This is a genomic window from Metabacillus sp. YM-086 (genome assembly GCF_048059995.1).
Lineage (GTDB): Bacteria > Bacillota > Bacilli > Bacillales > Bacillaceae > Metabacillus > Metabacillus litoralis_B.
Genome location: NZ_JBLUOI010000027.1, coordinates 1 through 57,671 on the forward strand (window position 1 = coordinate 1; position 57,671 = coordinate 57,671).

Annotated in this window: 57 protein-coding genes and 1 pseudogene (1 of these 58 running past the window's edge); 24 read left to right on the forward strand and 34 right to left on the reverse strand. The window is 34.5% G+C overall.

What is annotated here, in order from left to right; genetic code table 11:
- Together ACEWK1_RS13000 and ACEWK1_RS13005 are read left to right on the forward strand one after the other, a co-directional pair.
- On the forward strand, positions 1-554 hold a 554-nt coding region (locus ACEWK1_RS13000), incomplete at its 5' end, for a helix-turn-helix domain-containing protein (RefSeq protein ID WP_416636360.1).
- Complete coding sequence (locus ACEWK1_RS13005) at positions 455-1,381, forward strand: IS3 family transposase (RefSeq protein ID WP_416636374.1); 927 nt, start codon at positions 455-457, stop codon at positions 1,379-1,381. The genes ACEWK1_RS13000 and ACEWK1_RS13005, both read left to right, overlap by 100 nt.
- A gap of 193 nt (positions 1,382-1,574) precedes the next feature.
- Here ACEWK1_RS13005 and ACEWK1_RS13010 read toward each other — a convergent pair whose 3' ends face one another.
- From ACEWK1_RS13010 to ACEWK1_RS13030, 5 genes and pseudogenes are all read right to left on the reverse strand, one after another.
- Positions 1,575-2,189, reverse strand: coding sequence for a LysE family translocator (locus ACEWK1_RS13010; RefSeq protein ID WP_416636361.1), 615 nt, complete (start codon positions 2,187-2,189; stop codon positions 1,575-1,577).
- Between the two features lie 252 nt (positions 2,190-2,441).
- Positions 2,442-2,561 (reverse strand): annotated as a pseudogene (locus ACEWK1_RS13015) (alcohol dehydrogenase); the annotation flags it as partial.
- A gap of 323 nt (positions 2,562-2,884) precedes the next feature.
- On the reverse strand, positions 2,885-4,207 hold the full coding sequence (locus tag ACEWK1_RS13020; RefSeq protein WP_416636362.1) for a hemolysin family protein: 1,323 nt from the start codon (positions 4,205-4,207) through the stop codon (positions 2,885-2,887).
- Between the two features lie 47 nt (positions 4,208-4,254).
- Positions 4,255-4,662, reverse strand: a complete 408-nt coding sequence (locus ACEWK1_RS13025; protein ID WP_416636363.1) for a MerR family transcriptional regulator — start codon at positions 4,660-4,662, stop codon at positions 4,255-4,257.
- Positions 4,663-4,844: 182 nt separating this feature from the next.
- On the reverse strand, positions 4,845-5,618 hold the full coding sequence (locus ACEWK1_RS13030) for a TerC family protein (protein ID WP_416636364.1): 774 nt from the start codon (positions 5,616-5,618) through the stop codon (positions 4,845-4,847).
- A gap of 548 nt (positions 5,619-6,166) precedes the next feature.
- On the opposite strand from ACEWK1_RS13030, the gene rpsN reads away from it, so the two are divergent.
- The 3 genes from rpsN to sufU all read left to right on the forward strand — a co-directional run bounded on the left by rpsN (position 6,167) and on the right by sufU (position 7,381).
- Positions 6,167-6,436, forward strand: coding sequence for a 30S ribosomal protein S14 (gene rpsN / locus ACEWK1_RS13035; RefSeq protein WP_121664829.1), 270 nt, complete (start codon positions 6,167-6,169; stop codon positions 6,434-6,436).
- A gap of 70 nt (positions 6,437-6,506) precedes the next feature.
- Entirely contained in the window at positions 6,507-6,893 is a 387-nt protein-coding gene (locus ACEWK1_RS13040; RefSeq protein ID WP_212136298.1) for a (2Fe-2S) ferredoxin domain-containing protein, read from the forward strand.
- 41 nt (positions 6,894-6,934) lie between these two features.
- Entirely contained in the window at positions 6,935-7,381 is a 447-nt protein-coding gene (sufU, locus tag ACEWK1_RS13045) for a Fe-S cluster assembly sulfur transfer protein SufU (protein WP_180320408.1), read from the forward strand.
- Positions 7,382-7,434: 53 nt separating this feature from the next.
- Here the strand turns inward: sufU and ACEWK1_RS13050 are convergent, their stop codons facing one another.
- The 5 genes from ACEWK1_RS13050 to ACEWK1_RS13070 all read right to left on the reverse strand — a co-directional run bounded on the left by ACEWK1_RS13050 (position 7,435) and on the right by ACEWK1_RS13070 (position 11,095).
- Positions 7,435-8,232 carry a TIGR03943 family putative permease subunit gene (locus ACEWK1_RS13050; protein WP_121664827.1) on the reverse strand — a complete coding sequence of 266 codons (798 nt, stop codon included), beginning with the start codon at positions 8,230-8,232 and terminating at the stop codon, positions 7,435-7,437.
- Positions 8,233-8,247: 15 nt separating this feature from the next.
- Positions 8,248-9,243, reverse strand: coding sequence for a permease (locus ACEWK1_RS13055; protein WP_416636365.1), 996 nt, complete (start codon positions 9,241-9,243; stop codon positions 8,248-8,250).
- 138 nt (positions 9,244-9,381) lie between these two features.
- A complete protein-coding gene (locus tag ACEWK1_RS13060; protein WP_251397226.1) occupies positions 9,382-10,353 on the reverse strand; it encodes a CobW family GTP-binding protein in 972 nt (323 codons plus the stop codon).
- Positions 10,354-10,479: 126 nt separating this feature from the next.
- Complete coding sequence (locus tag ACEWK1_RS13065; RefSeq protein ID WP_416636366.1) at positions 10,480-10,827, reverse strand: hypothetical protein; 348 nt, start codon at positions 10,825-10,827, stop codon at positions 10,480-10,482.
- Positions 10,828-10,840: 13 nt separating this feature from the next.
- Positions 10,841-11,095 (reverse strand): type B 50S ribosomal protein L31, encoded by a 255-nt coding sequence (locus tag ACEWK1_RS13070; protein WP_121664822.1) that lies wholly within the window; start codon positions 11,093-11,095, stop codon positions 10,841-10,843.
- A gap of 271 nt (positions 11,096-11,366) precedes the next feature.
- Here ACEWK1_RS13070 and ACEWK1_RS13075 point away from each other — a divergent pair, with 271 nt between their 5' ends.
- Complete coding sequence (locus ACEWK1_RS13075; protein WP_416636367.1) at positions 11,367-12,521, forward strand: metal ABC transporter solute-binding protein, Zn/Mn family; 1,155 nt, start codon at positions 11,367-11,369, stop codon at positions 12,519-12,521.
- A gap of 89 nt (positions 12,522-12,610) precedes the next feature.
- Here the strand turns inward: ACEWK1_RS13075 and ACEWK1_RS13080 are convergent, their stop codons facing one another.
- The 3 genes from ACEWK1_RS13080 to ACEWK1_RS13090 form a co-directional block, all read right to left on the reverse strand.
- A complete protein-coding gene (locus ACEWK1_RS13080) occupies positions 12,611-13,777 on the reverse strand; it encodes an MFS transporter (RefSeq protein ID WP_416636368.1) in 1,167 nt (388 codons plus the stop codon).
- Positions 13,778-13,946: 169 nt separating this feature from the next.
- Positions 13,947-14,528: a GNAT family N-acetyltransferase gene (locus ACEWK1_RS13085; protein WP_212136281.1), complete on the reverse strand. Its 582-nt coding sequence runs from the start codon at positions 14,526-14,528 to the stop codon at positions 13,947-13,949.
- A 138-nt stretch (positions 14,529-14,666) separates the two neighbouring features.
- The gene (locus ACEWK1_RS13090; RefSeq protein ID WP_416636369.1) at positions 14,667-15,215 is read right to left on the reverse strand and encodes a TetR/AcrR family transcriptional regulator; all 549 of its coding nucleotides are present in this window, start codon (positions 15,213-15,215) and stop codon (positions 14,667-14,669) included.
- A 173-nt stretch (positions 15,216-15,388) separates the two neighbouring features.
- On the opposite strand from ACEWK1_RS13090, the gene ACEWK1_RS13095 reads away from it, so the two are divergent.
- Entirely contained in the window at positions 15,389-16,864 is a 1,476-nt protein-coding gene (locus tag ACEWK1_RS13095) for a DHA2 family efflux MFS transporter permease subunit (RefSeq protein WP_416636370.1), read from the forward strand.
- 114 nt (positions 16,865-16,978) lie between these two features.
- On the opposite strand, the gene ACEWK1_RS13100 is transcribed toward ACEWK1_RS13095, so the two are convergent.
- On the reverse strand, positions 16,979-17,971 hold the full coding sequence (locus ACEWK1_RS13100) for a DUF3231 family protein (protein ID WP_212136277.1): 993 nt from the start codon (positions 17,969-17,971) through the stop codon (positions 16,979-16,981).
- Entirely contained in the window at positions 17,971-19,074 is a 1,104-nt protein-coding gene (locus ACEWK1_RS13105) for an NAD(P)/FAD-dependent oxidoreductase (protein ID WP_212136276.1), read from the reverse strand. Before ACEWK1_RS13105 ends, ACEWK1_RS13100 begins: the two co-directional genes overlap by 1 nt.
- Before the next feature lie 471 nt (positions 19,075-19,545).
- Here ACEWK1_RS13105 and ACEWK1_RS13110 point away from each other — a divergent pair, with 471 nt between their 5' ends.
- From ACEWK1_RS13110 to ACEWK1_RS13120, 3 genes are all read left to right on the forward strand, one after another.
- The gene (locus tag ACEWK1_RS13110) at positions 19,546-20,361 is read left to right on the forward strand and encodes an alpha/beta fold hydrolase (RefSeq protein ID WP_121664814.1); all 816 of its coding nucleotides are present in this window, start codon (positions 19,546-19,548) and stop codon (positions 20,359-20,361) included.
- Positions 20,362-20,381: 20 nt separating this feature from the next.
- Positions 20,382-21,590: a SpoIIE family protein phosphatase gene (locus tag ACEWK1_RS13115; RefSeq protein WP_121664813.1), complete on the forward strand. Its 1,209-nt coding sequence runs from the start codon at positions 20,382-20,384 to the stop codon at positions 21,588-21,590.
- 308 nt (positions 21,591-21,898) lie between these two features.
- Positions 21,899-22,285: a hypothetical protein gene (locus tag ACEWK1_RS13120; protein WP_416636371.1), complete on the forward strand. Its 387-nt coding sequence runs from the start codon at positions 21,899-21,901 to the stop codon at positions 22,283-22,285.
- A 114-nt stretch (positions 22,286-22,399) separates the two neighbouring features.
- Here the strand turns inward: ACEWK1_RS13120 and ACEWK1_RS13125 are convergent, their stop codons facing one another.
- Complete coding sequence (locus ACEWK1_RS13125) at positions 22,400-23,296, reverse strand: DMT family transporter (protein ID WP_373995135.1); 897 nt, start codon at positions 23,294-23,296, stop codon at positions 22,400-22,402.
- A 162-nt stretch (positions 23,297-23,458) separates the two neighbouring features.
- On the opposite strand from ACEWK1_RS13125, the gene ACEWK1_RS13130 reads away from it, so the two are divergent.
- Positions 23,459-24,832: a PLP-dependent aminotransferase family protein gene (locus tag ACEWK1_RS13130; protein WP_212136274.1), complete on the forward strand. Its 1,374-nt coding sequence runs from the start codon at positions 23,459-23,461 to the stop codon at positions 24,830-24,832.
- A gap of 334 nt (positions 24,833-25,166) precedes the next feature.
- On the opposite strand, the gene ACEWK1_RS13135 is transcribed toward ACEWK1_RS13130, so the two are convergent.
- The gene (locus ACEWK1_RS13135) at positions 25,167-26,123 is read right to left on the reverse strand and encodes a VOC family protein (RefSeq protein ID WP_212136272.1); all 957 of its coding nucleotides are present in this window, start codon (positions 26,121-26,123) and stop codon (positions 25,167-25,169) included.
- A gap of 40 nt (positions 26,124-26,163) precedes the next feature.
- The gene (locus ACEWK1_RS13140) at positions 26,164-26,556 is read right to left on the reverse strand and encodes a DoxX family protein (protein WP_212136270.1); all 393 of its coding nucleotides are present in this window, start codon (positions 26,554-26,556) and stop codon (positions 26,164-26,166) included.
- Positions 26,557-26,867: 311 nt separating this feature from the next.
- Between ACEWK1_RS13140 and ACEWK1_RS13145 the strand changes: the two genes are divergently transcribed.
- The 3 genes from ACEWK1_RS13145 (at position 26,868) to ACEWK1_RS13155 (ending at position 30,108) form a co-directional block, all read left to right on the forward strand.
- The gene (locus ACEWK1_RS13145) at positions 26,868-27,413 is read left to right on the forward strand and encodes a helix-turn-helix domain-containing protein (protein ID WP_212136268.1); all 546 of its coding nucleotides are present in this window, start codon (positions 26,868-26,870) and stop codon (positions 27,411-27,413) included.
- Between the two features lie 1,095 nt (positions 27,414-28,508).
- Positions 28,509-29,018, forward strand: a complete 510-nt coding sequence (locus tag ACEWK1_RS13150) for a hypothetical protein (RefSeq protein WP_212136266.1) — start codon at positions 28,509-28,511, stop codon at positions 29,016-29,018.
- An 811-nt stretch (positions 29,019-29,829) separates the two neighbouring features.
- On the forward strand, positions 29,830-30,108 hold the full coding sequence (locus ACEWK1_RS13155; protein ID WP_212136264.1) for a class II fructose-bisphosphate aldolase: 279 nt from the start codon (positions 29,830-29,832) through the stop codon (positions 30,106-30,108).
- 208 nt (positions 30,109-30,316) lie between these two features.
- Here ACEWK1_RS13155 and ACEWK1_RS13160 read toward each other — a convergent pair whose 3' ends face one another.
- From ACEWK1_RS13160 to zwf, 3 genes are all read right to left on the reverse strand, one after another.
- Entirely contained in the window at positions 30,317-30,688 is a 372-nt protein-coding gene (locus ACEWK1_RS13160; RefSeq protein ID WP_212136262.1) for a DMT family transporter, read from the reverse strand.
- Positions 30,689-30,815: 127 nt separating this feature from the next.
- On the reverse strand, positions 30,816-31,718 hold the full coding sequence (gene gnd, locus ACEWK1_RS13165; RefSeq protein WP_212136260.1) for a phosphogluconate dehydrogenase (NAD(+)-dependent, decarboxylating): 903 nt from the start codon (positions 31,716-31,718) through the stop codon (positions 30,816-30,818).
- Between the two features lie 86 nt (positions 31,719-31,804).
- Positions 31,805-33,304 carry a glucose-6-phosphate dehydrogenase gene (gene zwf, locus ACEWK1_RS13170; RefSeq protein ID WP_212136258.1) on the reverse strand — a complete coding sequence of 500 codons (1,500 nt, stop codon included), beginning with the start codon at positions 33,302-33,304 and terminating at the stop codon, positions 31,805-31,807.
- A 298-nt stretch (positions 33,305-33,602) separates the two neighbouring features.
- On the opposite strand from zwf, the gene ACEWK1_RS13175 reads away from it, so the two are divergent.
- The 5 genes from ACEWK1_RS13175 (at position 33,603) to ACEWK1_RS13195 (ending at position 37,272) form a co-directional block, all read left to right on the forward strand.
- Positions 33,603-33,863 carry a MerR family transcriptional regulator gene (locus ACEWK1_RS13175; RefSeq protein ID WP_212136256.1) on the forward strand — a complete coding sequence of 87 codons (261 nt, stop codon included), beginning with the start codon at positions 33,603-33,605 and terminating at the stop codon, positions 33,861-33,863.
- A 178-nt stretch (positions 33,864-34,041) separates the two neighbouring features.
- Positions 34,042-34,455, forward strand: a complete 414-nt coding sequence (locus ACEWK1_RS13180) for a cupin domain-containing protein (protein WP_212136254.1) — start codon at positions 34,042-34,044, stop codon at positions 34,453-34,455.
- Between the two features lie 98 nt (positions 34,456-34,553).
- Positions 34,554-35,546, forward strand: a complete 993-nt coding sequence (locus tag ACEWK1_RS13185; RefSeq protein ID WP_212136252.1) for a heme-dependent oxidative N-demethylase family protein — start codon at positions 34,554-34,556, stop codon at positions 35,544-35,546.
- Positions 35,547-35,566: 20 nt separating this feature from the next.
- Complete coding sequence (locus ACEWK1_RS13190) at positions 35,567-36,298, forward strand: dimethylamine monooxygenase subunit DmmA family protein (protein WP_416636372.1); 732 nt, start codon at positions 35,567-35,569, stop codon at positions 36,296-36,298.
- Positions 36,299-36,318: 20 nt separating this feature from the next.
- The gene (locus ACEWK1_RS13195; RefSeq protein WP_212136248.1) at positions 36,319-37,272 is read left to right on the forward strand and encodes a PDR/VanB family oxidoreductase; all 954 of its coding nucleotides are present in this window, start codon (positions 36,319-36,321) and stop codon (positions 37,270-37,272) included.
- 454 nt (positions 37,273-37,726) lie between these two features.
- Here the strand turns inward: ACEWK1_RS13195 and ACEWK1_RS13200 are convergent, their stop codons facing one another.
- The 4 genes from ACEWK1_RS13200 to ACEWK1_RS13215 all read right to left on the reverse strand — a co-directional run bounded on the left by ACEWK1_RS13200 (position 37,727) and on the right by ACEWK1_RS13215 (position 41,566).
- Positions 37,727-37,978 carry a hypothetical protein gene (locus ACEWK1_RS13200; protein WP_212136246.1) on the reverse strand — a complete coding sequence of 84 codons (252 nt, stop codon included), beginning with the start codon at positions 37,976-37,978 and terminating at the stop codon, positions 37,727-37,729.
- A gap of 17 nt (positions 37,979-37,995) precedes the next feature.
- Entirely contained in the window at positions 37,996-39,324 is a 1,329-nt protein-coding gene (locus tag ACEWK1_RS13205; protein ID WP_212136245.1) for an ammonium transporter, read from the reverse strand.
- A gap of 264 nt (positions 39,325-39,588) precedes the next feature.
- Positions 39,589-40,845, reverse strand: a complete 1,257-nt coding sequence (locus ACEWK1_RS13210; protein ID WP_212136598.1) for an ammonium transporter — start codon at positions 40,843-40,845, stop codon at positions 39,589-39,591.
- A 145-nt stretch (positions 40,846-40,990) separates the two neighbouring features.
- Positions 40,991-41,566: a hypothetical protein gene (locus tag ACEWK1_RS13215; protein WP_212136244.1), complete on the reverse strand. Its 576-nt coding sequence runs from the start codon at positions 41,564-41,566 to the stop codon at positions 40,991-40,993.
- A 48-nt stretch (positions 41,567-41,614) separates the two neighbouring features.
- Between ACEWK1_RS13215 and ACEWK1_RS13220 the strand changes: the two genes are divergently transcribed.
- Entirely contained in the window at positions 41,615-41,761 is a 147-nt protein-coding gene (locus ACEWK1_RS13220) for a hypothetical protein (protein ID WP_212136243.1), read from the forward strand.
- Here the strand turns inward: ACEWK1_RS13220 and ACEWK1_RS13225 are convergent.
- Together ACEWK1_RS13225 and ACEWK1_RS13230 are read right to left on the reverse strand one after the other, a co-directional pair.
- A complete protein-coding gene (locus tag ACEWK1_RS13225) occupies positions 41,747-43,678 on the reverse strand; it encodes a primary-amine oxidase (protein WP_212136242.1) in 1,932 nt (643 codons plus the stop codon). The genes ACEWK1_RS13220 and ACEWK1_RS13225 overlap by 15 nt on opposite strands.
- Positions 43,679-43,890: 212 nt before the next feature.
- Entirely contained in the window at positions 43,891-44,256 is a 366-nt protein-coding gene (locus tag ACEWK1_RS13230; protein ID WP_212136241.1) for a winged helix-turn-helix transcriptional regulator, read from the reverse strand.
- 153 nt (positions 44,257-44,409) lie between these two features.
- Here ACEWK1_RS13230 and hxlA point away from each other — a divergent pair, with 153 nt between their 5' ends.
- The 3 genes from hxlA (at position 44,410) to ACEWK1_RS13245 (ending at position 46,701) form a co-directional block, all read left to right on the forward strand.
- On the forward strand, positions 44,410-45,051 hold the full coding sequence (gene hxlA / locus ACEWK1_RS13235; protein ID WP_212136240.1) for a 3-hexulose-6-phosphate synthase: 642 nt from the start codon (positions 44,410-44,412) through the stop codon (positions 45,049-45,051).
- A 17-nt stretch (positions 45,052-45,068) separates the two neighbouring features.
- The gene (gene hxlB, locus ACEWK1_RS13240; RefSeq protein WP_212136239.1) at positions 45,069-45,626 is read left to right on the forward strand and encodes a 6-phospho-3-hexuloisomerase; all 558 of its coding nucleotides are present in this window, start codon (positions 45,069-45,071) and stop codon (positions 45,624-45,626) included.
- Positions 45,627-45,948: 322 nt separating this feature from the next.
- Positions 45,949-46,701 (forward strand): IclR family transcriptional regulator, encoded by a 753-nt coding sequence (locus tag ACEWK1_RS13245; RefSeq protein ID WP_212136238.1) that lies wholly within the window; start codon positions 45,949-45,951, stop codon positions 46,699-46,701.
- 1,102 nt (positions 46,702-47,803) lie between these two features.
- Here ACEWK1_RS13245 and ACEWK1_RS13250 read toward each other — a convergent pair.
- The 4 genes from ACEWK1_RS13250 to ssuE form a co-directional block, all read right to left on the reverse strand.
- Positions 47,804-49,024: an acyl-CoA dehydrogenase family protein gene (locus ACEWK1_RS13250; protein WP_212136237.1), complete on the reverse strand. Its 1,221-nt coding sequence runs from the start codon at positions 49,022-49,024 to the stop codon at positions 47,804-47,806.
- Between the two features lie 113 nt (positions 49,025-49,137).
- Positions 49,138-49,554, reverse strand: a complete 417-nt coding sequence (locus ACEWK1_RS13255) for a hypothetical protein (protein WP_212136236.1) — start codon at positions 49,552-49,554, stop codon at positions 49,138-49,140.
- 623 nt (positions 49,555-50,177) lie between these two features.
- Positions 50,178-50,735 carry an FAD synthetase family protein gene (locus ACEWK1_RS13260; RefSeq protein WP_232273616.1) on the reverse strand — a complete coding sequence of 186 codons (558 nt, stop codon included), beginning with the start codon at positions 50,733-50,735 and terminating at the stop codon, positions 50,178-50,180.
- 234 nt (positions 50,736-50,969) lie between these two features.
- Positions 50,970-51,521, reverse strand: coding sequence for an NADPH-dependent FMN reductase (gene ssuE, locus ACEWK1_RS13265; RefSeq protein ID WP_232273617.1), 552 nt, complete (start codon positions 51,519-51,521; stop codon positions 50,970-50,972).
- 744 nt (positions 51,522-52,265) lie between these two features.
- On the opposite strand from ssuE, the gene ACEWK1_RS13270 reads away from it, so the two are divergent.
- Positions 52,266-52,997, forward strand: coding sequence for a hypothetical protein (locus ACEWK1_RS13270; RefSeq protein WP_212136232.1), 732 nt, complete (start codon positions 52,266-52,268; stop codon positions 52,995-52,997).
- Between the two features lie 529 nt (positions 52,998-53,526).
- On the opposite strand, the gene ppdK is transcribed toward ACEWK1_RS13270, so the two are convergent.
- The 3 genes from ppdK to ACEWK1_RS13285 form a co-directional block, all read right to left on the reverse strand.
- Positions 53,527-56,199 carry a pyruvate, phosphate dikinase gene (gene ppdK / locus ACEWK1_RS13275; RefSeq protein WP_212136231.1) on the reverse strand — a complete coding sequence of 891 codons (2,673 nt, stop codon included), beginning with the start codon at positions 56,197-56,199 and terminating at the stop codon, positions 53,527-53,529.
- Complete coding sequence (locus ACEWK1_RS13280) at positions 56,192-57,016, reverse strand: pyruvate, water dikinase regulatory protein (protein WP_098795809.1); 825 nt, start codon at positions 57,014-57,016, stop codon at positions 56,192-56,194. The genes ppdK and ACEWK1_RS13280 overlap by 8 nt, the downstream gene beginning before the upstream one ends.
- Positions 57,017-57,320: 304 nt before the next feature.
- Positions 57,321-57,671: the 3' portion of a LutC/YkgG family protein gene (locus ACEWK1_RS13285; protein WP_098795808.1), read on the reverse strand. Its footprint extends 372 nt past the window's final position; 351 of the gene's 723 nt are visible here — the last part of the coding sequence; its start codon lies beyond the right edge, outside the window; its stop codon occupies positions 57,321-57,323.

Sequence of the window (57,671 nt, forward strand, 5' to 3'; positions counted from 1 at the left end):
ATGAGCAATTTAAGTTTATGGTAGTAAGAGAATATCAAGAAGGACAACTTGGATTTAAGCTGCTAGCCAAAAAATATGGTATTAAATCACATAAGCAAATTATTAATTGGGTTAATAATTACGAGAAGTTTGGACCTGAAGGGTTAATGAGGAAAAAACAGAAAAAAATTTATTCTGTTCAATTCAAGCTAGATGTATTAAGCTTTATGAAAAGTACAGGATCTTCAGTAGTTGAAACAGCCCTTGAATTTGGGCTTACAAACCCTCCTATGATATCAGCGTGGAAGAAAGCTTTTTTGGAGGGTGGTGCTGATTTTCTGGATAAACAGAAAGGACGACCACCTATGTCTGATAAAGCTATAAATCGAGGAAGTAAAAAAGTAGTTGAAGATAAAGCGATGACCTACGAACAAAAATTGGAGAGAGAAAATGAGCTTCTCCGGTTAGAGGTAGAATACTTAAAAAAGTTACAAGCTTTTCAGGTGAACCCGGAAGGTTATCTCGAAAAGCACAGGCAGCATTATCGTTCGAACTCAAAGAAAAGTTCAAACTAAAAGATGTTCTACTAATAGTGGGAATTCCCGAATCTTCCTACCATTATCACGTGAAAATGATGAAGAAGGAGAATCCGAATCAGGAGCTTGAAGAACGTATTCAAGCTATGTTTGAGGAACATAAGGGCAACTATGGATATCGTCGTATTTGTTTGGACTTAAAGCAACGTGGTTTGATAGTTAATCATAAAAAGGTTCAACGCATCATGAATAAGCTCGGACTTAAATGCGATAAGTTCAGAAGAAAAACACGAAAGTATAGCTCTTACAAAGGAACTATTGGAACAATTGCCAAGAACCGTATCAACAGACGTTTTCACACAAATTTGTATCATCAAAAACTAGCAACAGATATAACAGAGTTCAAGTGCTCAGATGGTGAAAAACTATATTTCAACCCAATTATGGATATGTTCAACAGTGAGATTCTTTCGTATGGGATAAGTAAGCGCCCAACCTTAGAATTGGCTCTAAAACCTCTCGAGGAAGCCTTAGAAATTGTAAAAGAATCTAAGTACAGAACCACCATTCATTCTGATCAAGGCTGGCATTATCAACATAATAAATGGATAAAAACACTAAAGAAACATAAGGTGTTCCAAAGTATGTCAAGAAAAGGAAACTGTTTAGACAATTCACCGATGGAGAACTTTTTCGGATTACTTAAACAGGAAATGTACTACGGAGAAGCACTCTGTTCATTTGAGGAATTAAAAATAAAAATCGAAGAGTATATCATTTATTATAATAACAAGCGAATAAAGCAAAAATTGGCAGGCAGGAGTCCGGTTCAATACCGTATCCATACCAGCCAATTAGCTGCTTAATATAAAACTCTAACTTTTAGGGGTCACCACAACAAGGGGGTTCAGTTGATGATCCTAGTGGGATTCAAACCCCAGCCCCCTCTGTACCATCTGAAGTTTTTTGGGAGGGTAAAAATGTATCGGGAAAATAAACTGCCTCAATCCCCAAAAGAAGAATTAATATTCTATGAATTGAGTATGAATAAAACCACATCTATTCTTGTGTTTGTAGAACTAACTTTAACCCCAATCCAATATATACGACCCCTACCGCTTTACCTAACCAATCCTGTCTATGATTAGATTTCATCAACACCTTTTGACCAATTTTGTTCGAAACTAACACTAAGATCGTTGTATATATGATACTCATTAAAACAAATGTTAGCCCTAACATTAATAATTGAAAAGTCACAGGTGTTCCACTATTCGTTACAAATTGTGGAAGGAAAGCTAAGAAAAAGATTGATGTTTTTGGATTAAGTAATTCAATGAACATTGCTTGACGAAATGATTTATTCGTTTTTACATTTTGGATAACAGGTTTATCCATCTTTTTAGCTTTTTCAATCAAAGACATAATTCCTAAGTAGAATAAGTATATGGCCCCTATATATTTAACAACTTCAAAGGCTAGTGAAGATGTCATTAAAATCGCTGAAAGCCCTAATACTGATGCACAAGTATGAATAAAGTCTCCGACGGCAATTCCAATCCCTGTGACAATTCCATTCGTCCTGCCGCCTTTTATTGTCTGAGAAATGGTTAGAAATACTGCCGGACCCGGGATTAAAAACAACATAAGAACAACTAAAATGAACGTGATCATCTGTAAATAACACCTTTCGTTATGAATGATTCGTTTCCTATTCTTTGTTCCATCATAACGTGATTTCACAGGTAATACCATTCATTTTTCACGAAGGGATTAAAGCTTCTCACTCAGATGATCCTAGAGGGATTCACTTAAGAGCTTATCGTCACCCTAAAACAATTGTGAGTTAAAAAACTCTTTGCAGCAATTATTACATCAGTCCTCTATACAGAATGCTTCAAGCATGTAACGTTTCATTTACGAACCTCACAATGTGCTAATGTCGATTACAAAACGGTACTTCACATTTGAAGCTAAAACACGATCATATGCTTCGTCAATTTCATCGGCTGATATTACTTCAATGTTAGGGACAATATTATGTTTTATTTACCTGATAGCATTACTTGTTGTTATACTTATTACGCCTCGCCCAAGGTGCTATTTCACACAAAAAAGAAAAAGCCGACTTTTTAGTTGGCTTTTTCGATAACATAGATCAAATCGGTAATTCTTACTAAAGATATTGCGTTAGTCATACTACACTGCACTTCATACATTCCATTTTCATGGTCGTAAAACACGAAATGGATTCTACTTCTATAAATAACTTTAGTCCCGAAATTCAAAGAATTTACCTGCCTGTAAAATATTTAGATAAAATTATGGGTCCTTGGCCTATAGGTATATGCTTTATATATCATCCTGTCCTATTGGTGTATAGGTATAACGTTATTTTTCACTTTCGTAACCTCTAAATATTGAATATGGTGTCCGTCACTTTCATGTACTTTAAAGAGGTAACCCTCATTTTCTACCTCTACACCAACAGTTGCGTTGAAGTTTTGTGTAAGAAACCATCCACCAATTGTATCAATGTCCTCATTAGGAAAATCTGTTTCTAGTAAATGATTAACATCATCTATTAATAATTTTCCATCTAGAATATAATGATTATCATTGAGTTTTCGAATTTCTGGAACCTCATCTTCATCAAATTCATCTCTAATTTCCCCAACAATTTCTTCAAGAATGTCCTCAACTGTTACTAATCCAGATGTGCCACCATATTCATCAATTAATATAGCTAAATGCGTTCGATCCTTTTGCATCTTTAGCAATAAATCATGTATTGGTATTGTTTCAATTACTTGAATAACTGGGTTAATATATGTGTTTATATTAAACTTTTTATTATTAGCCCCATCTGTAAAATGAGAAGTTAATAGCTCCTTTATGTTAAGGAAACCAACAATATTGTCTTTATCTCCATCAATCACTGGGTACCTTGTATATCGTTCATTCTTAATAATCTCAACTATATCTTCATAACTTGTATCTATATCTATAGAAACAATCTCCGTACGAGGAACCATAATCTCTTTTGCAATTCTTTCATCAAATTCAAAGATATTATTTACGTACTTTAACTCATTCTTATTTATCTCTCCGCTCTTATAGCTCTCAGATAAAAGCATACGAAGCTCCTCTTCTGAATGAGCTAATTCATGTTCAGATGCAGGTTTTAGACCAAACATTCCTACTAACACACGTGCAGAACCATTTAAGAACCAGATAAATGGATACATTAAACGGTAAAACCAGATAATAGGGTGGGCAAACAGTAATGTTACGGCCTCTGCTTTTTGAATCGCAACTGTTTTAGGAGCAAGTTCGCCTACAACAACATGAAGGAACGTAACTAAAGCAAACGCAATACCAAAAGATAGAATATGTGTAACAGATTCGTTTAAAGCAAAATGTTCGAAAAGAGGATGTAATAGCTTCTCCACAGTTGGCTCCCCTAACCAACCAAGTCCTAATGCTGTGATCGTAATTCCTAATTGACATGCAGATAGATACTCGTCTAAATGGGTTACAACCTTCTTAGCAGCTACTGCCCCTTTTTTTCCTTCAGAAATCAACTGATCAATTTTTGAAATACGTACTTTCACAATGGCAAATTCAGTTGCCACGAAGAATGCCGTTAATGCTATTAATACTAAAATTAAAAGTAAATTAATGGTTGTCAATGAGTCGTCTTATAAGTAAGACGTACACCTCCTGGTAATGATATTAATTAATTGAGTAGTAATAACAATGATTGAATCAAAGACAGGCTTTCTTGAGAAACATTCTGTTTTACAAACTCATGATTCTTTAAGTTGCTTTTTTCAAGTTGAGATAGAACTTCTGTTACATCTTTTTCTAATCCTTTTATTTTAAGTCGTAACTCCAAAACATCTATTTCTTCTGCGTTTTTATCAATCATTCTTTTCTTTATGTCTTCTAAAAACATTCCTTGTTCTTTACATTTCTCGATATAATTTAATTGTTCAACAGATGAAATATCGTAAAAGCGATAATTCGAAGGGGAACGTTCTGCTTTAAGAAGTCCAAAATTAGTATAGTAATCTATTGTTCTTTTTGTAACACCTGTTCTTTCAGCCAATTCACCGATTTTTAACTTTTCTGTCCCAAAAGACAACCCTCCTAACCGTAACGTGATAGTTTGATTATATTAATCAAGCGTAGAATTTACAACTAATAAACTGATTATTAATAAATATTTCACAATTCGTTTTCCACAAGCATATTTTCACATACCCAGATAGCGTACAGGTATTAAGAAAGCTGCTCTTCATAGAGCAGCTTTACAATCAAAACCCACTATGCTGCTTGCTTCTCTTCTTTCTTGTCTTTCGTTAAGAACCAGCCTGCAGCTGCAATTCCAACTAATACAGTATAGAAAAAGAGCTTCCATCCAGTAGAGTGTGCAAATTCGTAAGAAATTACACCAACATCAGGATGCCCTAATGTTAGTACAGCAAGCTTCACTCCTACCCAACCAACAATTGCAAAAGCTGCTATTTCAAGGCCAGGTCTTGAATGAAGTAACTTAACAAAAAGATTAGCAGCAAAACGCATGATAATTAATCCAATGATTCCACCAGCAAAAATAACCAGAAACTTACCTCCGTCCATTCCACCAATTTGTGGAAGGTTTGTGCTTGGAAGTGTCATAGCAAGGGCAACAGCTGCTAAAATTGAGTCAACTGCAAACGCGATATCAGCTAATTCCACCTTTAAAACAGTTCCCCAAAAACCTGATTTTCCTTTTTTGTTTTCTTCTTCATTTGTTTCTTCTTTCTTTTTAAATACAAGCTTTCGTACTATATGATTTATAGCAATAAATAGTAGGTAAAGAGCACCTATCGCTTGCACCTGCCACACATCCACTAGGAACGAAATCGCAAAGAGGGAACCAAATCGGAACACGAAGGCTCCTGCTAAACCATAAAAGAGAGCCCTTTTTCTTTCCTCCTCCGGTAGATGCTTAACCATAATTGCTAAAACAAGAGCATTATCTGCTGCTAACAAGCCTTCCAGTGCAACTAATAAGATCAACACCCAACCATACTCCATTAAAATTGAAAGTTCCAAATTAATTTCTCCTCCTTATGAACCCTTAGTTTAAAATCTTTCATACAATAAACTTCCAATCTTGAAGGTTACTTTTCACCTAAATCTCTGACGAACCAACATTTTGACTCACTCCTCTTGTCATGTGAATTTTCCTTAAAAAGTTTTTCAGTCTCCGGAAAAAAGAAAAAACCTCTACCGTAAACGGTAAAGGTTTTAATAAAAATAAAAGACCTTTACCAATAGGTAAAGGTCTTGCTAACAACCGAACGTTGCCAACAAAGCCGAGAGATACGAAATCTCCGAAATGACGACTTTGCTGTAAAAGCTACTCCCCTTTAGGAGAACTATTTAGTTAATCAAACTATATATAATTTATTAGTTTTTGTCAACTACTTTTCATGAGGTCTTGAAAATACATTTTTTAACTCTTTAAAAAAGTGTCTCTGTTGAATCCTCAGCTTGAAATAAGAAATGTTATATTTGCATTTTGTTTTAAAAAAGAATAAGATAGAATACAAATCGTAATCATTACGTTTTAAAAAAGTTATATAAGGAGTTGTTTACTAATGGCAAAAAAGTCGAAAATTGCAAAAGAAAGAAAAAGGCAAGAACTTGTTAAAAAATATGCAGAAATACGAAAAGAGTTAAAAGAAATGGGTGACTATGAAGCATTAAGAAAATTACCAAGAGATTCAGCTCCTACCCGTTTGCATAACAGGTGTGAAATTACGGGAAGGCCTAGAGGATATCTTCGCAAATTCAAAATGTCTCGAATTGCTTTTCGGGAATTAGCTCATAGAGGTCACCTACCTGGCATCAAGAAATCGAGCTGGTAAATTAGGCTAACTCTATCAAAAACCATGCTGAAAATCGTACTAACAACCACTTTTATGGAGGTATCTATTTATGGCAACATGGAATCTAAACAATACCACTCATCATGTTCTTATTTGTAACGGTAGCAGTTGCACTCATGTTGGAGCTGAAGACCTGACCCAGGAAATACGGAGAGAAATTTCTGAAAGAGGTTTAGATGATAGAATTCACACAACACGTACTAGATGTAATGGAAGGTGCCACGATAAGTGTGTTGTCATCAACTACCCTCAAGGACATTGGTATAAGGATTTGCTACCAGAGGATGCTCCTTTGTTTATTGACTCCCTGCTTGATAATGAGGATCATACAGGAAAAATTAGTCATTCTTATAACGGTCAAGGATTTGAGCGTTCACCGGACGTTGCGACCGGGATATCTAAGAATCGGGAAAAAGTAAACAAAATGTCAAAATAATCATAAGAAAAATAATAGTATCATGAAGAAGGTGACTTATCGTGCTCGACCAAATGTATCGCCAGGCTATCTTAGATCATTATCGACAGAAGCGCAATTTCAAGGAGTTATTAAGTGAAAGTGTTCATAAAGTGCATTATAAAAACCCTACTTGTGGAGATGTGATCACACTGTTTATTGAAAGTGAACAGTATTTTATAAAAAATGTAGCCTTCCTTGGTGAAGGGTGCAGCATAAGTATGGCATCTTCTTCTATGATGACAGAGTTAATTCAATACAAATCCATAAAAGAGATTGCCTTATTAAGAAAAGCATTTGAAGAATTGATTCGTACTGGAAAGCTGACAAATGAACAAGTTGATTTAGGAGATAGTGTCTCCCTACAGGGTGTCCATCAATTTAAAGCAAGACATAATTGTGCGTTAATGCCTTGGCAAGCATTAGATAAAGTTTTTAAAGATAATCTAGAATACCGTCCGTTCCAATAAATCATGAAACAAGGACAGTCCAACAGCTATTCTTATAGACTGTCCTTTATAAACTATGAAAAAATATAAGGATTTTGGGGCGTATCTATGTTCTCCACAGCTTTTACATTAATAACAGGTATATACTGTTGATTCTCTTCCTTCACCTTCAGTGTCCCCTTTATGCGTACCCATGTATTATTCATTAAGTCAAACTCATCGCTATTCTCAAGAATAAATCCACTTGCATGTGCATCCGCTACACAGTGTGTAACTTGAAATCTAGCAATTACTTTTTCTCTCTTGGACATGAATTGATCTTCTGCTATAAACCCTTCTATCTCTATTTCCTTTCCCTCAAAAACTTCAGGGTATTCTGATATCATCCCTATATATTCAGTAAAACCGGTATGATCCAAACGAATAAGAGGCTGAGTCATAAGACTTTTTATGTGACCATTTGCAAGTTCAATTCCACTCGACAACTGATGATCAAGACCGGAATATTGAATGCCCCGCTTCAATGCTTCTTCAGCCCCAAAGGTTCTATAAGGCATCATAAACCCTGTTAAAAGTGGAATTGAAATAATTCCAATAGACAATATCATTTTAAGTGAAGACCCCTCTTCTTCGTGTTGACATCCCCAAGGGCCGCAAAGACTATGATCATACTCAGCTTCAAGTGGCCTAAAAATACGGGGAACTTGAAAGAAAAAAAGAATCAAAAAAATAACGGAAGCGAACTGACTAAAATGAAGATAATTAGGGTGGATAAAATGTTTCATATCCCCCGATTGATGCAAAATGAAAATAAAACTGGCAAACAGCAGTAGAATAATTGCTTTTATTGCTTGTCTCTTTTGTAGGGTCATGAAGTAGCCTCTCCTTTATATAAATGGGTTTGCTAGTAATAAAACAGCAAGCACAGTAGTCGTTATAAGGATTGTTAGTGTTATGACAAAACGGAATTTGAAAACAGACATTAACATGATCGTATTCTTTAAATCTAGCATTGGTCCATAAATTAAAAAGCCAAGTAAAGAGGTTTTCGGAAGAAGGTGATCAAAAGATGCTGCAATAAATGCATCCGCTTCTGAACATAGAGATAATAGATAAGCAAGTCCCATCATGACGAGAGTTGATCCTACTAAACCATCTCCTAGGTCTACAATTGACTTTGTTGAGATAAACGTCTGAACAAAAGCTGCTAGAACTGCTCCAATAATTAAAAACTTCCCCATATCAAAAAATTCATCAATAGCATGTTCGACCATAGATCGTAATCGTATTGGTAATGGTTGCTTCACCTGTTCTTGGGCTTCAAGATGAAAAGAATTCTTCGTTATTTTCAATTGATTTTGTTTAAATAGCACACAGATCATAGCAGTTATCATCAGTGCTGTAAGTAATCCTAAAACCATTCGTAATAGTGCCATTTTGGGATCCTCACCAAAAGCCATATAGGTAGAGAAAATAACAATTGGATTAATTAGTGGTCCTGTGAGCAAAAAACCAACACCTGCAAAAAGAGGCATTCCTTTTCCAACCAACCTGCGAACAATTGGAACGATTCCACATTCACATGCGGGAAATAATGCACCTACAAGACAACTCATGATTATTGCTAGAAACTTGTTACGAGGAATGAATCTCCTAATTTGTTCTTCTGATACAAAAACTTGAATAATTCCTGAGATCATTACACCCAGTAAAACAAACGGTAACGCTTCTAGTAAAATACTAATAAAAACTACATTGAAGGTTAATAAAGAGTCTGAAAAAAAAGATTCACTTAGCTTTATCCTCTTTTGAAAATAAAAGAGCAAAAAGCAAGATCCAAGAAAAGCAAAGCCTATTAATTCACTATTCGCTCTTGTCCTCATTTTATAAGTCCTCTGCTACTTATCTCCACAAATAATACCTCCCTAAATTCATATTCGCTCCGTTTTACTACTTACTTAAAAAAAGGCCAACCGTTTATGTTAGCCCCTTTTGTCTTGTAAAGCTAGCTGAGAGACTCTTTATTTTTCAGCATATATTGGTTCTTTAAATGTTTTTTCCCAATCTTGTTTTATTTCTTTCGCATCAAGATTGACTCCAATCATGACTAGATAACTTTCACCATTAAATGCTGTAGGCTCCCAATTTACTCGATTCATAACACATTGCATTAAATATGTGCCTTCTTTAACAGAAAGGTATCCCTTTGCTCTGAGCAAATGATTTTTCCATCTTTTTAAAAACTTCTCAATTTGTTTTGTTGTTGTTTGTGTAGTAAGTGGAAGTGAGATGCTTTTGATCCTGGAAAAGGATGGTCTTGTATCCATTTCATTCATATCCTCTTTTCTTGTTCTTTTCTGCCTCTTTATTCCCGAACTGTGACTGAAAAATAGATCATTTATATCTACTCTACTAAAAGTTGTGTAGATTATAGGTGATGTTGTATTTTCTTTTCTCACAAGCTTTTCTACCTTTTTCTTCTTAGCTTCCGATACTAAATCCATCTTATTGATAATAAGAGTATCAGCCACATTTATTTGTTTTCTTGTTGTTCTAACAAGGTCACGGTCTGACTCAAACACATTATTATAAGCAAGAACATTTTCCGCATCCACGATAGTTATGACTTTTTCTAAGTAAAGAAGATGAAGAAGATCAGGCTCTGTTAAAGAGTCCACAACCTCTTCTGGATCTGCCACTCCTGTTAACTCAATAAAGAGCACATCCGGTTTACGACTAAGAAGTGTTTTTAGATAATCAGTTACTTCATTTTTTTTATTACAGCACATACAACCATCTAGTAATTTTTCTAGATGACTATTTTTTAACATTGTTGATATACTCTCTCCATCTGTATCTGTTTTTCCAATTTCATTCATTAAAACGGCTGGGTTTATATTCTTTTCACTGCATGTATGTAGTAATTGCTTTAACAAAGTTGTTTTTCCACTTCCTAAAAATCCGCTTAATATATACACTGGTATTTTCCCCATCACTTTCCCTCCTATCTAACACTCTACATATATACCAAGCATAAATCGAAATTATTCCTATTAGGGTAAATTAGTTTTTTCATTTGAAATTAAAAGAAGCTGATTCACATAGGAATCAGCTTCTTTTTATGACAGAAAGAGATAATACCTTTTGTCTCTTTCATTATTTTTGTTGAAATGTCTAGTATAATCAATCCACTTGTAGCTACTTATTTTCTCTTCTAATTTAGAGTTTATTTCATCCTCAATTTGATGCATGAGCTTTAGTGTTTCATCAATTGTTAGATGAAAACGTTTGGCTGCTTGATGGTGCGGGGAATGCTTTTTAAGAAGAGTTAAAAACTGTTCCTTTGATTTCGATTGCTGTGCCAAGCTATCCTCTACACCTTCAATGAATTGATATAGCTTTCTTTTCTCGCTTGGAAGAGAAGCAATAATACTTTTAGCAAATAGCTCCATCATTTTATCAGTCATCAATATTTCCCAATTAGCTATTCTTTTTCATATTGTATTTTTGTAAGAAGCGGTCCACTCTTCCACCTTTATCAGTGAATTTTTGTACCCCTGTATAAAATGGATGAGTGTCAGAACTAATCTCTACCTTTATTAGTGGATATGTATTTCCGTCCTCCCAGTCAATTGTTTCATTTGAGCGTTTTGTAGAACCTGTTAAAAATTTAAATCCACTGTTCGTGTCCATAAATACCACTTTTTGATAGTCAGGATGTATATTGGGTTTCACTTTAATCACCTCATCATTTATTCAAATCGAAATCGTTACGATTTATTTAAATTATAATACCTTGCTTCCCTAAAGTCAAATGTGCCTTAGATGTAAAGTCCCATCTCCTGCGACAATGTCAACTTATATTCAGTACACACTCAAGGTTCTAGTTTTTATAACAATGAGAAAATAATATTTACATAACCGAATTTTGAGTGTAGAATACAAATCGTAATCATTACTATTTAAGCTGGATAATTTTAAAAACAAAATGTTAGGAGTTTTAACCATGCATACAAAATCTTATTTACTAACCTCGATGCTGACAATAGGTCTGCTATTAACAGGATGTGGGAATCAAGAAAATCAATCAACAAACGCTACAGAAAGCAACAATGATACTAATATTAAGCTAGAAGTATACACAACCATTTTCCCATTAGAGGATTTCACGAAAAAAATTGGTGGAGATGAGATTACAGTCACTAGTGTTTACCCTCCAAATGTTGATGCTCATATATATGAGCCAACTGTTAAAACAATGAAAAATATCGCTGACTCAGATTTATTTATCTATACAGGTGCTGGTGTAGAGGGTTTTGCCGAACAAGCTGAAGAGACGTTACAGAAAGAAGACGTTCACATATTGAAAGCCGCCGAAGGTATTGAACTACTTAAAACACCTGAAGAACACTCACATAAAGATAATGCTACTCATGCGGAAGAACATTCACATGAAGATAATGCTGCTCATGCGGAAGAACACTCACATGAAGATGATACTGCTCATGAGGAAGAACACTCAGATGAAGATAATGCTGCTCATGCGGAAGAACACTCACATGAAGGTAATGCTGCTCATGCGGAAAAACACTCACATGAAGATGATGCTGCTCATGAGGATGAACATCATCTTCACGGAGATCAAGATCCACATGTTTGGCTTGATCCAATACTCTCTATTAAACTAGCAGAAAACATTAAAAATGCACTAATAGAACTAAAGCCAGAATCAAAGGAAATATTTGAGGATAATTTCACAAATCTAAAAGCCGATTTAACTGCTCTAAATCAAACATTTCATGAAACTCTTGAAAATTCAAAAACAAAATACATTCTAGTCTCTCATGCTGCTTACGGATATTGGCAGGATCGATATGGTCTTGAACAAATTGCAATAGCAGGTCTTTCTCCTTCTCAGGAGCCTAGTCAACAACAACTTACAGAAATTATTACAGAATCAGAAGAGCATCATTTAAAATACGTTTTATTTGAACAAAATGTACAATCTAACGTAGCGAGAGTCATCCAAGATGAAATCGGCGCTAAGTCACTGACCCTTCATAATCTTGAATCCGTAACAGAAGAAGACATAAAAAATAATGAAGATTATTTCAGTATTATGGAGAAAAACATTGAAACGCTTAAAACTGTGTTAAATTAATAAGATGATGTGTTGCTCAATGAGGTATGGTTGTAAACATACCTCATTTTATGCTTTAAATTCTTTCTAAAAGCTTCACCTTGAGGTCATCAATCAGCCTGTAAAGCTGATTCTTTTTTTGTTTCTTGGACATTTTGGTTACTAAGAACAAAACTAATAATGGCTGCAATGCTACAAATATATGGAAGGAATTGATAACCCCAATTAGATATGACATAACCACCAATCATTGAACCAATTGTGATACCAATATACAGAGCTGTATTATTCCACGCCATAACGATACCTCGTTCCTTTGGATATTCGACTGCTAATCGTGCTTGGTATGATGTAAATCCTGCATACCCAACTAAAGCCCATAGGAACAAAAAGAAATAAATCCAATAGCCAGATGAGAAGAATATTCCTAAACAAACGAATAGTACAGTTAAAATAATTAGTGTAGCTCTCGAAATCTTCCCTGCACCAAACCTATCTGTAAACTTTCCACTTATAAGACTTCCTAAAACAGCACCAATCCCATAAAAAGTAACAGCTAATGCGATTTCTGATGATGAGAATCCATTTTCAGAATAAAGAGCCGCTCCTAAGTAAACATATAGAGCATACATTGAAATCGCCCAAATGGTGGTTACACTCACCGAACCAAGTATTCTTAGGAGATTTCCTTCTAGTAAATTTCTTGTCACATCACTTTTAGGGACATATTTCCATGTTTTGAAATTTACTACCGCTAAAATAGTCCCTATAATAGCCATTACAACAAATACTGAACGCCAACCAAGAAAATGCTCTAGTAACGTACCGACTGGTGCTCCTGCCCAAAGAGCTGTTAGATGTCCTGAAACAACAATTGAAAGCCAAGTTCCCCTCCGACTTGATGGTGCAAGATCCCCGATAATGGCATAAATTAGAGGAGTAATTGCAGCAACCGACAAACCAGCTAAAATACGACTAATGATTAACCAGGTGAAAGAAGGTGAAAAAGCGGTTAAGATATTAGAGAAGGAAAATAACAATAACCCAAACGTAATAAAAATTCCTCTTCCATTTTTATCTGAAGCCCAACCAAAAAAAGGTGCTACAATAGCATATGTTACAGCAAAAACAGTTACCATCCATCCTGTCATCGCTGAACTAACATGATATGCTTCCGAAATGAACGGTAGTAACGGTGATACTACAAATAAATCAGTACCCACGAGAAACAAAGTGATCCAGCCAACACTTAAACATACTCTCCCTTGCGAGTTCATTCCATCCCCCATTTACACTTAATGTTATATATATATTCTTTAGAGTCTAAAAAGAACTTCTTGTTCAGTACACTCCCGTTAGAGGCATAACAAAAGGGCTGCCGCAGCAACCCTGAATCTTCAACTCTAGCATATTTAGTTTAATAAGGAACACTTCCAAAATACTGAACTACCGTAGCATACTCTCCAATTTCTCCTTCACTAGCACCCATTCTTGATCGATAATACTGTAAAAAACAGAGTCTCTTAGATAACCGTCAGGCATAACTACATGATTCCGAAGCACTCCTTCTTTTACCGCACCCAGCCGTTCCATTGCCTGCTGAGACCGCACATTACGACTATCTGTTTTTAACTGAACACGAATCGTCTCATGTGTCTCAAAGCAGTGTTTCAAAAGAAGATACTTACATTCTGTATTTACTCTAGTTCGCCAAACAGTTGGAGACAGCCATGTCCAACCAATTTCCAAGTTACGGTTTGCGATGGATATATTAAGAAAACGAGTGCTTCCCACTATTTTCCCCGATTCCTTATCGTAGATAACAAAAGGAAATTCGGTTCCTTGCTCTCTTGCTAGAAGTGCTCCATTCACAAGGCACTTCATATCTTCAATCGATTGAACCTTCATTGGCATGTATGCCCATATATCTGGATGATTTCCCGCATCAAATAATTCCTGTACGTGATCATCTTCCATAGGTTGTATCTTTACTCTATCTCCTTCTAATACTACTGGTGTTATCTCCATTATTCTTCTCTCCTTGTTCTAATTTGGTAGAATTAGATAAACAAACCCTTTCGAAGCAAATGCGCTTTTTTATAAAAGAGCTATTTCACACGTCTAATGATAATCGTTTATCAATACTCATGATATTAGTCGTTAAAATTATTGTAGCCTATACATCAAATAGATTTGATCTGCTAGATAGTCTGAACTATGATGAAGACCCTTTCTTATCCACCACATAATAATCCCTACCAATGAGGCTGTCTTAATATCAACAGAAACATAATCCTCTGGCAGATCCTTCATTGTCCTCTTCCTCCTTGCTTCCACTAATTTTTTTAGTAGTGAAAACAATTGCTCTTCAAACTTATTCATATTGAACAAATTAAGTAGATCATTTCTATGTACATATAAATAATCGAGTAATTGTGTAAGCTGTTGTTTTTCCGTTAAGTCCTCAGCATGAATTAAAGCAACAATTTTATCGGAAAGCTCATTTACTATCTCATCAGTAATTGTAATCAATAAATCCTGTATATCTTGGTAATGCAAGTAAAAAGTTGTCCGATTCAAACCAGCTTTTGCTGCAACCTTTTGTACATTAATACTTGAAATAGATCCTTCTTCCTTTAATAGAGATAGAACAGCTTTTTTCAACATTTCCTTTGTACGAGTTGTACGAGGATCTTCTTTTTTTGTAGTAGACATCCCAAAACTCCTCTGTAGATTTTTTATTCCTTTATCGACACATGCTATCCCCTTGTCTATTAGTGAACACTTTTAAAAAAACTGTTCATGGTAAAGGTTAGTATATTTTGTTACTATCAATTTTATCGACACAATGTCGATAACTCAACCTTTAAAGTGAAAGGAGTTTCTGAATGCAGAAGGAAATATCGGAGAGGAATAAAAAAATCTTATTAACTGTACTTATTACTGGTTGTTTTTTATCTACGCTAAATCAGACATTATTAAATGTAGCAATGAGTAGTTTAATGGACATATTCAAGGTAACACCTGCAACTGTACAGTGGTTATCAACAGGTTTTATGTTAGTTAACGGTGTGTTAGTTCCTATTACAGCCTTTTTAATGAAAAGATTTTCAACAAGACAGCTTTTTATTAGCTCAATGTTCTTTTTATTCATAGGATCAGTGCTATGTGCAAGTGCTTTGGATTTTAGCATACTTTTAACTGGAAGATTAATTCAAGCTATTGGTGCAGGTATTATTGTCCCTTTATTAATGACAGTTATTTTATATTTATATCCAAGTGAAAAACGCGGAAGTGTTATGGGGATAATTGGGTTTGCGATGATTTTCGCACCAGCTATTGCTCCAACTTTATCTGGGTTTATCGTTGAATATGTTTCATGGAGATGGCTGTTTATCGGATTAATCCCATTTGTTTTAATCGTCATTGCACTAGCCTATAAATATTTAATGAATGTTTCAGAAACAATAAAAGCCAAATTGGACACTACAAGTGTGATTCTATCTACTATTGGTTTTGGTTGTATTCTCTTTGGATTTAGTAGTGCTGGTAGTAAGGGATGGGATAGTCCTATTGTTCTATCAACAATTATTGTTGGGATGATCTTTACGACGATATTTTGTTTGCGTCAGTTAAAATCCAATGACCCTTTATTAAATTTATCTGTATTTAAATATAAAATATTTACTCTCACTTCGATAATCAATGTACTAGTTACATTGATTATGTACGCAGATTTAATACTCTTACCGATTTATTTGCAAGATGGTCGGGGCTTTACCGCCTTTGAAGCTGGACTACTTTTACTTCCAGGAGCTGTAATAAATGCCTTCTTATCCCCTGTTACAGGGAAAATGTTTGATAAATACGGTGCCAAGCCACTCTTTATTACAGGTTTAATCTTTATCATTATCTCCATGTGGGGAGTGACCGAATTAAAAGAATCTACTACCTACATGTATTTAATGATTCGCACTTGTATTCTAAGAATTGGATTGAGTTTCATTACTATGCCACTAAATACAGCTGGGTTGAACGCTCTTCCTCGCGAATTAGGTTCACACGGTTCAGCATTAAATAATACAGTCCGTCAATTAGCAGGTGCCATTGGTACAGCCGTTGTCGTTACAATATATACAATTCAATCAACTTCACATGCAACTGTTTTATATACGGAAAATGCAAATATTACAGCTACACAAGTGTCTAAATTAGCATCTATATATGGATCGAGTGATGCCTATGTATTTATGTTAGTTCTGTCTTTTATCGCCTTAATCATCTCATTCTTTACACCTAGAAAGGCTAAGCAAAGTAACTTGTCTAAAGAAAGAGACCTAAAAATAGTAAAAAAAACAGTGTGACAAAGGCTACTCCAATATACATCAGTTAAGCATATCTGAATTTTTCGGATGTGCTTTATCTTTTTAATTTAAGTTTAACTTTAACAAGATTCCTAGCCTATTTATCTTCGACTATCAATTATTATGGCCTATTGCTCCTGGCACCTTTTCCAACCATTCTTTTTCAATAAGGAGTCGAGTAACCTTCTCCGAAACAGCGCCAGCTTTAACAATTAGAGTTGAATAGGTTGCAACTAAATCATGTTTCATTACAGCACCTAGAGAAAAGCCATATTGGGACAATAATGAACCAAGTAAACCAGCAAAATGCGTCACCATGATTCGGTCGGATAATACTCTTTTCTTTGAATTGGTTATTTCTGCTGAAAAACCTGGCGGAATTGGTAATTCGTCTTTCTCTAACAATTCAGCCAATGCATGATATTGTTTTTTTGCTATCTTAACCCCTCTTAGAAATAATTCAGCTATTTCATCAGAGTCAGAAGTTTGGGCAAAACCTATACACAGTGCTTCTATAATCATTAGAAGATCCATGTTTAGATAGAGGTTAGCAAGCTCCATACTATTAATTGGACGATTATCTCCATGCCATCCATTTAAATAATCATTTTTTTGAATATACTCCGGATATGTCGGTGCGGGTAATGTCGGTGTTCTCCAATAGAACCCTTTATCTAGTAGAATATCCATCGCTCTCTCATTTAATTGGGTAGTAGAATTTAAACAATTAGTATGATATTTGCGTATATCTACTCTCGTGGCTGAAGCTAACGATCTAGAGTGGAATTCAAGACCTAGACGGGACCCAATATGCAGATAGTACAACAAAAATCGATCTGAAAACAAAATGGGAGAGCTTACATGAATATCCGATTCCGAAAAGCCAATTGGGATTGGATATCCCTCCTTACTAAGTAATTTTTCCCGTTCAATAAGAATTTCATTTGTATTCTTTAACGCATATGTATATAAATCCTTAATTTTTTCATCCTGTGATTGCTCACGAAATAATGTTAGATACCACTTTGACATTTCATTGATAGAATAGCCGGTCCATAGATAGCCAAGTTCAGAAGATGTTAGGGAAATTGACTTTGGGCTTCTCATTATGAGATCCCTCCTTTTTTTATTTTTATATAAGGTCGAAGTAAATAGCTTGCGACTTTAAGCGGGTTAATCGTTTTCGTGTGGAACAACTTTTCTCCCCAGTAACCTCCTAGTGAGTGAATGATTCGATCCAATCCATTATTCGATAATTGTTCCATTGCTCTTCTTAAAACTAGAGAATCTTCATAGCTCTTTCGAAATGGTTTCATTAACTCCTCATATTTTCCGAAACCGCACAAATCATAGGCGGCATAAATTCCACTTAATATAGATGCATACTGTCCAAAGCCCATAAAAGGCATCATGGTTCCGTAGCAATTTCCAATGTAAAAAGTATTTCCTACCCGCCCTGACCTGCAAATCCCTATTGGATATCGAGTAACTTGAAACTGATCGGTTATAGGTAATGCCTGTTTAAACTTAGAACGTACTTTTTCGTAAAAAAAATCCCAAAGATTATTGATGTTTACATTCGCATTTACGGGCAAATCTGGGATCGCAATAGAGATAGATGCTTCATTCTCTGAAAATGGAATAAGAAAGCAGTACCCATAAGGAGCTAGGTCGTAATCAATCCAAGCCATGACAGTATAGCGGTCAAAACTACCTTCAATTGTGGCGCCTTTTATAGATACAGTTAAATCTTCTCTGAAATTTCGTGTCTTCTTTGCATAAGCTCCGTCTCCAGTTGCTATAACTACATGTGAATATTTTCTAAGTAATTGTTCATATGTTTCCTCGGAATTAAAATAAATGGCTGATTTGGTTTGTTGTTCTAGCTGAGATTCAAATGAATCCTGTTCCCTGCCACGAATATTTGTGAAACCTAAATGTCCCTCTATGATCGCCTTTTCATATTTTGAATAAAGCTCCATTTTCTGAATATTTGAAGTAGGTTTAAGATAAATTCCATACTCTTCTGATAATGATGCAATACAATCATGAACTGGTCTTGTGAAAATTGACAGCAGTACCTCTCCGTTAACAAAACGATCCCCTACTTTACTTCGTTTTTCAAAGATCGTTGGAGTTATACCATTTCTTTCAAGAGTAATGGCACACGCTAAACCGGAGAGGCCGGCGCCCATGATAGCAATTTCCATTCCGAACCTACCTTTAAAATTTTGTATAGTAATAGCATTCCCTCTTTGTAATAATAAATGCCATCTAATTCCCAAATAATTGGTATTTTTATAGTGGATATGATTTTGGTTAGCTTTTTACCTAAAACAATTATATTTAAAGATGGGTAATTATTGATGTATCAATGACAACTATAAAGCCTTCACGTTCAAATTATCATTCTTACAATATTCTTAATGAATGAACTAAACGTTCAAAAAAAGTTAATTTTATCATATTTTATTACACATAAGTATTCACCGTTCTTATTCAACACTTCTGCTTGTTTATTTAAAATCTTCCATTACAAGACCCTTGGCAATCTTTACTTAAAATCAAAGACAGTACAGTTGAAATAGAAAGTAATAATCCAATTATATCCACAAAATAGTCCTATATTTAAAAATTACATGGTAAGCTATAAAGTATGAATATATTAGGGAGGAAGATAGATGAAGCAAGATATCTTGTTGCGAAACAATGTTCAAATCGAAGGATGCGGAAAAAGGACAATCATATTTGCACCTGGTTTTAATTGTGATCAAACGGTTTGGAATTCAGTTGCTAATGCATTTAAACAGGAGTATCGTGTTATTCTTTTTGATTATGTCGGTCTAGGAAAATCTGATATTCAATCATACGATTATAAAAGATATGGTACATTATCAGGGTATGTTCAGGATTTATTGGAGGTTTGTGCTGCATTAGACTTAAAAAAGGCAATATTTATTGGACATTCAGTTAGCAGTATGATCGGAATGCTAGCGTCAATTGCCCATTCAAATTATTTTTCTCATTTAATTATGATTGGACCCTCCCCATATTATCTGGACGATCCTCCTTCTTACTATGGAGGCTTTCAAAAAGAGGATCTTTTAGGGTTAATTGATATGATGGAAAAGAATTATATCGGTTGGGCAAATATGTTTGCATCACTTGTTATGAATAGCCAAGATCAGCCCTCTATAACAAAGGAACTTGAAGATCGATTTTGCTCTACCGATCCCCTCATTGCTCGTCAATTTGCTGAAGCAGCTTTTTTTGCAGATAATCGTGGGGATTTATCAAAAGTAACTGTTCCTTCTCTCATTATGCAATGCTCTAACGATATTATTGCTCCGACAGAAGTAGGAGAATACCTTAAAGTTCATTTGCCTTATAGTCAATATAAAAAGCTAAAAGCAACAGGACATTGTCCGCATATGAGTCACCCTGAGGAAACAATTGAAGTTATTCAAGAATACCTAAGAGCAACTGTTAAACAATAAATTCAAGGAGATCAAACTTAATGGATGAACAGTTGAACCATGCTCCAGGTGGATTTCTAACGTTATCTGAAGATGGAATTATTATATCTAGTAACCAAACATTACTAGAAGAACTAAATTACAGCTTACCGCAACTAATTGGTCAACATATTAATAAAATTTTCACCAAATCTGCTCAACTTTTTTATCAACTTTATTTTGTTCCACTAATTAAAGTAAATAAGAAAGTAGATGAGATGTATCTTTCGTTAGAATCAAAGAATAAAAAAGAAATACCTGTTCTTTTAAATGCACAGGCCAAGGTAAGGCAAAACGAAACTGTTATTGAATGTGTCCTAATTCCAATCCGGAAACGCGAGGAACTTGAAAATGCTCTGCTTGTAGCAAAGAAAGAGGCTGAAGCAGCCTTAATGGCAAAAAACAAGGCTGTTTCCGATTTAGAGATTGCTTTGAGATCCTTGGAAGAAAAGCAAGCAGAATTACTCAAAGTAAATGAGCTAAACCAAAAGTACAACATAGAAACAAAAAAGGAATTAGAGCTTGCCAGAAAAATACAAGAGACAACACTAACGGATTCTATCAGTAATGAATATATACATATCGAAGCATTCTATAAAGCATCTCATGAACTTTCAGGAGATATCTATGGGATTTATCAAATTGACAAGCATCGTTATGGGATCATCATACTGGATGTAATGGGCCACGGTATTTCTTCATCATTAATTACCATGTCTGTTCAATCATTATTTCAACGATTAATATCAAGAGAAGGGAATCCTGAAATCGTCATTAAAGAATTGGATCACCATCTGCATAGTCTTTTTCAAAATAATGAAGAGGCTTGGCATTACTGCACAGTTATTTATTTACTAATAGATACAAAGGAAAAGAAGATTGACTTTATTAATGCAGGACACCCACCTGCCTTCTTACAGAGTTCTAAGGGAATACAGGAGCTTAATTCTTCTTCACCTCCAATCGGAACATTTGAAGGGGTACAATTTAAAACAACAACAATTCCTTATCTAAGAGGGAGTAGGCTTCTTCTATATACCGATGGAGTGACAGATCCTTTTGGCTTTAATCATTTAAAGCCCTTGCTACAAGATAATAAAACAAAGCCAATGCATGATCTTAAAGAGATGATCATCCAATCAATGAATAACACGGAATTGGCTTATCATCAAAGTGATGATAAGTGTTTTTTGTTGATTGATTTGCATTAATGGAATACAGATGTCAAAAAAACCATTCATTCCCCATTTCTTCATTCTACACAAATTGACCCTGTAGAGTAGTTTTTTACGTGTTAACTCTACAGGGTACATTACATATTTCCGCATTTGTTGCTGAAGATCACTTCTTCACTATTTAAAGCGAAGTTAACTACACATTAAAAAAGTTTGTCTTCCTTTCTTCCTCCTATGTTACAGATTTGAGCGAAATTCATTAAATAATTCAAATTATGAATTACACAATTGAATAGTGATATTAAAAATTATTTTGAATAAAGTTAAAATTGGAGGTGTTGAAATTGACTAAAATATTTATGCATATAACTAGACTTTTGTTAGGAGTCATATTCTTTGGTGCAGGTCTAAATGGTTATTTTGTTATCTTTGGCATTGAACCGTTTATAGCAACAAGCACCGAAGCAATGGCACTATTCGAATTTAAATATCTATTAATTGTTGAAAAATCATCAGAAGTTTTATGTGGTATCTTACTTTTGATGAATCGATTTGTTCCTCTAACTTTGGCAATATTAACCCCAATTATCGTCAACATCCTTTTGCTTCACTTGTTTTCGGACCATTCCTTGCTTCCACTAGCAATTATACTTGTCATCCTTCATTGTTATTTGCTTTATTTATATAGAAAAAGCTTTAAAAGCATTTTTGAACAAAAACCAACTCTATGATTGTCGAAAGGTATTTCTTTCATCTTCGATTAACTTGATAATTGATCTTCAAGATTATTTTTAATGTACAGTTTCCTTCAAACGGATAAAATTGGGTATCCTTTTCTCTTACTTCTATGATGAAGAAGCATTATTTTCAAGATGAAACTCCTTCTTTATCACTGGTGCGTTTTTCCCGATTATTACGCATATCACAACTATAATAGCTAAACCAATTGTTAGCCAAGTAATCGATTCTCCTAAGAATAATACAGAAAATCCTATCATTAAAAAGGGTTGTAAGTATTGAATTTGCCCTACTCTAGAAATGCCTCCTAAAGACATCCCACCATACCATGCAACATATGCTAAGAACTGACTTACAACACCTAAATAAAACAAACTGATCCAAGCTTCGATTGGCGCTTCTAACATATTAACTGAAATACTGAAGCTGACAGGAATAATAAAAAACGGGGCACCAATTACTATAGCCCAAGCAATCACTTGCCAACTACCAAGCTCTTTTGATAATTTTCCACCCTCTGCATAACTTAATCCAAGTAAAAATACAGCCAGAATTAATGCAATATCCCCTGTTTGCAATTGCCCTAATCCTAAATAGAGAGCATATATAGTGACAGTTATCGCACCAATTGTACTGGCGATCCAATAGCGTTTTGAGGGTCGCTCACCCCCACGCCACATCGCAAAGCCAGCTGTCGCAAGCGGTAATAAAGCCAATTCAATTGCACCATGTGATACAGGGAGTGATTTCATTGCAAATGTAGTTAATAATGGAAATGCAAGTACGGCTCCAACAGTAACAATAAGCAAACTTTTGAACTGTCTTTTATTAGGTAACAATTGCTTTTTTATAATAAAGATAGTCCCTACAATAATAGCTGCAATAACTGTTCTACCTAATCCAACAATTACCTCACCAAAATAAGGTAGGGCAATGCTTGTAGCTGGTAATGTAAGACTAAAACAAACTACGCCAATAAAGCCCAATAACATGCCTCTTTTCATTTTAGTTTCCACTTAATTTCCCCCTTCTCAAGCATAAAAAAATATCAGATAATCATAGTTAAAAGGATTACGCTATTAAGCATGATTGTAATGAATATCAACTTTTTTTAAAACAAGAGAATTCCCCATCTGTCATGGTACAGATAGCGAAGGAGAATAGTTGTGACAACAAAATATATTGGCATTTTAGAATGGGTGAAACAACAAATCAGGGATGAGAAGTTAAAGACAGGAAATAAACTACCATCGATTCGACTGCTAGCTGAACAATTTCAATGTAGTAAAAATACCGTTGTTAAGGCATTACTTGAATTGGAAAAACAGCATATTGTCTATGCTAAACCGAAAAGTGGCTATTACGTAGTGGATCATTATCAAACAACTACTAACCATAAAATTGATATTGATTTTTTATCTGCGGGTCCAGATAAACGAACCATGCCGTATGAAGACTTTCAGCATTGTATCAATCAGGCGATTGACCATTATAAAGAACAATTATTTACTTATAGTGATCAACAGGGACTTCTTTCTTTACGGCTAGAGCTTGTGAAATATTTACAACATTTACAGGTGTTCACGAAACATGATCGACTTGTCATTACTTCTGGATCACAACAAGCCCTTCATATTCTGTCCATTATGCCGTTTCCTAATGGGAAAAAGAATGTATTAATTGAGCAACCTTCATACTTTGGTATGATAGATTCCTTACAGTTAAATCAAATTACAACGTTAGGGATTGAATTAACAATGGAAGGGATTGATTTTGAAAGACTTGAGAATTTTTTTCGAACCAATGATATTAAATTCTTTTACATCATCCCAAGATTCCACAACCCACTGGGACATCATTACACAAATGAGGAAAAGAAAAAAATTGTTGCTCTTGCAGAAAAATACGATGTATACATTGTAGAGGATGATTTTTTAGCAGAATTAGATATGGATTCAAAAGCAGACCCTTTGTTTGCGTACGAACCCACCGGAAGAGTTATTTATGTTAAGAGCTTTTCGAAGGTATTTTTGCCCGGACTACGTATTGCTACAGTTGTACTCCCTGAAAAAATGATCCCTTCATTCATTCATAATAAATTTAGTACAGATTTCCATACATCTCCACTTTCACAAGGGGCATTAGAAATATATTTAAAAAACGGTATGTTTCAATATCATGTAGAAAGCGTAAAAATATTGTACATAAAAAAAATGAAAACATTATTAGAAGCCTGTTCATTGTATTTACCTAACTATGTACAATTTACAAAACCAAAAAGTGGCTTTTATCTCACAATCTTTTTGCCTTCCCACATAAATATCGACAAATTGATTTACCTCCTACATGAAAAACATATATACGTAGACAATGCTTCAAGAATGTACTTAGCCGATAACCAAAAGAAAGCAATTCGACTAAGCATTTCACAAGTAAATGAACAAAAAATCAATCTCGGTATTCAACTATTAGCAGAAACTATAATTGATCTGTATGAAAGAAATAAATACAATCCACTCTCATTTAATTTCTATCATTAACCAACTTTGAAAGGGGAGGAGGGCGAATCCGCTCGGATCATCAGAGTGAACTTCAGTTCCATTTTGGATTGGGCTCTATGTTATTTGTAGAATATTGTTCCTTAGTGTTTCTGGAAATTCAGATTATTTACCTAAGTTACAAATGGATATCTTGATCCACGTTTGACTTGTGTCCTAAAATATCTATAACAAACAAAAAGGAGGCTAAAATTTATAGAACCCTCCTTTTTGTTTAGTAATTTAATTCTACTTATTGTGCTACTTTTACAGTCTGACATCAACTACTAACAACATACATACTACGTGGCAAACAAAAGAATCAATAATCCAACTCTTAACTTTTCTTTAATATTTTAATTTTATTACCCGAAGGATCCTCAACAGTCAGTTCCTGATTTTCCTCTAGATAATTGTACTTTAATTGATCAAGATTTTCTTTTGCATCATTATACTCTTCTTCAGTAAAATGAAGGGTGAAAAACTTTAATCCTAATGCATTTTTCGGAGGTACAGGTAACCCTTTTCCTGCCCAAATGTTCATCCCTATATGATGGTGGTATTCATCTTTGGAAACAAAAAGCATATGAGTATCTTTCGCAACAATACGAAGCCCAAGTGCTTCCACATAAAATCTCTCTGATTCTTCTATGTTTGATATCTGTAAATGCATATGACCTATTCTTGTTTTGCTTGGTAGGCCATTCCAAGTATTCCCTTTTATTTCAGCGAATAAATTCTCAGCATCCAACGGGTTTGTCGCTCCGACATAACCTCCGTTTTCGTCTCTAATCCACTGACTAGAATCTCTGTCTACATATATTTCAATTCCGTTATTATCAGGGTCTGCGAGGTATACGGCCTCACTATATTGATGATCTGAGGCACCTTGTATAGGATAGCCACTTTCTAATAAATGTTTTGTAGATAAAGCTAAATCCTTTCTAGTAGGAACAACAATCGCAAAGTGATATAGACCTGTTGTTCCAGGCGGTCTTTCAACAAATGATTCTTCTTCTTTTAATATGAGTTGCGGAACCAGACCATTTGTTGTAAGTGTTGCTGTTTTTTCATCTTGCTCTAATAATTGAAACCCTATTAATTCCTCATAAAAAGTTAAAGAACGATCTAAATTAGAGACTTGCAACTCTACATACCCGATTCTAGGTTCCATAACCCCTGTATAATTTTCCAAACCCACTACTTCATCACGTCCTTCCTTTTTTAGAAATATAAATAATGCCACTATAATAGCAAAGATGATAATTACTGAAATGATCGTCATATTCTTCATCTTTATAACCCGATAGGCCTCTCCTCTTTTATCGAAATTATCATTTGTTCCTTGCTTTTGATATATAATGATCTAAAGAATAAAGCTTACTTCCGTTTAGTAAGAAATAGGCTGACATTGCCAATAATGCAAGATCATACGCGTAGCCTCCAATAAAACCTGCAGCTAATTGAACCTTCACAATTGCCCCTAAAAGCACTAAGATAAAAAGTCCTCCCACTATACGTGTAGCCAAACCAAGTAGCATTGCAATCCCACCAACCAACTCGATAATTGCCACTGCATAAGCCAAGAACCCAGGCAATCCAATGCTATCAAACCATCCAGCTATATTTCCAATACCACCTTGAAATTTTGCAACACCATGTCCTATAAAAATAACTCCTAGAACCAATCGTAGTAAAAGTGCACTAATATCTTGTTTATTTTTCATTATAGATCCTCCTAAAGAAATAATTTTTATCAAGCCAAATTCATGTTTCGTAACAACTAATTTTTATCCCCCTAACTATCACCTTTTTCTAAAATATTTTGTACAGCTTGCTTTGAGACAGAAAGTAAGGTGTAACTTTATCAAAAACAATTATTCATATTAGAAAACTAATATACAAAAAAATAAGAAAATCATGTTGTTTCCTAATAGGAATATTAATTTTCTATATGGTAACAACAAGCTTGTAGACTGTCAATGATTTTGCTACTATTATAAGTATCGTAAACAGAAATGATATAGAGGTGAGTAGGTTGGATATAGGATCTAAAATTCGATCGATTAGAAATAAAAAAAAAATCACGATTGCACAAATGTGTGAAGGTACAGGGCTATCAAAAGGCTTTATAAGTAATGTTGAAAACAATAATACGTCACCCTCCATAAACACACTAAATACCATTGCGGAATTTTTGAAGGTACCGCTACCCTACTTACTATTAGAAAAAAAACAGCACATGCGTGTTGTTAGAAAAGATGCTAGAAGAACCTCGTCATTAAAAGATTTAAAAATTGAGCATATAACCTCAAAAGGACCATTACGAATGATGATTGTTGAGTCGCCTCCTGGATTTGCCATCGGGGAAGGTGAACCCCATGCACATGAAGGAGAGGAAGTCCATTTAGTGCTAGAAGGAAAAGTACTTGCTGAACAAGGAGAAGACTCATTTATCTTAGAAAAAGGCGATTCTTTTAGCTGGAATGCAAGTGTTCCACATATGGTAAAAAACATTGGAGACACAAAATCAGTCATCCTAATTGCCATTTATTCAGACACAAAATTGGACGATCTATTATAGGCCCTAGTGGCTAGAGAAGAATACAAAGTTGGATAGGCTAGCAAAGACATTGCTAACCTTTTTTTATACTCCATCGTACTCCTTTACTACTTTTGCATGGTCTTCATAACCCTATTCTTTTATTAATAGGTTGCTTTCAATTGTATACTTTTCCCTTGTTTATTTGGTTGTCCTTTTATAACAAAGTGTACAAGATAAAAGACTAAAACCAATTCAGAATAATCAACCCTACAATCGACAAAATGGATCCTGGAATTAAAATAATTGACGTCCACAAAAATAAGCTAATTAATATTTTGGAGTTACAATGTGTTAATCATTAACTAAGCTCCCTCCATTGAAATAAAAATGGACTGAACGACAAAAAGCCGATCAGTCCATTAACTACCATGCTAACTCATTAATAAACTTTAACGTTTCCAAAAAAACATTGTTGCTCCTTATTCACCGAACTTACACTTAAGCAATTTAACAAGCTTTTCATCTCTCTTTTTTCGCTTGATATATTGATTAACCTCAATCAAAATTACTATTTAATTAAGTAAAACCTACATTTTTTATCTAAAGCCTTCCGAATAAATACGAAAACGTTTAGATACAATATATTCGTATACTCCATTTTTTACGAAATGTGGTGAATTTTTGTATACTGCTCTTTTACTTTTCTTTTTAATCTTTCTATTTCTTAAAATAAATAAATTTCAAATAACTACAATCATTCCCATTTGGCTTTTCATCATACTAGTCTCAGGGTTAGTTATTAATTCGTTTTTTACAAACTTACAATATATCGATAAGCCAAAGAAAGCTGTTCCATACCTTTCTCTGCTCATAGCTCAAAATCTTTTATTGCCTTTAGCAATACTCTCTATTTTAAATGTTTATATTTCAATAAAGCCTCGACTCAAAGCATACACAGTCATCTTGGGGAGCATTATTATATTTATAGGTGAAATATTTCTAGAACACTCAGGTGTATTCAAATACCGTCAATGGAATGAATGGTTCTCCATTGTCTTATGGTTTTCGTTAATTTTTATTTCACTTGCTTTTTATCGTTTCATTGATTTTCTTGAAAAGGATTGAGAATCATAAATGTTTAAATTGCCTATTATTTTTGACAAAAACGAATGGTTTGTCATGATATCAATGGTAGTATTATTGATTTGCTTTATAGCCATTCCAAAAATAATTCCTAAAAGCTTAACTATAACAATAATGTTATTTTATGCTGTTTTCGGATTAACTGCTGATGTCCTTATTGGTGTTGACTATCCCTTTAACTTTTATAGAATTATGGATTCTCCAAAGCTAGAACTATTCGATGTTCTAGTCTATGTTGTCAACTATTCTCTCTATGGTTACTTTTTTTCATATATCCTCTATAAATGGAAGATTGAAATTAAATATTTATTATTATTTATTCTTTTATGGATCGCGTTAACAGTTTGCTTGGAATGGATGTCTGTAAAGTTCAACGTATTCACATATAAGAACGGTTGGAATACTTGGTTCTCCGCTCTATCGTATCTGTTGATCTTTCCAGCTAGTGCAATTATTAATAAAGTATTCATTCACTTTTGGAGTATAAAAACAATGAAATAAATTATTCCAGTGCAATTTTGGTTTAAAGGCCTAGTCGGATGCCTTATTGCATTCTGTTTCGATTTACCCATACCCATAGATTCCAGTCTTTTGTATTTTGGTAACTTTCTTGATAGTGAATAATAATTTCAGTTTCGTCATTTGAAACCGCTTGCAAATTCTAGCTAGAAAAAACAGGCAATAGCATTGCAAACACAACTAGTAAAGAGACCGTCTTTTTTATAACGTTTTTACCAAATTTCATGTTATCCATCCTTTCCTTTTAGAATAATTTATACATTTTGGTGGTAAACTACTAAATCTATCTATAAATATTTACCACTTAAATTAAGTTTAATTGGTTATTATTTTTTAATAAATATTAAATAAAGCGTTTTTATATACTTTTTTCCGGAATTCTACTATAGCTCTTTTTCATTATAAATAGCATATACTTAAAAGTTTTCTTATCTAATTACTCGATATCCCTTAAATCTTATATATTGTCTATTTAAAACTTATAATTTACTTGTTATATTAAAAATCTAATCATTTTCGACATTAAATGAATACTATTAATTAATTCGGGATGATCCAGGAGAGAGATCTCCTTTAAGCAGATAAATTCGAACATCATTTTTTGGACATTGTGCAATTTTCGTTTACGAGGGGCTAGTAGCCGTTTATGTTCAAAAACAAGAAAGCCCCAATCCCTTATCTACCAAGGAACTGAAGCTCACATCTAATGAACCGAGAGGGATTCGAACCCCCACCCCCAACCTGTCAAAATTGGGTGGGTAATTAATAGAGTTAAATAAGTATTGGTAAATCAATGTTTTTGGCATGTGGTTGTAAAATAAGTTATTTTAAAATCAATCCACTTGTTCTTCACGGTGGCTCTGGTACTCCTGAAGACCAAATACTAAAAGCCATTGACCGGGGCATCCGTAAAATTAATGTGAACACAGAGGTTTCATTAGCTGCAGTCAAAACAATTGCTAATGATCTCCACGAAAACCCTTCCATTCACTTAAGTAATTTAATGACAGCTGCACAAGATATGATGTCGGAACAGATGTATCAAATTATTGAAGTATATAAGAACAATTAGTCAGTAAATCTTGCCCTATTTATTTAGTTATGCTAAATAATAAAAATCCCCTCGAATTTTATTTCCAAAAGAGGGGATTTTTGATATTTATAAAGTAGTTTAAATAAATCTTTGTGTAGGCAGTTTTATTAATCGATACTTCTAACACTTAGTAAGAAACTTACTTTCTGCACCATGTCGACTATAGTCAAAAGTAGTTTGCGGTAAATCATTTGTTCCAAATGACACTCTCTTTAGCAGTAGCTTCTTCAATCCGCTCATGTGATGGACCAAATAAATTTAAAATCACGACTCCACAAATAATTAACAAGATACCTAGTAGACTTGAAATCGTCACTTTTTCTTTCCATATTAATACGGATATAACAACTGCAATAATTGTACCTAACCCGGACCAAATAGCATATGCTATATTTAATGGGATTGTTTTTAATGAAAGTGATAGAAAGAAAAACGAAAAGGTATAACTTAAAATAACACCTATAGAAGGACTTAACTTAGAAAAACCAGCTGAAGCTTTTAACATGGATGTCCCAACTAATTCTCCACAAATCGATATAACTAAATATAAATATGCCATAGTCTTTACCTCCTTTAAAATAACGAAACCTCCAATGTATCTTGAAGGTTTTCGCCTTTAGTCATATTTTTATAGCTATCAATTTCTTAATAATAGCAATCTAACAGAAAAAGAATGTGTTTTAAAATCAATAACTTTTCACTTTTTCAACAGCATGCCCACCAAACTCATTTCTCAAAGCCGATACTACTTTCCCAGTGAAAGTATCCGTACTTAATGAGCGATAACGCATTAAAAGGGCCAATGCAATAACAGGTGTAGCTGTTTGTAAATCTAGTGCCGTTTCTACTGTCCATTTCCCTTCCCCAGATGAGTTCATCACCCCATTTATTTCTTCTAATCCAGCATCCTTAGAGAAGGCACGTTCAGTTAATTCCATAAGCCAAGATCGAATAACTGACCCATTATTCCATACTTTTGCCACTTGTTCATAATCGTATTGAAATTCACTTTTTTCTAAAATTTCAAAACCTTCACCAATAGCAGCCATCATACCGTACTCAATACCATTATGTATCATTTTCAGATAATGACCACTTCCAGCCTTTCCAGTATAAAGACAGCCGTTTTCAACAGATGTGTCTTCAAAAATCTCTTTCACAACATTCCAAGCGTCCCAGTCTCCTCCAACCATATAACAAGCACCGTTTCTAGCACCTTCCATACCGCCAGATGTTCCAACATCCATAAATTGAATGCCAATTTTTTCAAAACTATTATATCTAGCAATTGATTCTTTATAGTGTGAGTTCCCTGCATCAATGATAATATCATCAGCATCTAACAAAGTGCATAGCTCTGAGAGTACTTGATCAACAACGGCATGTGGAATCATTACCCATAGAATCCTAGGTTTCTCTAATGACTGAACAAGATCAATTAAACGGTGATATCCTTCAGCTCCATCTCTTACTAATTCTGAGACAGCATCTTTATTTAAGTCATAAACAGAAATCTCATGACCTTTATCTAATAAATTTTTCCCTATATTTAGCCCCATTTTCCCTAATCCAATTAGTCCAATTTTCATTAATTTACCTCCTACTATTTTTTAATACACCATTGTTAATGGTATCGTTAAACGTTATAAACTTTATTACACTACTTGCTATGACTTTACCACCACTTAAACCCATCATCTTCTACTAAATAATTAGATTCTATCGGGCCTACTGTACCAGATTGATAGAAATAAAGAGGTGCTTTATTTTCTTCGAAGGCTTCTAATACTGTTTGAACCCATTGCCATGATAATTCGACTTCCCTCCAATGGGCAAAGAAAGTGGAATCACCTTTTAAAGCATCGAATAATAAAAGTTCATAAGCTTCTGGAACAGTTTGTTGATTGTTATAGTAATTCACTTTTACTGGTTCTATTACACCATTAAATGGGTTTTTCATATTCAATTTTAATGATATAGATTCAGTAGGATTAATTGAGATCACCATACAGTTTGGGAGTTGCAATGAACCATTATTCTTAAATTCTATGACTATTTTTGTACACTTTTCCTTCATTCTTTTGCCAGTGCGTATATAAAATGGGACTCCCTTCCATACTTCATTATCAATCCATATACGTGCTGCAATAAATGTGTCGTTATGAGACAGTGTTTCCACTCCAGGCTCATCTCTATAACCAATCACCCTTTCACCTGCTATTTCACCAGACAGATATTGCCCCCTAATTACGTGGCTCTTTACTTCCTCTTTTTCTAATAGTCGTAAAGACTCCATAATTCTAATTTTTTCAAATTTAATAACTTCAGGGGTGCTATTCTCTGGTAAATTCATAGTTGTCATCATGAGAAGTTGTAGTAAATGGTTTTGTAGCATATCTCTTACTGCTCCAGCTTGATCGTAATAACCTGCTCGTTCTTCGACACCAACCGTTTCACTTGCGGTAATTTGTATATTTGCTACATGCTGGTTATTCCATAGTGCACGAATAATAGGATTTGCAAATTTTAAAGCTTCAAGATTTTGCACCATTGGTTTTCCTAAATAATGATCAATTCGAAAGATTTCATGCTCCAGAAAACTTTTTGTTAACTGTTCATTTAATTGTCGTGCAGAATCTAAAGTATAACCAAACGGCTTTTCTATAATGAGTCGCTTCCAGCCCTTTGTATGACCTAACCCACTATTCTTTATATTTGATGAAATATCATTTATTAATTCAGGAGCAACAGATAAATAAAACATCCTGTTTTCTGGAATTCCAAGTCTAGCCTCAAGATCCTTAACAGTATCTAATAAAGAGATATAATCAGAACTTTTTTTAGCATCAAATGAAATATAGGAAAAAGCTTGAAGAAAATCTTTGATATCAACATTATCATTTCGTGATTCTCTCGAGAACTTTTTGATGGATTCGATGACATGCTTTTGAAATGTAGATGTCGACATTTCACTTCGCCCTAAACCTATTACTCTAAAAGTCTTAGGAAACTTTTCATTAATAAACAAATTGTATAGTGCTGGGAAAATTTTTCTTTTTGCTAAATCTCCTGATGCGCCAAATAAGATAAATGTCATCGGATCTAGTTGAGTAGGTAAATCTAAATGTGATAATCCTTTATGGTTATTCTTACGAGAAAAAGCTAAGCTACTCATCATTTTCCTCCTCTTTTCTTTCATTACCTAAATATGGAGTCAGTATAACTCTATTTGTGATTTTTAGTAAGTACGCATTTTTATATCATATAGTGTCAAAAACAATACCATGTAATTCACATCTTTTAAAAATAGATTGAATATGAGAGATAAATTTATTTCCCTGTCAAATTTACTAACAAGTGACTTTTAAATCCAACTTTTAAATGTAAAAATTAAACAACTCTAAAAGATATCAGCTAGAAGATGATAGAAGTTATGCTAACGAAACTCCAAACGGAATGAGGTGAAAGAATGGATGAAAACAAACGATCATTTTGAAACGAAGAAGATTATGACCATGGGTACTGTAAAAGAAATGACAGGCCTTTCAGAGCGACAAATAAGATATTATGAACAGAAAAAACTAGTATTTCCAGATAGATCCCCTTCAGGTACACGTAAATATTCTTTATTAGATATAAGATTATTAATGAACATTGCAGAACAAATAAAAAAAGGAATTCATACAGATTTGATTCGAAAGCAAATACACGGAGAAAATCTACCAATCTCTTAATGAAAAAAGGTCATTTTTTAAAAGCATGTTATATTATGTAACGCTTTTTTTGTAATTTTCCCAATATTCAAGAAAACAAACTTCTCCATAAAAACATAATGTGGCAAGATAACGTTATTCCAATAATTAAAGTGATAAGCAAAGACTTTAAGGAAAAAAATTTATAGGAGTGAATGTGATGAACGAAGGCACTTTAACAGAAATGAATGTTGATTATTTGAGCCAAAAACCGGGTGTGCAATTAATTAAAGCTGGTACTTACCAAAAGAAAGAACTTAATGAACAATTAGGAATTCCTAATTTAAAAAGCCAAATTATTGATGTTCCGATAACTGATAAAAATGATGGTTTTCAAATAGGATATTTTTCTATGCAGCCTTCAGAGGATTTTGAGTTTACTTATACTTATCTTGAAGCAAAGGTCGTTCTTAGTGGGAAAATTGTTATTCGTGATGACCAAGGAATTAAGTATGTTGCTGAAGCAGGAGATGTACTACTATTCACACCTGATACAACAGTTATTTTTGATAAAGAAAGTGATGGGCAAGCAATTTATGCAGCTCATCGTTTACCTGAACCAGCATTTATGTAAAAATTTTTTCTAACATTCTAGTAAGCATTCTACACAATGTTTTTTGTAGAATGCTTACTATTTTTAAAATCATAGATTTAAATTTTAGGAGGATTCACATGACTGAAGAAAAGTTAAACCATATTGATAGTGATACTCGTCCCTTAGCTGAGCGTTTTCCATTCCCATTTAAATCTGATTCCTACCGCTATTCCAATAACGCTGAGTCTCTTGTTCCGCCATTTGTTTTAAATATTACACCGGAATACTTTCATGAAATAAGTGAAAAGAGAAGAGTCCTAGACAATAACAAAGAGCGAGCTTTTCAATCATTCCCTCATTCAATTGATGCACAATGGGAGATCTTTGAAATGATTGTTGATGAAATGACAAAGAGATTTCCAACCTATTTCAGTATTAAAAAAATGGATGATATGTGGACATTTTATAACCACTTATTAAAGGAAGAACAATCTTTTGTTTTCGGTGATTCAACGACTTTACCTTACGAACCACTAGATTTTATCGGCCGACATGTTCAAGAAGACTTGGTTTATCTTGCGAATAAAGACGGAGATCTTTATATGGATGCTGGCCAGCTCTGCTTCCCCGCTAACTGGTCAATTGCCTTTAATCTCGGTATGGCTTTTACGGAGTTTCATTCCCCAGTTCCTCATTTCTCTGATAGTGGTTTGGCGGAGAAAGTAAGAAACTTCTTATTAAGGATGGAACCTGGCAATCCTTGGACCCGTTTAAATTGGACTCTTACAGTTGAACATATCCTTGATACATTCCCTGAAAACTATGATGAATGGGGATCGAAAAAGGAGAACATCACTTCTGAGAATATTGGGGAGCTCGTTCACCTAAGAGTTGAAGATCAACGACTATTTCGTCTACCAAAATCGAACGGAATTCTTTTTAGCATTCATACTAGTTTAATGCCAATAGAAGAACTACAAAAAAATGAAGAGTGGTTAACTCGCTTTTATCATGTTTTAACTGATTTACCTGATTACATTTCTCAATATAAAGGTTTTATTACGTATAAGGATAAAATCATACAATATTTAGAAAATATCTTACGAACAAAAGTAGGTGCCATAAAATGAATACCTTAAAGTGCAAAATAATGAAGGAATATAGAATTTTTGATTCCATTTATAGTGCTGAGGTTAAGGTTGAAGACGGTACTTTTCCTAACGATGTAGGCATCTCAATGGCTACGACTAAAGTAAACTCAATTGTCAGCTATCAAGTTATCTCAAAGAAAGACAGATTAGTTCGTCTTTTTTACCAATCGAGTAATAAATCACCTTTTATTGAATTAACATTCAATAGTGATAATCAGCTATCAATGCCTAATCCATTGAAAAAATTTCTACTATTTCTCGATGAATCTTCCCTTATCGTAAGCCTGGCACTTATTCGTTATTTATCTACTAAATCTATTAACTGCTATGTTTATTTTTTGACAGATATGAATAATGAGGATCATAAATCTCTTTATTTTCAAGATATTCTTGGGGAAAGATTCTCAAGGATATCCCCCTCACATGAAGAAATTAAGCAAATTCTCCATTCTCAAGAGATCGGAACAAGACTTTTTCTATTAGGGAAATGGTCAACAGTTGACGATATAGAAAAAATTGCAAATGATATTGGATTCACCAATGAGGAAATTGATAAACATGGTGTAGGTGAAAAAACAGACCATATATTCTGTGCAAAGTGTTATCAATTTAATCTGAAACAAGATCCCTTACAAGAAGAAGCAACATGTAGTCATTGTCAAACAAAATTAGATGTTTCCAATCATTTTTCTAAAAGACTTAACGCTTATCTAGGATATATACATGTTTAAAAAGGAAGGAGTTCAATAAGATGACCACAGCTACAATAGACGTTATAGTTGAACAGATTAGAGAGGAATCACCAAATATAAAAAGCTTTAGACTCGTACCAGCAAATGGTACTAACCTTCCACGTTTCAGTGGTGGTTCACACCTCACTACGTATTTAGAAACCGAAACCGGTGTGCTTGAACGCCATTATTCCCTTACAGCTGACCCTGATGTCAACAATTACTATGAAATTGCCATTCGCCGAAGTGAACAATCTAAAGGTGGATCTATTTATTGGCACGATAAAGTACATGAAGGAAAACAACTGTCTGTAAGCTATCCTAAAAATCACTTTCCTCTAAGCTTTCAAGCAAAGCACCATGTTTTTTTTGCTGCTGGGATTGGCATTACTCCCTTTTTAGCAATGGCAACAGAATTAAAAAAACAGGGTAAATCATTTGAACTTCACTATGCAGCACCTTCCAAGGAAAACTGTGCTTTTTATGATTTACTTTCAACAAAGTATAAGGACGTAACACATTTCTACTTTTCAAATGAAGGTCGTAAAATGACTTCTACTCTTATGGAAAATAAGCCAATCGGGACGCATGTTTATTTTTGTGGTTCAGAGGCAATGATGAGAGAATTTGCAGAGGCAGCAAAAGGTATTGGTTACCCTGAAAAAAGTATTCATTTTGAATTATTCACCCCTCCCGACTTTGGTCCTCAACATCCTTTTCAAGTAAAGTTACAGCAAAGTAACATTGTACTTGATATCCCAGAAGACCAATCTTTATTAGACACTCTTTTAAATCATGATATTCAAGCCCCGTATTCTTGTAAGATAGGTGGTTGCGGAAGCTGTCAAATTGATGTATTGGGCGGTGAAATTGATCATCGGGATTTCTTTTTAAGTGAAGCTGAAAAAAATGATGGAGAAGTAATGTTAACTTGCGTATCTAGGGGAAAAGGTTGTATCACACTAGATTTATAGTGATTGTTCAGGGTAAGTAGAAATCTTACCCTTTTTTTGTGCTTTTGTAATGGCGTATTGCAAAGATGTCTTAAAAGTACGATTGGTAAATCATGAATAATGTAGGGTTTCTTGCGGAACGGCGGATAATGTTTGGAGTATGGAGGGTAAGCGCCACTCTTTGATTCGTAATTCTCCTTCTATGGCGGGTTTCATTCCTAACAGCGGGTAATGGTCTGGCTATGGTCGGTAAATTTCACTCTTGGTTAGCAAATCTTCTTAAATGGAGGATTCAAGTTAAATTCTAGCATTATAAGCGAAGATCGAGTCACAGTTTCATACTGCCTTCATTAACTAATCTTTTCTTCACTAACCCTTATCCTTCATTCCCTCCTTCTAAATAATAAAAACCCCACTTCAATTGCTATGTCCTTAAACAATTGAAGCAGAGTTTATCCTAGTTTCTACTATTATATTAGTTGATTCCTTCGACCTTTACTGGGATCGTAAATTCTTGATCCCAACTTACTTTTAACTCCTCTTGAATTCTTGGATATAAATTCTCGGTCTCTGTGAATGAATGTCGTTCATGTCTCATCATCGTCATAATGAGAGCACCTACCATAATGACAGCTAGAACTAGTGATAGCCACATTCCAAAAGAAGCAGGACCAAAAGTGAAGTATGCACCAATATTTTCCCAACTTGTTATAGGACTTGTTTTCATAACGTTCCCTCCATTATTTATCCAATTTTATTTTTGGCTGATACTTTTAATTTTTCTCTATCTTGAGTTGAAGGTATTCCTTCTGGATAAGCAGATCCTGGTATTTCGGTTAAATCAATACCAATAATTTCAGCCTGTTTAGGAATTCTTAATACATTCAATTTTTTCATGACGAGTGAAATAACATATCCAGGTAAAAATCCTAGTGCCATAATAATGACGGCACAAGTTAATTGACCCATAAAGGAAATTGCAGGACCATTTAAATTTGGATAGCCTGAGGCAAAGATTCCAACTGCAAGAACAGACCATATTCCTATAAATCCATGGACCGCAATGGCCCCAACTGGATCATCTATTTGTTTCTTTTCAAGGTAACTACCAATTAGCGGACTAATAATCCCACCGATTATCGCAATCAAAAATGCCAAAGCAGGGTGATAAAGATCTAAACCAGCTCCTACTGAAATCATTCCTGCAAGCCCACCAGAAGCTACCCAGAAAGGATCTCCTTTTGTTATGAGGTATGAACCAATAAATCCACCAGCTAATCCCATCAAAGCATTAAAAGTAAAAGCAGATAAATTTGTAGGTGTCCCGTAAATCGTTAACCATTCTCCATTACTCACAGCAATAATACATCCACCTAAAAATCCAAAAAACCCAACAAAAATTAACATTAATCCTAATAAAGTAGAAGGAAGATTATGTGGTAAAATCCTCACCGGCTTCCCATCTTCGGTATACTTCCCTATTCTAGGTCCTAGATTTATTAAGACACCAAGAGCAAAGAAACCGGCGATTGCGTGAACGACTCCTGCTGCTGCTACATCATGATAACCTAGCTTTGTTAAGAACCACCCTTCACCATGCCAGCCCCAAGATGCTGCTAGGTTCCAAAGAACGGATCCTAAGACGATCGCTAAAATCATAAAAGCGCTAAGACGAATTCTTTCTATAATAGCACCTGAAAGTATGGATGCGGTTGTTGCTGCAAAAAGAGCAAAAGCTCCCCAAAATATCCCGCTAGCGTGGTCCGTAACATTTGGTCCCATGTTTTCACTCCATGGTAAAGCTGCCATTGCTACTTCAGTCATCCGAGGAATGAGGCCATCTGGAAATGCATTATAGATCCACCAACCGAAAAAATAAAATGTAGGTACAACGACCGCAATCGTCATAATGTTTTTCATAGCTGATGCGAGTACGTTTTTAACTCTTGATACACCAACTTCATAGGATAAAAACCCGGCGTGTATTAATAACATAAACGCTATACACCACCAATAGAATGCTTCAATTGTAGTGGCAGAAAAAATCTCAAATGTTTTAGCTAAATCGTCCATATAATCAATCCTCCTTTTTTAGGTTTAATAGCTCTTTCTATAATCCTCCTTTTCCTTCAATTATCTTGCTGATGTAATAATCTCAAAATTCAAAAAATAAACAAACCATATTTTCTCTTATTTTGGGAAAATCTTAATTTCACTGTTAGGTAATATTACAAAAATAATAAAATCAAAGCATAATCTTTTCCATTGAGCATTATTTTGTTATAAAAACTTACAAAAAAAGACCAAATCTATAAGATTTGACCCAAGTTTTTTCCATTAAGAAATTGCCTTTTTAGTAGGATCACTTTCATTTGTTGAAGAGTATGCTGGTTCTTCATGAAAGCTTAAGTCTAACCCCATTAGTTCATCTTCTTTACTCACTCTAAGTGGTGTAAAGATACTAACAACTTTTAGGATAATAAATGTACCAATTGTCGCTAAAGCTACTGCAGTAAGTACACCTATACATTGATGCAATAATTGTTCAGCATTTCCATAAAATAAACCATTGTTTCCAGCTTCATTCACTGATTTTGTTGCAAATAATCCAGTGGCTATCGCACCCCAAATCCCACCAAGTCCATGAACTCCAAATGCATCTAAAGTATCATCGTACTTAAAGCGAGCTTTTATAAAATGAATACCAAAGAAGCAAACTGGTGCTGCTACTAATCCAATAATTAAAGCTGAAATAACTGTTACAAATCCGGCTGCTGGTGTAATACCTACTAATCCAGCAATTGCTCCTGTTGCTGCCCCAACTAATGTTGGACGTTTACGTATTTTCCATTCAATTAATAACCATCCAAGTCCACCTGCTGCTGCAGCTACCTGTGTATTTGCAAAAGATAAAGCCGTTAAACCATTTGCAGCAAGAGCACTCCCTGAGTTAAATCCAAACCAACCAAACCATAATGTTGCAGCTCCAATTAAGAAAAGGACAATATTATGTGGTTGATGATCCTTCTTTAAATGTTCAAATCTAGGTCCAATCACAATAGCTGCTGTTAAAGCACTTACCCCAGACAAGATATGGACAACTGTTCCACCTGCAAAGTCTAACTCTCCCATTGTGAAGAGCCAGCCTCCTCCCCAAACCCAGTGAGCCATTGGTGCGTAAATAAACGTTACCCATAAAATAGAAAACAGAATCCAAGCTGGGAACGAAATTCTTCCTGCAATACCACCTGAGATGATCGCAACAGTTATAGCCGCAAAAGCACATTGAAACATCGCAAATACATAATGTGGAATCGTGAGAGATCCAAATGCCGCTTCCTCACCAACATTATTAAACCCTAAATAATCCAGCCCTCCAATAAAACCGCCAATATCAGTTCCAAAAGTTAAGCTATATCCCCATAAAATCCAGACTATACTAACAACTAATAGACTGACAAAGCTATGCATCATTGTTGAAACTACATTTCGGTCACTAACTAGCCCCCCATAAAAAAGAGCTAATCCAGGAACATGCATGAAAATGACAATCGCTGTTGCAATTAACATCCATGTTGTATCACCTGAATCTATGACTACTTCTGGTTCAGCAGCAAACACATTTACTGGAATAAATAGGACTAAAAGAACTGACAACATCATGAACATTTGTTTTGTTTTTAATAAGTATTTCATGTACCTAACCTCCTTAATATTATTAATTAGAGATATTTAGTTATTAGTGATGCATATGATCATGGTCCAATTCATCATTTTGAATCTGTTCTGTTTTTTGATCCATAAAGTTAAATATCCCTACAATTAAAATTGGAATTATAATAGATAAAGCAAAAGAAAAGGATGGAATAGACTTTTTATGTTGCTCTTTCATTTTGTCAGATTCTTCTTTTTTAATAACCCTTAACATATACGCCATACTTACAATGTAAATGGAATCAATGAAAAATAACATCAAATGAAAATCCCGACTTGGAAGCATCTCTCCTAACATAGCTCCCATCATTCCACCCATTAAACTTGAACAAAGAGCTTCTGTAGAGGCCATATTCCCAAATGGTTTACCAATAAGTAAAGCAAATATAAAACTTATAATTATGGCTAATATAGTAGATTTTGCGAAATTCCCTTGTAATAGAATTCCTATTAATAAACCTATGAGAATACTGCTAGTCATTCCAAGAGTCATGCTAATCATTTTAGATGTCATCTTTGAAATGTATTGTTTTTTAGGATAAACGACAAGAATATAAAAAGTAATGTATGAAACTAGTAGGGCAGCACTTATTAAAATCATCTTTACACCACCTATTTATTTACTGAACATAGAGGAGGTTTCTCCCCTATGTTCTTATTTATCATTAAGGCTGCTTTCGCATACTTTGTTGTTTTTAATGCAGAAAAAACTGGTTCGTCTGCGCTCCACTTAGGTTATAAAAATAGTTTAGAAGCAACACCCTTAAGAAAACAGTCTATACTAATGACAACTTGAACCTTTCTTCGGAGCTGGACGTGGTATATCAATCGCTGGGTTACGATCAAAGAAACCATTTGGCTTTAATTGGAAGCTTTGATAAGCTGTTGGCATTACCGGCCAATCCTCTGGTCGTGTGATATGGTGGTGTCCCATTGTGTACCAAATAACAACATCGTCATTTTCGATGTTACGGTCAGCTTTTACATAATGCTCTAAACTGTCGCCACCCTTATGTTGATTTGGGTATTTACCAGATGCATACATTTGATCACGATCAAATTTCGTAACATGTAAATGATTTTTAATAAATCCTGCACGCTGGATAACCGTAGCATCATCGCTTGCAAATGGTAAACAGTTCTCACCTGTCACGAGTTTGTAACCTACTGGTTGACCCACAAAATTCTTAGAATTAGGATTTACAATTTTCCACGTTCTCTGACTTGCGATGTCAATGTTACGAACAGACTCAGTTTCCGTTTTAAATGTTCTAGATACAGGATAGAATGCATTATTATTGGGGTTGTCTGGACCTGGCTTTTCAGCAACTGTGTGTGTTTCAACTACTGAGTTTTTCGCACCATCAATCATCGGGTCAATACGGAAATTAAAGAAATGCTGATGATGTGGGGCATTTACTTGTGGAGCAACCATTGTTCCGTATTTCGGAATTTCTCCTTCATCAAGAGCTCCAACATTTAGAATACCAGTTAATTTCACTTCACATTCTATTGTTCCATCTTGATAGAATGACCAGAAGAATCCATAATCATAGTTTGCTACTGTTGCAAAGAAAGAAATAACTAGACGACGTGAACGACGAACCTCGACCTGATTTGTTCTCCAATCAGTATGTTTCCAGGCAATCCCATAATCTTCTTCATGTAAACAAACAGCATTTTTAACTGTGAATGGTTCACCTTTACTATTAGACATAACAGCATCGAAATACTTTATGTAACCTAAACAGTCACATCCAAGCTCAAGAGAATTTGCAAGTTGTCCGATCCCATATTCTCCTGCATCGAATGCATTTTGCCAGTTATGAGCCGGATTTGTATCAGAGTAAGGGACAACCATTTCTGATAAAGCTGCACGATATAAAATTGGGCGTACTTTTCCTTTGTCCTCATATCCAACAGTATGAAGGACAAGACCTTCTCTAGGAGTGAAACCAAAACGAATTTTCCATTTTTGCCACTCAATTGAATGACCATCAATTTTGAAGCTTGGTCCTTCTGGCTGCGTAATATCTAGTGGTTTTACATCATCTCGTACATTAATTTCATAACTTTCAGCTTCTTCAGGAGCATATGCACCATCTGTCGGTGGTAAAGGTTTTACACCATAATCTTCAATTCTTAAGATTTCCATTTTATTGACATCAACCACCGCAATAAGTCCTGTTAACGGATATGCATATCCATTTTTATTAGCTTCTGGTCTAACCCAAGCTAATGCACGAACTAGCCTTTTTCCTTCATCTTCTGGAATATTAAAGTAGCCAGAAGACCAAGGATCTACCATGACTAAGCTAGGATCTTTCACTCCTCTTTTTAGAAGAGCAGCTTGATAGTCTGGATCACTAATAACTAATTTTTCTACTTCATCAAATTCATCTAATATAAATCCTGGGCGAACATCTGGAATGAATGTCCATGAAATCACATCTTTTTTTGTAAGTGATACAACAGCTTCATACGTTTCACTAGTTTCAGGTTCTAATAGAATGATATGAGCTTCCCTTTCAAATTGATTTCCCTCTTTGTAATTTACGACTACTTCTTTTTCAGGCTCATGAAGGGTAACCTGAGCAAATCTAGCTTTTTCACTTAATTCCTTTTTATCTCTCAAAATTGCAACGACGTTTGTAATTTCCTCAGCTGTTAGTGGTTCAAGTGGATGTTTAATTCGATTTTCTACTGCTTGCATGATAACATCTCTCCTTTTGAATTTTCATATTTTTCAAAAAGTTAAAAAATATTTAATCTATTTTTACTTCAGAACTAGTAATCAGAGCAACAGGTATGTTAGCTAATCTAACAGTATTTTTTACATAAATTTGCAAATTTCCGCTTTTCTTCCTACTGTAAGCAAAAAAAAATACTAAGTAATAAATTTCATTACCTAGTACTCTAATATGATTATTTAAAAGCATCCTCAGTAAAAGTTGTATGCTCTAAATATTTTTTTCTATAGCTCTTTCCCCATTCATACATTGACTCAAGAATAGGCATTAATGTCTTCCCCTGAGCTGTTAGCGAGTATTCTACTTTCGGTGGTACAACTGGGTAAACTTCACGATGGACAATTAAATCTTCTTCTAGTTCTCTTAATTGAGTAACTAACATACGTTGAGTAATTCCTGGAATTAGTGATTTTAATTTGTTAAAACGAAGTGTTCCATCCTTTCCTAAATGCCACATGATTAACATTTTCCATTTCCCACCAATAACATTTAAAGTTAATTCTTTTTCGCAATTGAATATTTTCTCGTCAAAACGGCTCATTTTTTTCTTCCTCCTAAAAACACTCATATAATCAGTTAGTATACTTTTATACACTATATGATTTAAAAGTGCGTACTTTTTTTTTTGGACAATTCAAATATAATCAAAACTGTAAGAAAATTCAATCAACCAAATTTGAAGGAGGAATTAGTAATGGAATTACAATTAGCATTAGATTTAGTAAATATCGATGAAGCAAAACAAGTGGTAGGTGAAGTTCAAGAGTACATTGATATCGTTGAAATTGGTACTCCAGTCGTTATTAACGAAGGACTAAGAGCTGTAAAAGAAGTAAAAGAAGCTTTCCCATCTCTTACTGTTTTAGCAGACTTAAAAGTAATGGATGCTGGTGGCTACGAAGTTATGAAGGCCTCTGAAGCAGGTGCTGGAATTGTAACTGTTCTTGGCGCTACAGATGATGCAACAATAAAAGGTGCTGTTGAAGAAGCAAAAAAACATGGAACAAAAATATTAATTGATATGATCAATGTAAAAGATTTTGAACAACGTGCCAAAGAAATCGATGCTCTTGGAGTTGACTATATTTGTGTACATACAGGTTATGACCTTCAAGCAGAAGGAGAAAACTCATTTGAACAATTACGCACAATTAAACGTGTTGTTACAAACGCAAAAACTGCTGTAGCTGGCGGAATTAAATTAGAAACACTACCTGAAGTTATTGCGGCTCAACCTGATCTAGTAATTGTTGGCGGTGGTATAACAGGTAAAGCAGATAAAAAGGGTGTTGCAGCTGAAATGCAGAAATTAGTAAAAGAAGCTACTTTAGTATAATAAAGGGATAATTAAAAATGGAAACATCACATTATCTCTCAACAATATTAGAAGAATTAAACCATTCTGCTCAATATATTACAGATGCTGATGCTGAGGGTCTAGTTAAAGCTATTAGATCCTCAAAAAAAGTATTTGTTGCAGGTGCTGGCCGCTCAGGTTTTATGGGTAAGTCTTTTGCAATGCGAATGATGCATATGGGGATAGATTCATATGTTGTCGGAGAAACAGTTACTGCCAATATCACTGAAGATGATTTACTTATAATTGCTTCAGGATCAGGAGAGACAAAAAGCTTAGTTTCAATGGCTGAAAAAGCAAAGAGTTACGGAGCGCAACTAGCTATTGTCACAATCTCTCCTGAATCTACAATTGGAAAACTAGCAGATATAGTTGTGAAAATGCCTGGTTCACCTAAAGACCAAGAAACAAGTAACTATCAAACCCTCCAACCAATGGCATCACTATTTGAACAAACGTTATTATTGTTTTTTGATGCTATAATTTTAAGGTACATGGAATTAGAAGGGTTAAATTCTAAGTCTATGTTTAGTAGACATGCTAACTTGGAATAAGGGTACCATATGCGGAAAGGTATTTTTTAATACCTTTCCGCATAAACAGTTATTCTAACATTCCACTAACCATTTGATGTAACATAATTCTTATATACATAAAATTTTAACCAAATTACCTAGTTTTTACCTATATAATAAATATGAAACTACCCCACTGCTTCTACATCTTCTACAAACCTTTCACTTCTAGGATTATCAAACCAACTAAGTTCTTGTTAACACATTCTATAAAATATATGTAAGATCATCTTACATATCAAATTAAAAATCAAAATATTTCATTTACTATTAATCTAAAAATATATAGGAGTTGTTTATATTGTCAGGGGTTATACACAAATCAATGGTATTGCTAAGTTTGTTGAAGCCTAGTGATGAGAAATATGATTGGAGTACAACTGAGATAAGTAAAGAAATTGACATTCCTGTTCAAACTGTCCATCGATTATTAAATTGCCTATGTGAGGTAGGGTTTGTTGTCCAGAACAAAGCAACTCGAAGATTTAGTCTTGGGACAAAAATAGTCGATTTAGGACTTTCTATTAGAGAAAATAATTCCATTCGTAATAGTGCCCTTCCATATCTCATTGAATTATCAAAACAAACGAAGGAAAACGTTTATTTATCTATTGTAGAGGGGCTTGAAGGAGTTGTATTAGATTGTGTAAGTGCCACAAAACCAATCTATCATTTCCATTCCGAGATTAAGGGGATACGGCTCCCTCTTTCAATTGAAGCTCCAAATAAAGTTCTGCTTGCTCATTTAAATCTTAATACAAGAGATAAAATTATCTCTGAACTTTTAAAACAAAATCTAGTAGATGATAGAAACGCATTAGAATCTGAGTTAAGGGTTATAAAACAATATGGTTTTTCCTTAACTTTTGGAGAAAAAGATAAAGATGTAACTAGCATAGCTGCCCCTCTATTTTCATGGGATGATACAGTTGTTGCCGCTATTAGTATATCTATCTATTCAAGCGGATTATTGGATCAATTGAATACGTACATAGATGCCATACTAAAATGTTCAAAATTTGTTTCCAAAGAATTGGGATGGATCGGAACATAATAGTAAACTAAATAAGAGCATCTGCTGCCTTACTTAGTGATGGTTATGGTTTCCATAATACTTTAGTCTTTGGTAAATTTCGTGTCACAATAGTTGGTTATTCAGCTTTTAGTTCATTTATAAAACGACGTTATCTACCACCTAGTTCTATTAGAGAAGCATTAACAGCATCGCCACCTCTACCATCAAATACTAGCAAATGATAAAATCCAACTCTACAATCATGATGAAAACTTATTCAGGATTACGAATACTAACCGTTTGTCAATTCTTCCTGCTGTCACTATGCGATCCAATTATCTGTAATAATTCATCATCGACATAACCACCTTTTCAAAACTTTAAATTTTCCTATTATATCTTCTACAACAGCATATTCATAGTTTTTCTGGAAATTTTCAGAAAAACTATGAATTATTGAACATTGTTAAGAAAAGCGCAAGGCGCCCGCCTATCGGCGACAAGCATAAGGCGAATCGGAATAGAAGGCGTTCTTGGCCTTCAATTCCGATTTGACTTATGACTCGAGCCGATGGCGCCTGGAGCTAGACACCAAAACTAAGTACAAAACCTTATACTTTCTTACCTTGGAACATTACCTAGAATAGTAGGCACTTTTAAGTGGATCTATTCTAGGCTTTTTTTTGTCTATTAAAACCCCGTTATACTAGAGCTTATATATTTGAAACCTGGAATTATTTATGAGTAAAATGATTGTTAAGAACATATGGAACCAAAAAGACGACTCCGGAGGCTTCCAAAAGTCATCTAATTCGCATAATTAAGTAGTATCTTTTTTAGTTAACTGTCTATAAAATAGAGTACACTCCATAGAAATACAGGAGGCGTCTCTTTTTAAAAGGCTTTTTTCTGAAAGATTGTTGCAAAATAACCTAAATATCAAGTAGAAACAGTGGTTTTATGAAAAATGGTACTATTCAAAGAAGAAAAGATGCCACTATTCTTTATACAGTGCTGGTTTCTCCAAATGACTAAAAGCAACAAAGTTTACGAAAATAGCCTTTTTAAAAGAATGAATATACCTCCATGTTTTTCTATATTTTCTATTTTTTTATGACACTTTCATAAAGGAATCTTAATTCTACTCAAACCAAGGAACTTCAATTAATGTTCGACCTATCCATTCACGTAAAATTTCATTTGTAGGACCCATAACTGCACCTGCACGACCATCACGCAGGAATTTTTCTACTTGCCCTGTTAAATAACCTCTACCTCCAGAAACTTGCAGTGCTTGATTTGTTACTTGTATAACAATATCAGCAGCATGAGTTTTTATTTGCCAAATCGGGAAAAGATGCTCTGCAATGGATTGACCATTTTTAGATAGTTCATCCAATCCTTGAGCTGCCCGATAGACCATACTTCGTGAACTATCAATCAGAATTTGAGCCTTTGCTAGCTCATGACGTATGACTTGATAACTTGCAACTGATTTACCTGTATCTGCATGAACCTTTTTCTTCGCTCCTTCAATCGCTGCATTAAGAGCACCTTGAGCAACACCCGTCCAAACAGAAGCCGTTCCTAATAAAAATAATGGGTCAATCGTATTCTCATTATAATAATTCATACCTCCTTCACTACCAATTCGATTTTCAGCTGGAACAAAGACATTTTTAAATTTCATTGGTCCACTTGAATTCCCTCGTAGTCCCATAGCATTAAATGGAAAAAATTCCAAACCTTCCTGATCGTTAGTGACAAGTAAAAACATTAGCTTGTCTTCTAGTAAACTGTCAGGAGAATTTGTACAAACAATATACCAATCTGCTTCACCTGCACTTGTAACAAATGATTTATCGGCATTTAGCAAGTATCCATTCCCTTTTCTTGGAGCTGAACTTACAACATTCCAAAAATGACTTCCAGTTGCAGGTTCGCTGAAGGCAAGACCTCCAATTTCACCATTAACAACTCCAGGAATAAAACGTTGACGTTGTTCAGGATCTCCTGCTTCAAAAAGTGTTTGTGTTGCTGCTGTATGCATAACCCAGCACATTGCTGTTGAAGCACAATATTGAGCAAAAGTCTCTGCTAATACTGCAAACCCTGTGAATCCAGATCCTAGACCTCCTTCACTAGCTGGTACTGTAACAGCTCCAAACCCTGCTTTAGCTAACTTTTTTAAGCTCTCACGAGGATAAAGGCTTTGCTGATCAGAAATAGACGCACGAGGAAGTAACTCATTTTTTCCTATCACATGAGCCTTTTCTTGTAGTTCCTCATATCCTGATGGACAATTCCACCACTTAGGAATTTGCATAAGTCCTTCTTCTATCAAAATGTTAGTTTCTGTCAATTTTTCCTCACTCCTTAGCTAGTTAATAGTATTTAAAAAGAGAAAAATCAGGGAAGCAGAACCAAGTAATATATTGATATTGATACTCCCATCCCCTTCAAAGAATCTATCTTTTACATGAATAATGGTTCGGGCAATCGATGGGCAGTATAAATTGCATCTCCATCGCTCTCACCTTCAAATGTGACTACTGTACCGGGATTAAAAATAAAAACATCCCCTACTTCTCCCACATACTTATTTCCGTTTGTATCACTTACAATTATATTTCCTCTGACAATTACTTTTATTTCTAAGAACTTATACTCAAAATCAAAACTATCTGTCGTTTTTTGCATAGAATAAAATCCAACCGATAATGCATTTTCCCTTGAAGTAATTGGAACATCAATAATTTGACTTTTTAATGCAGGGTTCCCCAGTACCGCATTTAACTCTTTTTGTTCATAAGTGCCTGCTTTAATTAATTGTATACCTGGTTCTGTACTTAAATAATTAAAATCTGATTTTGTTAATGTTTTGTCGTTCATTCTCTTCACCCCTAAGATTAGTTATTTTAATAAAGCTTTAAAATGCACTCCTATTATCCGTAATTTCTTATGAAAGAAGTGATTAAATTCTTTATTAATTACACAACCTTATCATGACATAAAGAATGAGCAACTCCTATCCAGTTTTCTCGTATATTAGGAAAATACTAGTTTTCATGTAATATATTGTAACGCAATTGATTTTTTTCTATTCAAAATGAAAAATACCGCTAACTTATGTTACTATTTCTAACAATTTTTATTGGTATATAGAACATAAGATACAAAAGTTATTAATCTATTTTAATTAAATCTTGAATTGAAATGTTTCTTTATAGAAGTACAAACAACTTTAATTTGGAGAAATAATTACAATAAGATACAGATCGGGTTTCCGCTACTGTTCGAACGGTTTTTATTACATGTTAATACTAAACACAGGTCATCACTTTTCGTTTGTTTACCCTACAGCATGGAAAATGAATAGTTATTTATAACTAGGTTGAGGATTTTCCCATTATCTTTATATAAACAAAAAAAGAAGCTGCACAAAAAATTCAGTAAGAATTTTTTCATGTTAACTTCTTTACTATTAATTACTTATTAAAAATATTCATTCAGACTTATTTCTCTGCCAAGTTACCAGTGGTTATCCCATTCCAACCTAAAAGCTGTTCCGCCTTACCTAACATCTCTCGCATGATAAGAAAACGAATTCTGCTGGAAGATATAACTTCTCCTGAGCTACAACAAATTGGATCTAATACATTTACTGGAAAGTGTTTACGTAAAGTATTTACATCTCCCTCCCTATTTCTACCAAATTGAAAGTCTGGACCTTCCCAGATTTCCAACGGATTTAACTCTTTAAGTTCGTCAAGGAATAAATTTACCCCCCTAGATAAATAATCAGCATCAAAATTGGCTACAACAACATGATCTACTCCAAGAAGGCGTAATCTTTTTACTTTCTCTTCTATTGAGGTTAACAGCATTGCGTTTTTAAAATAAACCCGAGGTGGTGGGTCAAAGGTATAAACAACTAGCGGGACACCAAACTCTATTGCACGTTTTTTAGAATTAGATATTAGAGCCTGATGTCCTCTATGAACACCATCCAACGCTCCAATAGTCAGTACAGAAGAAGGTAATTTTAATGTTCTATCAGAATGTACTTGCACACTTTTTCACTCCTTACTTGTTCTGAATTCTTACATTACTGCCTCAATTAAAGCACCACTCAAAAGACTTTAAATTCTATTTTTGCTAAATAATAAGACTTATTACTTCCTATATATCAGATATAACAATTAGCTAATCACTTTCTATATTAATCACTAAATTTAATACAACTTACCAAGAAACCCTAATCACTAATATATTTCCAAAAAAATTTATGAACTTTCTTGTGAGACTCAATAATTACTTAAATTACAACCTTCAAAAGAATTACTGATTAATTGATTAATACCTTCGTTCAAACGGTCTGAGATTGTATTTGCAATTACCGTTTCTCCAAGTTCATTCAAACTAACCTCAGAATCATGAACAAATATTCCATTTTCTATTATTGTGGCTCCAAGCACTGAAAGGACTGGTTTAAGTGCATATTCGAGCATTAATAGGTGAGCTTTTGACCCTCCAATAGCTAATGGTAGAATTCTTTTGTTCTCAAATCCCTTTTGTGGTATTAAATCTAAATAAGTCTTTAAAATACCACTGTACGATGCTTTGTATATTGGTGTAGCAACTATAATAGCATTTGCTTGTTCTACTAATGCATTTGCGTTTTGGATCATCACGCTGTCGAATCTAGCATGTAATAAATCATCAGCTGGAAGTTTACAAATCTGAATCTGATCCACTTTCAATCTCTTTTGTTCTAAATTTATAATAATTTTATTTAACACACCACTTAACCTCGAAGACTCATTAGGACTACCTGAAATGATTACTACTTTATACATATAATAAACTCCCCCTTTAACGTATATTTAAATAACCACCAAAATTTTTAGTTTTATTCCTCTATAAACTTAAAAACTATACATCTTCTTTTTCTTCCCTCTTTGATCTCTTCATCAATAGGAAAATACTACATTTACTATTATATTTATTTCAAAATTCTCTTCTTTCTTTTACACCTACGATTTATCCTAGTGGAATGAATATATCTTCACATAGGAACCTTAAGAAATAAACAACATTTTCCTAAATAATAGGATAACAACAAAATTAACGTTACAAAAGTTAACAAAAATGTATTTTTTCTATTTTCATTTTCTTCAACTATTATTCTTTATTTATTTTCATTAAATAATAGAAGTTTGAAAGAGTTAGGTAATCCCAAGGTATCTTAACAGTCTATTCATCACATCCTGTACACTATTTTATCCCCCTTGATACTTTTCAATTTTCTAAGTAACTAACTATTCCCACCCAATTTGGTATTAATTATCACAAAAAAATGTTAGATATTATAACAAATAATTCAAAATCATCCCAATAATTAGGAAAACTGAGTAGCTTCAATAGCAGTTTTATGTGAATATAAGATTAATTACAAGATTATGAAATAATCATTATCTTAATAACTCACTCAAGATATTAAATTTTCAAATAAACTTCTGAAACTAATACACCAAAGATCTTTATATCTTATACAGATTAATTATTAACAGAGTATAAATTGCTCTAAAGGAGTTGGAAAAATGCACACCACAAAGGTTTTGAAATCAACTGATTTTGATATCAAGATAAATGATGTTAAAGTCTCTTTTGACGATTTATTTCCCGGCTATAACGAACAGGATCGATTAGGTATAGTGGTTCGCAAACCTGGTGGAAGTGCTGGTGCGAGCGCCCTTCTTATGTCTGCTATTACAAGATTTTATGATTTCCATCGATTACAGCTTGGGAACCAAACAGGGCGATTAAGAATTTATCCTGAATTCTTTATATTTCATGTTGGAAAAAAACATATGGACCATTACTGGATGGATGTATGGACTCCGAATAAAGAGGTTGTTGTAGAAGATGATCCTGAGCAAATATTAGAAGCTATTAACGACAGAGGGATAACGCGCCTACTTGTTGAAGATATAAAACCATCAACTGCAACATTTTTACCGGAAACAATTAGTAGTGCTAAGCTTCGTATCCAAAGCGCAATCGCATACTCTTCATCTGGGATAGTACAGAATGCTGATATAAAAATAACAAGTTGTTCAGCAGCAGAGAGTTATCTTATTTCCACATTAAAGAGATCAAAAGGGTTATTCATAGATACATACGATAATCTTATACAACAAAGGAAAAACCTAATTGTAAATAATCGTATAATAGAGACCTATCGTAAAATTAAAGTATCAGAATCTTTTGATATGCTTACTTCCTCTACCACTCCAGGTAGTGCAACACGAACCTACATGTCTATGGCTTAGTGTAATTATTTGTAATTTTCGAACACACTACTTGACTAAATATTAAAACAATAATATTCTTTCCTGAAAGACAATAAGAGAACATATGAAACTAAACTGGCACCCTTGTTAAGGAGATAAGAAAAAATAGAGTCCAGCAACTACAAGATGATTCTATGTTGTTTAGGATTCATCTTTTTTAAAATTCCATTAGGGTATTTTCCCCACCAGTTTCCGCCGAACATTGAATTTCCTAAACCCTATTTCTTAAGTGATTTTTAGTATTTTGAGCTGTGTAATGGAAGAATGTAAATGTCCAATAGAGGCATTGGACATTTACTGGTTTTTAGAGGAATATTGCCTTTTGAATCACAACTAGGTTCTAACTAAATTCATATAAATAACTTCCTATTAAATGTTAGATTAACCGATTAACTTTCTTTATCAGGTAGTGTTAAATGTAATAATAACTTCTTCATATATCAACATTATGAATCACATTTCACAAGAGATAATAAAAACTGCCCAAAATAGGCAGCCTTTTACATTTTTATACTTGAACTTGAAGTTCATTCTGTTTTTCTTCATATCTAATCTTAGCCTGAGCCGCTGCAAGACGTGCGAGAGGTACACGATATGGTGAACAACTCACGTAATCTAACCCTACATCATGGCAGAATTGAATTGATTCCTTTTCTCCACCATGTTCTCCGCAAATACCTGTTTTTAACCCTGGCTTCATTCCCCTTCCTAGCTTAACACCCGTTTCAATGAGTTTCCCTACTCCTTCTTGATCAAGGGAAACGAATGGATTTGCTGGAAGTACTTTGTTTTCAATATAAGCTTGTAAGAATTTGCCCTCTGCATCATCACGACTATATCCAAATGTTGTTTGTGTTAGGTCATTTGTTCCGAATGAGAAAAAGTCTGCTTCCTCAGCAATTTGGTCTGCAGTTAAGGCTGCACGTGGCACTTCGACCATTGTACCAATTAAGTAGTTAAATGTTAGCCCTGTTTCTTCCTCCACTTGCACTCCAGCATTCACCACTAATTGTCGCATTTCTTTTAACTCATTCACATGACCAACTAATGGAATCATGATTTCAGGTTTTACACCGATTCCTTTATCTATTACTCTCGCAATGGCATAAAAAATCGCTTTGGCTTGCATCACGTAAATCTCAGGAAAAATCATTCCTAAACGACATCCACGATGACCTAGCATTGGATTAAATTCATCAAGTTGTCGTACCTTCCTTAATAACTGTTCTTTTTCTTTTAACTCTCCAGGATTTGAATTTGTTAATTGAAGTTTGGTCACCTCTACTATCAGTTCTTCCTTATCTGGTAAAAATTCGTGAAGAGGAGGATCTAATAAACGAATGGTAACAGGGTTTCCTTGCATTGCTTCAAAAATCCCCTCAAAGTCCTCTTGTTGCATTGGTAATAATTTGGCTAATGCATGTTCGCGTTCTTGATTGGTTTCTGCAAGGATCATATCTTGAACAATTGGGATTCGACTAGCATCCATAAACATATGCTCCGTCCGGCATAATCCAATTCCACCTGCACCAAATTCTAAAGCTTTTTTTGCATCAATTGGATTGTCAGCATTTGCTCTAACACCAAGTTTTCTTACTTCATCAGCCCAAGAAAGCAATAATTGGAATTCATCTGACAATTGCGGTTCAATCATAGGTATTTCTCCTAACATGATTTCACCAGTTGAACCATCAATCGTAATAATATCTCCTTGTTTTACGACCGTTTCTCCTACTTTAAATTGCTTTGACTTTAAATCAATCTTTAATGATTCACATCCACAAATGCATGCTTTTCCCATACCTCTTGCCACAACGGCTGCATGGCTTGTCATTCCTCCGCGGCTAGTAACAGTGGCTTCGGCTGCAACAATTCCATGAATATCATCAGGTGTTGTTTCTGGACGAACAAGAATGACCTTCTTTTTCTCATCTTTCGCCATTTTCTCAGCTTCATCTGCATCAAATACGACTTCTCCAGTTGCTGCACCAGGGGAAGCTGGTAAACCTTTCGCTAATTGCTTTCGTACATATGAATCATCGATGCGACGATGGAGAAGTTGATCAAGCTGATCAGGATCTACACGTAGAATCGCTTCCTGCTTGCTAATGATTTGTTCTTTTACTAATTCAACAGCTATTCTAATTCCTGCTTGAGCTGTTCTTTTTCCGGTACGTGTTTGTAGAATAAAAAGTTCTCCCCGTTCCACAGTAAACTCAATATCCTGCATGTCTTCATAATGGTTTTCAAGGAGGTGACATGTTTGGGTAAACTGCTGATATACGTTTGGCATCTCTTCTTGAAGAGAAATAATTGGTTGAGGTGTACGAATTCCGGCAACTACGTCCTCACCTTGAGCATTGATCAAATATTCACCGTAAAGCTTTGCTTCCCCTGTAGATGGATTACGTGTAAAAGCTACTCCAGTGCCAGAATTGCTGCCCATATTTCCGAAAACCATACTTTGAATGTTCACTGCAGTTCCAAGATGACCGGGAATATTCTGAAGACGGCGATATACAATAGCACGTTGATTATTCCAAGAATCAAAAACAGCACGAATGGAAAGGAATAACTGCTCTTTTGGATTCTCAGGAAAGGCCCTTTTCGAATGCTTAGCAACAATTCTCTTGTATCCTGTAATGACCTCTTTCCAATCTTCTGCAGACATTTCAGGATCTGAGTGATATCCTTTTTCTTCCCTAACTTCATCCAAGAATTGTTCAAAATAAAAGCTATCAACTTTTAGGACAACATCACTAAACATTTGGATAAATCGACGGTAAGAATCATACGCAAAGCGCGGGTTATTCGTCAGATTTGCCAGTCCCACGACCGTTTCGTCATTTATTCCAAGATTTAAAATCGTATCCATCATTCCCGGCATCGAATGAACGGCTCCAGATCTTACAGAAACTAGCAACGGATTTGCTGGATCTCCGAACTTTTTACCGGTTTTTCCTTCAAGGGTTGTAAGCGCTTGTAAAATTTGAAAATCAATCTCTGATGAAATTGATTTTCCAGCTTCATAGTAAGTATTGCAGGTCTCTGTTGTAATGGTAAACCCATAAGGAACAGGTAAACCAATCTTTGTCATTTCAGCTAGATTTGCTCCCTTTCCTCCTAGTAGTTCCCTTTTTCCACTATCCCCTTCATCAAACATATACACAAACTTACCCATGAAATACAGCCCCTTTCTTTTTTAACATCTCTAATATCAAATCAGCCGTCTCTTCGATTGCTTTGTTTGAAACATTAATAACGGGACAACCGATTTTTTTCATAATTTTTTCTGCATATTCTAATTCTGTAAGAATCCGGTCATAATTCGCATAATTCGCTTGGGTTGTTAATCCTATATTTTTTAATCGCTCCATGCGAATTTCATTCAGTTTATCTGGTGTTATGATTAACCCAACACATTTGTTCTTGGGAATATCAAAAAGTTCATCAGGAGGTGCTACTTCTGGAACTAAAGGTACATTTGCCACCTTAAACCGCTTATGGGCCAAATACATTGAAAGCGGTGTCTTTGATGTTCTAGAAACGCCAATTAAGACAATATCTGCATGCCTAATTCCTCTAACATCCTGACCATCATCATATCTAACTGCGAACTCAACTGCTTCTACTCTACGAAAATAGTTTTCATCTAATTTCCTCATTAGTCTTGGTTGATGTACTGGGTCTGTATTTAAATTTTTTATAAATGCATCCATTAGCGGATTCATTAAATCAATAGCACGAATTCCTGCTTCCCTTGCTCGCTCATCAAGATACTGCTTCAAAGATGGAATGACAATTGTATAGGCAATAATGGAGTGATTATATTTGGCGGCAATAATGATATTATCAAGATCTTTCATATCTTCAACATAAGAAATATGCTTGATTTCAACTTCTACACTATTAAATTGAGATGCAACTGCTTTTACCATCAGCTCAGCTGTTTCGCCAACAGAATCAGATACTACATAAACTATTTCCTTTTTATTCACATCCGACCTCCTATTCACTCTTTTAATTGTTTAACAGAACAAATGTGTTATACTAATAAATAAATATGTCATACCATTTGATTAAATAGTATTCTACCATTAAAAATAATAAGTTACAATCCTTTTCTTTCATTCTAACTAAGAAAATTCATAATTATTTTTCAAGTAATAAAAGAAGTAAATAAGCGACATTGAGATGCTAATACAAATAACAAGGTCGCTTATTGTTGTTACTATTTTTGTTTTATTATGAAATGTAAAACCTCAAAAGCTACCATATAAATTTTCATAACCAATCTCGCAGTTATTTATCGTTAACTAAAATATACGTTGCTTTAATTGGCCCATGAACGCCCACTACTAAGTTCATTTCAATATCAGCTGAGTTACTTGGTCCTGTTATGAAATTTACGCAAGAAGCAATTTCTTCCCCCTTGTTAATGTTCTCATGAATTTCTTGGGAAACTTGAGTTATTCTTGGCACAATCGTACTCTTCGGTATGATTGCAATGTACGTAGCCGGTAACAGGCTTACGGAACGACCCTTCCCAGTGTCGCTAAATAGGACAACGGTTCCTGATTCTGCAAGTGTTTTATCACTGAAGGTAATCCCCACGTTTGCTTGTTCTGCTAACTCGATATTTTTCTTTCCAAG

Excerpts from the sequence above, each read along its gene's own strand:
- ACEWK1_RS13085 (WP_212136281.1), bottom strand. The coding sequence starts at position 14,528 with ATGGAGATAACACCAGTAGTATTAGAAGGAGATAGAGTAAAGATACAA.
- rpsN (WP_121664829.1), top strand. The coding sequence starts at position 6,167 with ATGGCAAAAAAGTCGAAAATTGCAAAAGAAAGAAAAAGGCAAGAACTT.
- gnd (WP_212136260.1), bottom strand. The coding sequence starts at position 31,718 with ATGAAAATTGGACTAATTGGATTAGGGAAAATGGGGCTAAATATAGGG.
- ACEWK1_RS13125 (WP_373995135.1), bottom strand. The coding sequence starts at position 23,296 with ATGAAAAGAGGCATGTTATTGGGCTTTATTGGCGTAGTTTGTTTTAGT.
- ACEWK1_RS13115 (WP_121664813.1), top strand. The coding sequence starts at position 20,382 with ATGGATGAACAGTTGAACCATGCTCCAGGTGGATTTCTAACGTTATCT.
- ACEWK1_RS13080 (WP_416636368.1), bottom strand. The coding sequence starts at position 13,777 with ATGAACTCGCAAGGGAGAGTATGTTTAAGTGTTGGCTGGATCACTTTG.
- ACEWK1_RS13140 (WP_212136270.1), bottom strand. The coding sequence starts at position 26,556 with ATGAAAAATAAACAAGATATTAGTGCACTTTTACTACGATTGGTTCTA.
- ACEWK1_RS13095 (WP_416636370.1), top strand. The coding sequence starts at position 15,389 with ATGCAGAAGGAAATATCGGAGAGGAATAAAAAAATCTTATTAACTGTA.
- ACEWK1_RS13200 (WP_212136246.1), bottom strand. The coding sequence starts at position 37,978 with ATGAAAACAAGTCCTATAACAAGTTGGGAAAATATTGGTGCATACTTC.
- hxlA (WP_212136240.1), top strand. The coding sequence starts at position 44,410 with ATGGAATTACAATTAGCATTAGATTTAGTAAATATCGATGAAGCAAAA.
- hxlB (WP_212136239.1), top strand. The coding sequence starts at position 45,069 with ATGGAAACATCACATTATCTCTCAACAATATTAGAAGAATTAAACCAT.
- ACEWK1_RS13090 (WP_416636369.1), bottom strand. The coding sequence starts at position 15,215 with ATGTCTACTACAAAAAAAGAAGATCCTCGTACAACTCGTACAAAGGAA.
- ACEWK1_RS13190 (WP_416636372.1), top strand. The coding sequence starts at position 35,567 with ATGAAGGAATATAGAATTTTTGATTCCATTTATAGTGCTGAGGTTAAG.
- ACEWK1_RS13215 (WP_212136244.1), bottom strand. The coding sequence starts at position 41,566 with ATGATTTTAATAAGTGCTGCCCTACTAGTTTCATACATTACTTTTTAT.
- ACEWK1_RS13225 (WP_212136242.1), bottom strand. The coding sequence starts at position 43,678 with ATGCAAGCAGTAGAAAATCGAATTAAACATCCACTTGAACCACTAACA.
- ACEWK1_RS13040 (WP_212136298.1), top strand. The coding sequence starts at position 6,507 with ATGGCAACATGGAATCTAAACAATACCACTCATCATGTTCTTATTTGT.
- ACEWK1_RS13205 (WP_212136245.1), bottom strand. The coding sequence starts at position 39,324 with ATGGACGATTTAGCTAAAACATTTGAGATTTTTTCTGCCACTACAATT.
- ACEWK1_RS13160 (WP_212136262.1), bottom strand. The coding sequence starts at position 30,688 with ATGGCATATTTATATTTAGTTATATCGATTTGTGGAGAATTAGTTGGG.
- ACEWK1_RS13065 (WP_416636366.1), bottom strand. The coding sequence starts at position 10,827 with ATGACTGATAAAATGATGGAGCTATTTGCTAAAAGTATTATTGCTTCT.
- zwf (WP_212136258.1), bottom strand. The coding sequence starts at position 33,304 with ATGAGTAGCTTAGCTTTTTCTCGTAAGAATAACCATAAAGGATTATCA.
- ACEWK1_RS13050 (WP_121664827.1), bottom strand. The coding sequence starts at position 8,232 with ATGACCCTACAAAAGAGACAAGCAATAAAAGCAATTATTCTACTGCTG.
- ACEWK1_RS13230 (WP_212136241.1), bottom strand. The coding sequence starts at position 44,256 with ATGAGCCGTTTTGACGAGAAAATATTCAATTGCGAAAAAGAATTAACT.
- ACEWK1_RS13100 (WP_212136277.1), bottom strand. The coding sequence starts at position 17,971 with ATGAGAAGCCCAAAGTCAATTTCCCTAACATCTTCTGAACTTGGCTAT.
- ssuE (WP_232273617.1), bottom strand. The coding sequence starts at position 51,521 with ATGTATAAAGTAGTAATCATTTCAGGTAGTCCTAATGAGTCTTCGAGG.
- ACEWK1_RS13060 (WP_251397226.1), bottom strand. The coding sequence starts at position 10,353 with ATGGGGAAAATACCAGTGTATATATTAAGCGGATTTTTAGGAAGTGGA.
- ACEWK1_RS13185 (WP_212136252.1), top strand. The coding sequence starts at position 34,554 with ATGACTGAAGAAAAGTTAAACCATATTGATAGTGATACTCGTCCCTTA.
- ACEWK1_RS13055 (WP_416636365.1), bottom strand. The coding sequence starts at position 9,243 with ATGAGGACAAGAGCGAATAGTGAATTAATAGGCTTTGCTTTTCTTGGA.
- ACEWK1_RS13155 (WP_212136264.1), top strand. The coding sequence starts at position 29,830 with ATGTTTTTGGCATGTGGTTGTAAAATAAGTTATTTTAAAATCAATCCA.
- ppdK (WP_212136231.1), bottom strand. The coding sequence starts at position 56,199 with ATGGGTAAGTTTGTGTATATGTTTGATGAAGGGGATAGTGGAAAAAGG.
- ACEWK1_RS13135 (WP_212136272.1), bottom strand. The coding sequence starts at position 26,123 with ATGAAGAATATGACGATCATTTCAGTAATTATCATCTTTGCTATTATA.
- ACEWK1_RS13110 (WP_121664814.1), top strand. The coding sequence starts at position 19,546 with ATGAAGCAAGATATCTTGTTGCGAAACAATGTTCAAATCGAAGGATGC.
- ACEWK1_RS13255 (WP_212136236.1), bottom strand. The coding sequence starts at position 49,554 with ATGAACGACAAAACATTAACAAAATCAGATTTTAATTATTTAAGTACA.
- ACEWK1_RS13195 (WP_212136248.1), top strand. The coding sequence starts at position 36,319 with ATGACCACAGCTACAATAGACGTTATAGTTGAACAGATTAGAGAGGAA.
- ACEWK1_RS13270 (WP_212136232.1), top strand. The coding sequence starts at position 52,266 with ATGCACACCACAAAGGTTTTGAAATCAACTGATTTTGATATCAAGATA.
- ACEWK1_RS13220 (WP_212136243.1), top strand. The coding sequence starts at position 41,615 with ATGTTCTTATTTATCATTAAGGCTGCTTTCGCATACTTTGTTGTTTTT.
- ACEWK1_RS13175 (WP_212136256.1), top strand. The coding sequence starts at position 33,603 with ATGAAAACAAACGATCATTTTGAAACGAAGAAGATTATGACCATGGGT.
- ACEWK1_RS13010 (WP_416636361.1), bottom strand. The coding sequence starts at position 2,189 with ATGATCACGTTCATTTTAGTTGTTCTTATGTTGTTTTTAATCCCGGGT.
- ACEWK1_RS13180 (WP_212136254.1), top strand. The coding sequence starts at position 34,042 with ATGAACGAAGGCACTTTAACAGAAATGAATGTTGATTATTTGAGCCAA.
- ACEWK1_RS13150 (WP_212136266.1), top strand. The coding sequence starts at position 28,509 with ATGTTTAAATTGCCTATTATTTTTGACAAAAACGAATGGTTTGTCATG.
- ACEWK1_RS13105 (WP_212136276.1), bottom strand. The coding sequence starts at position 19,074 with ATGGAAATTGCTATCATGGGCGCCGGCCTCTCCGGTTTAGCGTGTGCC.
- ACEWK1_RS13075 (WP_416636367.1), top strand. The coding sequence starts at position 11,367 with ATGCATACAAAATCTTATTTACTAACCTCGATGCTGACAATAGGTCTG.